General features: G+C 72.4%; 56 protein-coding genes and 1 pseudogene (1 of these 57 running past the window's edge). 25 read left to right on the plus strand and 32 right to left on the minus strand.

Features of this window, described 5'->3' with window-relative positions:
- Positions 1-370: 370 nt before the first annotated feature.
- On the minus strand, positions 371-1,033 hold the full coding sequence (locus CD790_RS19135) for a DNA-3-methyladenine glycosylase (RefSeq protein WP_144384508.1): 663 nt from the start codon (positions 1,031-1,033) through the stop codon (positions 371-373).
- A gap of 165 nt (positions 1,034-1,198) precedes the next feature.
- Here CD790_RS19135 and CD790_RS19140 point away from each other — a divergent pair, with 165 nt between their 5' ends.
- The gene (locus tag CD790_RS19140; RefSeq protein WP_144384509.1) at positions 1,199-1,981 is read left to right on the plus strand and encodes a sporulation protein; all 783 of its coding nucleotides are present in this window, start codon (positions 1,199-1,201) and stop codon (positions 1,979-1,981) included.
- Between the two features lie 102 nt (positions 1,982-2,083).
- Here the strand turns inward: CD790_RS19140 and CD790_RS19145 are convergent, their stop codons facing one another.
- Positions 2,084-2,416: a barstar family protein gene (locus CD790_RS19145; protein ID WP_144384510.1), complete on the minus strand. Its 333-nt coding sequence runs from the start codon at positions 2,414-2,416 to the stop codon at positions 2,084-2,086.
- 138 nt (positions 2,417-2,554) lie between these two features.
- On the opposite strand from CD790_RS19145, the gene CD790_RS19150 reads away from it, so the two are divergent.
- Both CD790_RS19150 and CD790_RS19155 read left to right on the plus strand, forming a co-directional pair.
- Positions 2,555-3,094, plus strand: coding sequence for a YbhB/YbcL family Raf kinase inhibitor-like protein (locus CD790_RS19150; protein ID WP_144384511.1), 540 nt, complete (start codon positions 2,555-2,557; stop codon positions 3,092-3,094).
- A 146-nt stretch (positions 3,095-3,240) separates the two neighbouring features.
- Positions 3,241-3,756, plus strand: a complete 516-nt coding sequence (locus CD790_RS19155; protein WP_144384512.1) for an HNH endonuclease — start codon at positions 3,241-3,243, stop codon at positions 3,754-3,756.
- Positions 3,757-3,775: 19 nt separating this feature from the next.
- Here the strand turns inward: CD790_RS19155 and CD790_RS19160 are convergent, their stop codons facing one another.
- From CD790_RS19160 to CD790_RS19170, 3 genes are all read right to left on the minus strand, one after another.
- Complete coding sequence (locus tag CD790_RS19160; protein ID WP_144384513.1) at positions 3,776-4,714, minus strand: SPFH domain-containing protein; 939 nt, start codon at positions 4,712-4,714, stop codon at positions 3,776-3,778.
- 110 nt (positions 4,715-4,824) lie between these two features.
- A complete protein-coding gene (locus CD790_RS19165) occupies positions 4,825-5,247 on the minus strand; it encodes an NfeD family protein (RefSeq protein ID WP_144384514.1) in 423 nt (140 codons plus the stop codon).
- 55 nt (positions 5,248-5,302) lie between these two features.
- Complete coding sequence (locus tag CD790_RS19170; protein WP_144384515.1) at positions 5,303-6,097, minus strand: ABC transporter ATP-binding protein; 795 nt, start codon at positions 6,095-6,097, stop codon at positions 5,303-5,305.
- Between the two features lie 110 nt (positions 6,098-6,207).
- Between CD790_RS19170 and CD790_RS19175 the strand changes: the two genes are divergently transcribed.
- Positions 6,208-7,005 (plus strand): hypothetical protein, encoded by a 798-nt coding sequence (locus tag CD790_RS19175; RefSeq protein ID WP_144384516.1) that lies wholly within the window; start codon positions 6,208-6,210, stop codon positions 7,003-7,005.
- A gap of 306 nt (positions 7,006-7,311) precedes the next feature.
- Here the strand turns inward: CD790_RS19175 and CD790_RS19180 are convergent, their stop codons facing one another.
- The 3 genes from CD790_RS19180 to CD790_RS19190 form a co-directional block, all read right to left on the minus strand.
- On the minus strand, positions 7,312-7,560 hold the full coding sequence (locus CD790_RS19180; protein ID WP_144384790.1) for a chaplin: 249 nt from the start codon (positions 7,558-7,560) through the stop codon (positions 7,312-7,314).
- A 188-nt stretch (positions 7,561-7,748) separates the two neighbouring features.
- Positions 7,749-8,396, minus strand: coding sequence for a response regulator transcription factor (locus CD790_RS19185; protein ID WP_144384517.1), 648 nt, complete (start codon positions 8,394-8,396; stop codon positions 7,749-7,751).
- Complete coding sequence (locus CD790_RS19190; protein ID WP_144384518.1) at positions 8,389-9,549, minus strand: GAF domain-containing sensor histidine kinase; 1,161 nt, start codon at positions 9,547-9,549, stop codon at positions 8,389-8,391. The genes CD790_RS19185 and CD790_RS19190 overlap by 8 nt, the downstream gene beginning before the upstream one ends.
- A 140-nt stretch (positions 9,550-9,689) precedes the next feature.
- On the opposite strand from CD790_RS19190, the gene CD790_RS19195 reads away from it, so the two are divergent.
- A complete protein-coding gene (locus tag CD790_RS19195) occupies positions 9,690-10,391 on the plus strand; it encodes a nitroreductase family protein (protein ID WP_186319124.1) in 702 nt (233 codons plus the stop codon).
- 353 nt (positions 10,392-10,744) lie between these two features.
- A complete protein-coding gene (locus tag CD790_RS19200; RefSeq protein WP_144384519.1) occupies positions 10,745-11,521 on the plus strand; it encodes a transglycosylase SLT domain-containing protein in 777 nt (258 codons plus the stop codon).
- Positions 11,522-11,658: 137 nt separating this feature from the next.
- Here CD790_RS19200 and CD790_RS19205 read toward each other — a convergent pair whose 3' ends face one another.
- The gene (locus CD790_RS19205; protein ID WP_144384520.1) at positions 11,659-14,403 is read right to left on the minus strand and encodes an FHA domain-containing protein; all 2,745 of its coding nucleotides are present in this window, start codon (positions 14,401-14,403) and stop codon (positions 11,659-11,661) included.
- A 263-nt stretch (positions 14,404-14,666) separates the two neighbouring features.
- Here CD790_RS19205 and CD790_RS34715 point away from each other — a divergent pair, with 263 nt between their 5' ends.
- Positions 14,667-16,967 carry a streptophobe family protein gene (locus tag CD790_RS34715; RefSeq protein ID WP_186319125.1) on the plus strand — a complete coding sequence of 767 codons (2,301 nt, stop codon included), beginning with the start codon at positions 14,667-14,669 and terminating at the stop codon, positions 16,965-16,967.
- Positions 16,968-17,336: 369 nt separating this feature from the next.
- Positions 17,337-18,578 (plus strand): phosphoserine phosphatase SerB, encoded by a 1,242-nt coding sequence (serB, locus tag CD790_RS19215; RefSeq protein ID WP_144384521.1) that lies wholly within the window; start codon positions 17,337-17,339, stop codon positions 18,576-18,578.
- A gap of 187 nt (positions 18,579-18,765) precedes the next feature.
- Here serB and CD790_RS19220 read toward each other — a convergent pair whose 3' ends face one another.
- The 3 genes from CD790_RS19220 to CD790_RS35975 all read right to left on the minus strand — a co-directional run bounded on the left by CD790_RS19220 (position 18,766) and on the right by CD790_RS35975 (position 19,893).
- Positions 18,766-19,284, minus strand: a complete 519-nt coding sequence (locus CD790_RS19220; protein WP_144384522.1) for a histidine phosphatase family protein — start codon at positions 19,282-19,284, stop codon at positions 18,766-18,768.
- A gap of 76 nt (positions 19,285-19,360) precedes the next feature.
- Positions 19,361-19,588 carry a hypothetical protein gene (locus tag CD790_RS19225; RefSeq protein WP_144384523.1) on the minus strand — a complete coding sequence of 76 codons (228 nt, stop codon included), beginning with the start codon at positions 19,586-19,588 and terminating at the stop codon, positions 19,361-19,363.
- Between the two features lie 182 nt (positions 19,589-19,770).
- Positions 19,771-19,893 carry an SGM_5486 family transporter-associated protein gene (locus tag CD790_RS35975; protein ID WP_260867716.1) on the minus strand — a complete coding sequence of 41 codons (123 nt, stop codon included), beginning with the start codon at positions 19,891-19,893 and terminating at the stop codon, positions 19,771-19,773.
- Here CD790_RS35975 and CD790_RS34720 point away from each other — a divergent pair.
- Positions 19,892-20,032 carry a hypothetical protein gene (locus CD790_RS34720; protein ID WP_186319126.1) on the plus strand — a complete coding sequence of 47 codons (141 nt, stop codon included), beginning with the start codon at positions 19,892-19,894 and terminating at the stop codon, positions 20,030-20,032. The genes CD790_RS35975 and CD790_RS34720 overlap by 2 nt on opposite strands.
- A gap of 63 nt (positions 20,033-20,095) precedes the next feature.
- Here the strand turns inward: CD790_RS34720 and CD790_RS19230 are convergent, their stop codons facing one another.
- Positions 20,096-21,514, minus strand: a complete 1,419-nt coding sequence (locus CD790_RS19230; protein ID WP_144384792.1) for an MFS transporter — start codon at positions 21,512-21,514, stop codon at positions 20,096-20,098.
- Between the two features lie 109 nt (positions 21,515-21,623).
- Between CD790_RS19230 and CD790_RS19235 the strand changes: the two genes are divergently transcribed.
- Entirely contained in the window at positions 21,624-22,289 is a 666-nt protein-coding gene (locus CD790_RS19235) for a FadR/GntR family transcriptional regulator (RefSeq protein WP_144384524.1), read from the plus strand.
- A gap of 27 nt (positions 22,290-22,316) precedes the next feature.
- On the opposite strand, the gene CD790_RS19240 is transcribed toward CD790_RS19235, so the two are convergent.
- The 3 genes from CD790_RS19240 to fabG all read right to left on the minus strand — a co-directional run bounded on the left by CD790_RS19240 (position 22,317) and on the right by fabG (position 24,324).
- Positions 22,317-22,673: a hypothetical protein gene (locus tag CD790_RS19240; RefSeq protein WP_144384525.1), complete on the minus strand. Its 357-nt coding sequence runs from the start codon at positions 22,671-22,673 to the stop codon at positions 22,317-22,319.
- 170 nt (positions 22,674-22,843) lie between these two features.
- Complete coding sequence (gene fabI, locus CD790_RS19245) at positions 22,844-23,614, minus strand: enoyl-ACP reductase FabI (protein WP_144384526.1); 771 nt, start codon at positions 23,612-23,614, stop codon at positions 22,844-22,846.
- A 5-nt stretch (positions 23,615-23,619) separates the two neighbouring features.
- The gene (fabG, locus tag CD790_RS19250) at positions 23,620-24,324 is read right to left on the minus strand and encodes a 3-oxoacyl-[acyl-carrier-protein] reductase (RefSeq protein WP_144384527.1); all 705 of its coding nucleotides are present in this window, start codon (positions 24,322-24,324) and stop codon (positions 23,620-23,622) included.
- Between the two features lie 186 nt (positions 24,325-24,510).
- On the opposite strand from fabG, the gene CD790_RS19255 reads away from it, so the two are divergent.
- The 3 genes from CD790_RS19255 to tyrS all read left to right on the plus strand — a co-directional run bounded on the left by CD790_RS19255 (position 24,511) and on the right by tyrS (position 29,215).
- Positions 24,511-26,064 carry a TldD/PmbA family protein gene (locus CD790_RS19255; protein ID WP_399217832.1) on the plus strand — a complete coding sequence of 518 codons (1,554 nt, stop codon included), beginning with the start codon at positions 24,511-24,513 and terminating at the stop codon, positions 26,062-26,064.
- A gap of 168 nt (positions 26,065-26,232) precedes the next feature.
- Positions 26,233-27,633, plus strand: a complete 1,401-nt coding sequence (locus CD790_RS19260) for a metallopeptidase TldD-related protein (RefSeq protein ID WP_144384529.1) — start codon at positions 26,233-26,235, stop codon at positions 27,631-27,633.
- 163 nt (positions 27,634-27,796) lie between these two features.
- A complete protein-coding gene (gene tyrS, locus CD790_RS19265; RefSeq protein ID WP_144384530.1) occupies positions 27,797-29,215 on the plus strand; it encodes a tyrosine--tRNA ligase in 1,419 nt (472 codons plus the stop codon).
- A gap of 103 nt (positions 29,216-29,318) precedes the next feature.
- On the opposite strand, the gene CD790_RS19270 is transcribed toward tyrS, so the two are convergent.
- The gene (locus tag CD790_RS19270; protein WP_144384531.1) at positions 29,319-29,594 is read right to left on the minus strand and encodes a GlsB/YeaQ/YmgE family stress response membrane protein; all 276 of its coding nucleotides are present in this window, start codon (positions 29,592-29,594) and stop codon (positions 29,319-29,321) included.
- A gap of 211 nt (positions 29,595-29,805) precedes the next feature.
- On the opposite strand from CD790_RS19270, the gene CD790_RS19275 reads away from it, so the two are divergent.
- Positions 29,806-30,180 (plus strand): DUF3099 domain-containing protein, encoded by a 375-nt coding sequence (locus CD790_RS19275; RefSeq protein ID WP_144384532.1) that lies wholly within the window; start codon positions 29,806-29,808, stop codon positions 30,178-30,180.
- A 214-nt stretch (positions 30,181-30,394) separates the two neighbouring features.
- Positions 30,395-30,595 (plus strand): hypothetical protein, encoded by a 201-nt coding sequence (locus CD790_RS19280; RefSeq protein WP_399217929.1) that lies wholly within the window; start codon positions 30,395-30,397, stop codon positions 30,593-30,595.
- Between the two features lie 150 nt (positions 30,596-30,745).
- Here the strand turns inward: CD790_RS19280 and moaA are convergent, their stop codons facing one another.
- The 3 genes from moaA to CD790_RS19295 form a co-directional block, all read right to left on the minus strand.
- Positions 30,746-31,735: a GTP 3',8-cyclase MoaA gene (gene moaA / locus CD790_RS19285; RefSeq protein ID WP_144384534.1), complete on the minus strand. Its 990-nt coding sequence runs from the start codon at positions 31,733-31,735 to the stop codon at positions 30,746-30,748.
- A gap of 276 nt (positions 31,736-32,011) precedes the next feature.
- Positions 32,012-33,640, minus strand: a complete 1,629-nt coding sequence (locus tag CD790_RS19290; protein ID WP_186319127.1) for a cation acetate symporter — start codon at positions 33,638-33,640, stop codon at positions 32,012-32,014.
- On the minus strand, positions 33,637-33,981 hold the full coding sequence (locus CD790_RS19295; protein ID WP_260867717.1) for a DUF485 domain-containing protein: 345 nt from the start codon (positions 33,979-33,981) through the stop codon (positions 33,637-33,639). The genes CD790_RS19290 and CD790_RS19295 overlap by 4 nt, the downstream gene beginning before the upstream one ends.
- A 359-nt stretch (positions 33,982-34,340) precedes the next feature.
- Here CD790_RS19295 and CD790_RS19300 point away from each other — a divergent pair, with 359 nt between their 5' ends.
- Complete coding sequence (locus CD790_RS19300; protein ID WP_144384536.1) at positions 34,341-35,882, plus strand: S8 family serine peptidase; 1,542 nt, start codon at positions 34,341-34,343, stop codon at positions 35,880-35,882.
- 180 nt (positions 35,883-36,062) lie between these two features.
- Entirely contained in the window at positions 36,063-37,595 is a 1,533-nt protein-coding gene (locus CD790_RS19305) for a S8 family serine peptidase (RefSeq protein ID WP_144384537.1), read from the plus strand.
- Here CD790_RS19305 and CD790_RS19310 read toward each other — a convergent pair.
- Positions 37,564-38,181: an NUDIX hydrolase gene (locus CD790_RS19310; RefSeq protein ID WP_144384538.1), complete on the minus strand. Its 618-nt coding sequence runs from the start codon at positions 38,179-38,181 to the stop codon at positions 37,564-37,566. The genes CD790_RS19305 and CD790_RS19310 overlap by 32 nt on opposite strands.
- A gap of 115 nt (positions 38,182-38,296) precedes the next feature.
- On the opposite strand from CD790_RS19310, the gene CD790_RS19315 reads away from it, so the two are divergent.
- Positions 38,297-39,508, plus strand: a complete 1,212-nt coding sequence (locus tag CD790_RS19315; RefSeq protein WP_144384539.1) for a helix-turn-helix domain-containing protein — start codon at positions 38,297-38,299, stop codon at positions 39,506-39,508.
- A gap of 184 nt (positions 39,509-39,692) precedes the next feature.
- Entirely contained in the window at positions 39,693-40,385 is a 693-nt protein-coding gene (locus CD790_RS34725) for a hypothetical protein (RefSeq protein WP_186319128.1), read from the plus strand.
- 95 nt (positions 40,386-40,480) lie between these two features.
- On the opposite strand, the gene CD790_RS19325 is transcribed toward CD790_RS34725, so the two are convergent.
- The 3 genes from CD790_RS19325 to CD790_RS19335 are packed head-to-tail and all read right to left on the minus strand — an operon-like array spanning position 40,481 to position 43,131.
- A complete protein-coding gene (locus CD790_RS19325) occupies positions 40,481-41,524 on the minus strand; it encodes a zinc-dependent alcohol dehydrogenase family protein (RefSeq protein ID WP_144384540.1) in 1,044 nt (347 codons plus the stop codon).
- 18 nt (positions 41,525-41,542) lie between these two features.
- Positions 41,543-42,217 carry a lysoplasmalogenase gene (locus CD790_RS19330; protein ID WP_144384541.1) on the minus strand — a complete coding sequence of 225 codons (675 nt, stop codon included), beginning with the start codon at positions 42,215-42,217 and terminating at the stop codon, positions 41,543-41,545.
- A complete protein-coding gene (locus tag CD790_RS19335; protein ID WP_144384542.1) occupies positions 42,214-43,131 on the minus strand; it encodes a sterol desaturase family protein in 918 nt (305 codons plus the stop codon). Before CD790_RS19335 ends, CD790_RS19330 begins: the two co-directional genes overlap by 4 nt.
- Positions 43,132-43,320: 189 nt before the next feature.
- Between CD790_RS19335 and CD790_RS19340 the strand changes: the two genes are divergently transcribed.
- The 5 genes and pseudogenes from CD790_RS19340 (at position 43,321) to CD790_RS19360 (ending at position 48,365) form a co-directional block, all read left to right on the plus strand.
- Positions 43,321-44,325: a DEDDh family exonuclease gene (locus CD790_RS19340; protein ID WP_144384543.1), complete on the plus strand. Its 1,005-nt coding sequence runs from the start codon at positions 43,321-43,323 to the stop codon at positions 44,323-44,325.
- 93 nt (positions 44,326-44,418) lie between these two features.
- Entirely contained in the window at positions 44,419-44,652 is a 234-nt protein-coding gene (locus tag CD790_RS19345) for a hypothetical protein (RefSeq protein ID WP_144384544.1), read from the plus strand.
- A 73-nt stretch (positions 44,653-44,725) separates the two neighbouring features.
- Positions 44,726-45,628: pseudogene (locus CD790_RS19350) on the plus strand (SURF1 family protein); the annotation flags it as partial.
- Between the two features lie 191 nt (positions 45,629-45,819).
- The gene (locus tag CD790_RS19355) at positions 45,820-47,604 is read left to right on the plus strand and encodes a glycoside hydrolase family 15 protein (protein ID WP_144384545.1); all 1,785 of its coding nucleotides are present in this window, start codon (positions 45,820-45,822) and stop codon (positions 47,602-47,604) included.
- A gap of 5 nt (positions 47,605-47,609) precedes the next feature.
- Positions 47,610-48,365 carry an SDR family oxidoreductase gene (locus CD790_RS19360; RefSeq protein WP_144384794.1) on the plus strand — a complete coding sequence of 252 codons (756 nt, stop codon included), beginning with the start codon at positions 47,610-47,612 and terminating at the stop codon, positions 48,363-48,365.
- 230 nt (positions 48,366-48,595) lie between these two features.
- On the opposite strand, the gene amaP is transcribed toward CD790_RS19360, so the two are convergent.
- From amaP to CD790_RS19385, 5 genes are all read right to left on the minus strand, one after another.
- Positions 48,596-49,201 carry an alkaline shock response membrane anchor protein AmaP gene (gene amaP, locus CD790_RS19365; RefSeq protein WP_144384546.1) on the minus strand — a complete coding sequence of 202 codons (606 nt, stop codon included), beginning with the start codon at positions 49,199-49,201 and terminating at the stop codon, positions 48,596-48,598.
- A 7-nt stretch (positions 49,202-49,208) separates the two neighbouring features.
- A complete protein-coding gene (locus CD790_RS19370; RefSeq protein ID WP_144384795.1) occupies positions 49,209-49,925 on the minus strand; it encodes a DUF6286 domain-containing protein in 717 nt (238 codons plus the stop codon).
- 137 nt (positions 49,926-50,062) lie between these two features.
- Positions 50,063-50,395, minus strand: coding sequence for a hypothetical protein (locus CD790_RS19375; protein WP_144384547.1), 333 nt, complete (start codon positions 50,393-50,395; stop codon positions 50,063-50,065).
- Between the two features lie 7 nt (positions 50,396-50,402).
- Positions 50,403-50,606, minus strand: coding sequence for a hypothetical protein (locus CD790_RS19380; RefSeq protein ID WP_144384548.1), 204 nt, complete (start codon positions 50,604-50,606; stop codon positions 50,403-50,405).
- A gap of 50 nt (positions 50,607-50,656) precedes the next feature.
- A complete protein-coding gene (locus tag CD790_RS19385) occupies positions 50,657-51,142 on the minus strand; it encodes an Asp23/Gls24 family envelope stress response protein (protein ID WP_144384549.1) in 486 nt (161 codons plus the stop codon).
- Positions 51,143-51,361: 219 nt separating this feature from the next.
- Here CD790_RS19385 and CD790_RS19390 point away from each other — a divergent pair, with 219 nt between their 5' ends.
- Positions 51,362-52,108 (plus strand): hypothetical protein, encoded by a 747-nt coding sequence (locus CD790_RS19390; protein WP_144384796.1) that lies wholly within the window; start codon positions 51,362-51,364, stop codon positions 52,106-52,108.
- 204 nt (positions 52,109-52,312) lie between these two features.
- Here CD790_RS19390 and CD790_RS19395 read toward each other — a convergent pair whose 3' ends face one another.
- From CD790_RS19395 to CD790_RS19405, 3 genes are all read right to left on the minus strand, one after another.
- Entirely contained in the window at positions 52,313-53,092 is a 780-nt protein-coding gene (locus CD790_RS19395) for an enoyl-CoA hydratase/isomerase family protein (RefSeq protein WP_144384550.1), read from the minus strand.
- Positions 53,093-53,283: 191 nt separating this feature from the next.
- The gene (locus tag CD790_RS19400) at positions 53,284-53,505 is read right to left on the minus strand and encodes a helix-turn-helix domain-containing protein (RefSeq protein ID WP_030021347.1); all 222 of its coding nucleotides are present in this window, start codon (positions 53,503-53,505) and stop codon (positions 53,284-53,286) included.
- 367 nt (positions 53,506-53,872) lie between these two features.
- Positions 53,873-55,181: the 3' portion of an ABC-F family ATP-binding cassette domain-containing protein gene (locus tag CD790_RS19405; RefSeq protein WP_144384552.1), read on the minus strand. It continues 290 nt past the right edge of the window; only the last 1,309 of its 1,599 coding nucleotides appear in the window; its start codon lies beyond the right edge, outside the window — the gene reads right to left on this strand; the stop codon is at positions 53,873-53,875.

The raw sequence follows: 55,181 nt of genomic DNA on the forward strand, positions 1-55,181 counted from the left end.
CAAGGAACGGACGCTTCCTTCGGTCCCGTTTCACCGGGCCCTCCGGGCGCTTCCCTTCGGTGTTTCCAACCTTACCAGATTCTTTTTCGTACCGTTCCCGGTTCGAATTTGTTTCCGGTCCCCGTTGGAGGGGGTTTGTTTCGCGCCTTCCGGCGTGGTCACTACTTTAGCGAATTTCCCGCCCGGCGCCTAATCGAGCCTTTCGGATCGAATTTCGGCATGCCGAAACAGAGCCCGTTCGGGAATCGTTCTGTAGTGGTTTGCCGCCTGGGGCTGCCGGGATGCGGCCTCTGGAGTCCATCGGCCGGGCATCGTCGGTGCTGCCCGTCTCAAACGGCTCGGGCTACGTTAGGCGTCCCCGGGACCGGAGTCAAGTTCGTGCCGGCGGCTCGCCGGAGCCGCGCCGTCGCGGGGTGTGCGGACGGTAGGGACTGACCGTCGGATCGCCCGCGATCCAGAAGCGCCACGGGTGGTGGGCGCCGTCGCCGCCGACACCGGTGCGCGGTCCGTTCAGCACCGCGGTGGCGGGGACCGGAGTGCCGGCGAGGATCTCCATGGGGGCGTCGGCGCCCGCGCAGACATCGCTGCCGTTCTGGTCGCGGTCGACGTCGAGGGCGGTGGCCAGACGCGCCGGGCCCTTGGCGAGCTCATGGGCGGTGCGGGCGGTCGCCCGGCGCTCGCGGGCCAGTTCCTCGCCCCGGATGATCTCGCCACCGCGCAGCAGCACCCCGCTCGCGCTGCCCTCGGGGCCGCACACCAGGTTCAGGCAGTGCCACATGCCGTAGGTGAAGTAGACGTACGCGTGGCCCGGGGGCCCGAACATCACCGCGTTGCGCTCGGTGCGGCCGCGGTAGGCGTGCGAGCCGGGGTCGGCGGGGCCGGCGTACGCCTCCACCTCCGTGAGCCTCAGCTCGATGGGCCCGTCCGGGTGGTGCCGCACCAGGACGCGGCCCAGCAGATCGGGGGCGACCTCCAGTACGGGGCGGTCGAAGAAGTTCCGTTCGAGCGGCGTACGGTCTGGTGCCACGGTCACGGTGCCCGAGCGTAGTGCAACGGATCCATAGAGGTGCGTGCGGGCGGTTGGAGTGGCCGGGCCCGGGCTGCAAGGGTGGGACCTCGAAGGCGCGGGCACGGAACCGTGTGGCGCGGTACCGCGTTCGTACTGATCAACAACGGACCGACAGAGGAAGATCAGATCATGGGCTTCAAGAAGCTGCTCGCGAGTTTGGGTGCCGGTGGCGCTTCGGTGGAGACGGTGCTGGCCGAGGAGAACGTCGTCCCCGGCGGTGTCGTACAGGGTGAGGTCCGCATCCAGGGCGGCTCGGTCGCCCAGCAGATCGAGGGGCTCACCGTCGGCCTGCAGGCCCGGGTCGAGGTCGAGGGCGGCGACCAGGAGCACAAGCAGAACATCGAGTTCGTCCGCCAGCAGATCGGCGGCGCCTTCGAGGTGCAGCCGGGCGCGGTGCACTCGGTGCAGTTCGGGCTGGAGATCCCGTGGGAGACCCCGATCACCAACTTCCAGGGCCACCACCTCACCGGCATGCACATCGGGGTGACCACCGAGCTGCAGATCGCGCGGGCCGTGGACTCCGGTGACCTGGACCCGGTCAACGTGCACCCGATCCCGGCGCAGCAGGCCATCCTGGACGCCTTCGCACAGCTCGGCTTCCGCTTCAAGAGCGCGGACCTGGAGCGGGGCCACATCCGTGGCACGCGGCAGGGGCTGCCCTTCTACCAGGAGATCGAGTTCTACGCGCCGCAGCAGTACCGCGGGCTGAACGAGGTCGAGCTGACCTTCATCGCCGACGGGCACGAGATGGACGTGGTGCTGGAGATGGACAAGCGCCCGGGGCTGTTCACCGAGGGCAGCGACTCGTACCGCTCGTTCACGGTCGGCCTCTCCTCGTACCAGGGCACCGACTGGACCGCCTACCTCAACCAGTGGCTCGCCGAGGTCGGCGGCAAGCGCAACTGGTTCTGAGCGACCGGTTCCGAGTCTCCCGGCTGGGTGCGGGGCGGGTACGGACCTGTGGTCCGTACCCGCCCCGCACCCTTTCCGGGTCCCGCGCGGCCGGGGGCGCGGTCAGTCCGCCGGGTCGTAGACCACGGTCAGCGGGGTGTCGCTGTCGGCCCAGTACGCCAGCGCGTCCTCGAGGACGGCCGCCGCGGTCTCGGCGGCTTCGGGCGCGGCCTTGCGGAACGCCGCCCAGCCGCGCACGCGCAGCACGTACCCGGTGGGCTCACCCCACCAGGAGAGGTCGATCAGGCAGTCGGCGAGGGCGTCCCAGTTGCGGCCGAACCAGTCGGGCAGGCCGAGGTCCGTCGCGCACCGGTCGAGGAAGCCGGCGCGGTCTGACACGCCGTCGAGGTGGAGCGTGGCCGTGTGTGGGCCGGGCTCCGGCGTTGCTCCGGTCATGGGCGGCATCGTCCCAGATCACCGGGCGTCCGCTGACTAGGCTGGCCGCGCATGCGAGGCGTACGCATACGGCCCGTCAGAAGGCGGGCGTGCGGACGACCTTCACCAGCGGTCTCCCGAGCAACAGGAGGTTTCGACGTGTCCGAGCAGAACCGGCGCCCGCTCCCCCATGACTTCCATCCCCCGGTGCCGTCGTTCACCGTGGTGAGCGATGACGTGGCCGACGGCGGCACCCTCAAGGACGACCAGGTGTACGCGAAGGGCAACCTCTCGCCGCACCTGCGCTGGGAGGGGTTCCCGGAGGGGACGAAGAGCTTCGCGGTGACGTGCTTCGACCCGGACGCGCCGACCGGAAGCGGCTTCTGGCACTGGGTGCTCTTCGACCTCCCGGCGTCGGTCACCGAGCTGCCGACCGGAGCGGGCAGCGGTGACTTCAAGGGGCTGCCCCAGGGCGCGGTGCATGTGCGGAACGACTACGGCTCGCGTGACTTCGGCGGGGCGGCGCCGCCGCCCGGCGACGGCTCGCACCGGTATGTCTTCACGGTCTACGCCGTGGACACCGAGAAGCTGGGTCCGGACGCCGGGGTGTCCCCGGCGGTGGTCGGGTTCAACCTGCGCTTCCACACCCTGGCCCGGGCCCATGTGATCGGTGAGTACGAGAACCCGGCCGGGGGCTGACCGGCGGTGACGCGCGGCTGACCGCGGTCGCGCGGGCCCGGCGCGGCTAAATTGCGTTGTCCGGATCCGCACGCCCGCGCCAGAGTTGATCCCGGCCCGCTCCTCCAGGGGCGGGCCGGGATGCCTGGTGCGGGAGGTGGTCTGGGATGCGCGAGACGTTGGTGCTCAACGCGAGCTTCGAACCGCTGTCGACGGTGACGTCGCGGCGAGCGGTGGTACTGGTACTGCAGGAGAAGGCCGTCGTCGAACAGGCCCATCCTCGACTGCGGGTGCGCGCCGCCGAGGTGGAACTGCCGCTGCCCCGGGTGATCAGGCTGAGCCGGTATGTGCGGGTGCCGTTCCGAAGACGGGCGCCGTGGTCGCGGCGCGGGGTGCTGATACGGGACCGTCACCGGTGCGCGTACTGCGGAGGGCGGGCGACGACCGTGGACCATGTGGTGCCTCGCGCGCACGGCGGCGGCGACACCTGGCTCAACACGGTGGCCTCCTGCGTGGAGGACAACCACCGCAAGGCGGACCGGACCCCGGAGCAGGCGGGGATGCGGCTGCTGAGCGCGCCCTTCGAGCCGACGCCCGCCGACGCGCTGTTGCTGGCCCTCGGGCCGGCGGGGCGTGAGGAGCTGCCGGAGTGGCTGGCGCCGTCGACGCCGCGCGCGGCCTGACCGCGGGGCTCTGACCGGTTCAGTCGATGGTGGGCGACTCGCGGCGCGGGGCCTCCTTGGCACCGCCGGAGCCGCCGCCCCCCATGGGCCCGAAGTTGCCGATCGCGCCGCCGAGCCCCTTGAGGGCGTCTCCGATCTCGCTGGGCACGATCCAGAGCTTGTTGGCGTCGCCTTCGGCGATCTTCGGCAGCATCTGGAGGTACTGGTAGGAGAGCAGCTTCTGGTCCGGGTCGCCGGCGTGGATCGACTCGAAGACCGTGCGGATCGCCTGGGCCTCGCCCTCGGCGCGCAGCGCGGCCGCCTTGGCCTCACCTTCGGCGCGGAGGATCGCGGACTGCTTCTCGCCCTCGGCGCGCAGGATCTCGGACTGTCGGACACCCTCGGCCTGGAGGATCGCGGCGCGCTTGTCACGGTCGGCGCGCATCTGCTTCTCCATCGAGTCCTGGATGGAGGTGGGCGGCTCGATGGCCTTGAGCTCGACGCGGTTGACGCGGATGCCCCACTTGCCGGTGGCCTCGTCCAGGACGCCGCGCAGCGCCGCGTTGATCTCCTCGCGCGAGGTGAGGGTGCGCTCCAGGTCCATGCCGCCGATGATGTTCCGGAGCGTGGTGACGGTGAGCTGCTCGATCGCCTGGATGAAGCTGGCGACCTCGTAGGTCGCGGCGCGGGCGTCGGTCACCTGGTAGTAGATGACGGTGTCGATGTTGACGACCAGGTTGTCCTGGGTGATCACCGGCTGCGGCGGGAACGGCACCACCTGTTCGCGCAGGTCCACGCGGTTGCGGATGGAGTCGATGAACGGCACGACGATGTTGAGGCCGGCGTTGAGGGTGCGCGTGTAGCGACCGAACCGCTCCACGATCGCGGCACTGGCCTGCGGGATGACCTGGATCGTCTTGATGAGTGCGATGAAGACGAGCACCACCAGGATGATCAGGACGATGATGATCGGTTCCACAGCGGCTCCCCGTGCCCTTCATGCTTCCGGCCATCGGACGATGATGTTGAAGTCTTTCAGATAAGCGGCGTGCCGCGCAGCTTGACGGGGACACGCGTCGGGCGGCCGACTCACATGACGACGGCGGTCGCCCCGTCGATGTCCACGACGTCCACCTGCTGGCCCGGCTCGTACGACTGGTCGGCGTCGAGCGAGCGGGCTGACCACACCTCACCGGCGAGCTTGATGCGCCCGCCGTCCCCGTCCACCCGTTCCAGCACGACCGCCTGACGGCCCTTCAGCGCCTCGACGCCGCTGAGCAGTTCCGGGCGCTGACGGCGGCTGCGGTTGGCGATCGGGCGCACGACCGCGATCAACGCGACCGAGACGACGGCGAAGACCACTACCTGGAGCACGAGTCCGCCGCCCACCGCGTCGGTGAGGGCGGCGGCGACCGCGCCGACCGCCACCATCCCGAACTCCGGCATCGCGGTCAGTACGAGGGGAATGCCCAGCCCTACGGCGGCGACCAGCCACCACACCCATCCGTCCACATGGTCATGGTAGTTCTCGGGGCCGGGCCGGGACAGGGCGCGAAACCGCGCTGCCCTAGCGACCGAGCGGCAGGCCCTGCGCCGTCCAGCGGTCGCCGTTGCGCTCCACGACCAGCGGGAGGCCGAAGCAGTGGGAGAGGTTGCGGGAGCTGAGCTCGGTCTCGATGGGTCCGGCGGCCAGCACCTTGCCCTGGCGGATCATGAGCACGTGGGTGAAGCCGGGGGCGATCTCCTCGACATGGTGGGTCACCATGATCATCGAGGGGGCGATGGGGTCGCGGGCCAGCCGGCCGAGGCGACGCACGAGGTCCTCGCGGCCGCCGAGGTCGAGGCCGGCGGCGGGCTCGTCGAGCAGCAGCAGCTCGGGGTCGGTCATCAGGGCGCGGGCGATCAGCGTGCGCTTGCGCTCGCCCTCGGAGAGGGTGCCGAACCTGCGGTCCAGGTAGTCGCTCATGCCGAGGCGGTCGAGGAAGGCGCGGGCGCGCTGCTCGTCGACGTCCTCGTACGCCTCCTGCCAGCCGGCGGTCATGCCGTACGCGGCGGTGAGCACGGTCTGCAGCACCGTCTGGTTGCGGGGCAGCTTGTCGGCCATGGCGATGCCGGCCATGCCGATGCGCGGGCGGAGCTCGAAGACGTCGACGCCGCCGAGTCGCTCGCCGAGGATGTGGGCGGTGCCGGCGGTGGGGTAGAGGTAGCTGGAGGCGATGTTCAGCAGGGTGGTCTTGCCGGCGCCGTTGGGGCCGAGGATCACCCAGCGCTCCCCCTCCTTGATCGACCAGGAGACGTCGTCCACCAGAGCCCGACCGTCGCGGACCACTGATACGTCCACCAGCTCCAGAACATCGCTCATGAGCGCGTTGTCTCCCATTGCAGTCTCGAAATGTCGCTTGCGCCCGGCGGCGCAGCCCCCAGGGAAAACCTACGCCACCGACTGACGGTGCCAGTCCTTAGGCTGGGGCCATGCTCGACGAACCTCGCTCTGGACGCCTTGCGGCGTGGGGAAATGCCCTTATTGCCGGACTTGTCTCACCGGATGAGGCCGCTCATCGCATCACCGGCGAAGACGCCACCCATCGCGTCGCCGATCTCCCCGGGGAGCCCGGCCCGGTCGGGCTCACCCTGGCCCTCGGCCGGCTGCGGGCGCTCGGCGCCACCGGTCTGCGGGTGGCGCTGCCGGCCCCGGGCCACCCGCTGGGGCTGAGCGGCCCGCCGGAGTTCAACGCGCGGGCGCTGGAGGCGGGCGAGGCGGTGCTCGCCTCGGGCGTGTCGCTGGGCCTGGTGCCGGAGGTCTTCGAGGCGGGGCCGCGCGGCGATGTGCACGTCGAGGTGGTGTGGCGCTGTCTGCCGGTGCGCGAGGCGCCGCCGGCCGACGTGCCGTCCCTCGGCGAGGCGGAGCGAGAGCTGGCGGAGGCGCTGCGGGAGGCGACGGAGGTGCTCTCCCGGCTGGACGTGGCCGGGTCCGGCCCGGTGGCCCAGGCGGCGCTGGAGGCGTACCGGGCGCGCGCGGAGCGCGGCCGCGAGGTGCTCGCGCCGGGCTACCCCACGCGCGCCATCCGGGTGTTGGAGCTCGCCCAGCGGGTGGGCGCCCTCATCGACATCGCCCACGGCTCCGCCGGCGGCGGCCGCGAGCACGGCGCCGCGGTCAGCGCCTCCGAGATCGCCGCCCGCGCCGAGGCCCTCCGCCCGGTCGAGCGCACCGCCCGCCGGGCGCAGGTGGCGGCGTACAACGCGTATGTGGAGCACCGCGAGCGGGGGTGAACGTCCGGGGCCGCGGCTCGCGCCCGCGCCGTGGGGCCGTGGGCCCCGCGCCCCCTTCCGACCCTCACCGTCGCCTTCGGCCCCGCCGGTCGCGGTCGGCTCGACACCGCCGTACCGCGCCGAGCGGGCTGATCGCCGTCGGGATCGCCCGTACGCGCGAGATGCGGCCCACGGAGGGGCCGCCCCCATGGCGGCGGGCGCGGAGCGCCGGGCGCCATGGGGGGGGGAGCCGCGCACGGCCGAAGGCCCCGCGGGAGCTGCGCCCGCGGGGCCTTCGGTACGACTGGTCGGCGTGTCGCCGAAACGTCAGTGGTTGACGTTCAGGTTGTCGTAGGCGCTGTTGCCGGCACCGACCACGGTGACGGTGTTGCCCCCCACGTTGACCGGGGCGTCGACCGGCTCCTGAACGAGGTTGCCGGAAGCGACACCCGGGGAGTTCACGGCCTTGCCCTGGGCCTGCGGGCCGTGGTCCGAGGCGGAGGCCACACCGGCACCGACGACGGCCAGGCCGCTCGCCGCGATCGCGACGGCCGCGAACTTCTTGATGTTCTTCACTTTCTTCAAACCCTCCTGAAACGCGTAGCCGCGGCCGATCACCGCGGCACGCCATGAAGAACGGCCCACGGCCGACCTGGATGCGCTGTGTGGGTGACATACACCCGACGGTATGAATCTCCGCTGAGCTGACGACAATCCGTATCAGGGTCGTGGCAGGGCGTGTCGGGGGGCGGTGGGGCGCCGGGTCAGGCCCCTATCCCGTGCCGGACCGCCCACAGGGCCGCCTGGGTCCGGTCCGCGAGGTCCAGCTTCATCAGGATGTTCGAGACGTGCGTCTTGACGGTCTTCTCGGACAGCACCAGCGCGCGGGCGATCTCCCGGTTGGAGCGGCCGTCCGCGATCAGCGCGAGCACCTCGCGCTCCCGCTCGGTGAGGGTGTTGCCACGGCCATGGCCGCCGTTGGCCTCCTCCTGGGAGAGCAGCGCGCCGGCCACCTCGGGCTGGAGCAGCACATGTCCGGCGTGGACGGAGCGGATGGCGCCGGCGAGCGCCTCGGGGTCCACGTCCTTGTAGACGTAGCCGGCGGCGCCCGCGCGAAGGGCGGGGACCACGGTGCGCTGCTCGGTGAAGCTGGTGACGATCAGGACCCGCGCCCGGCTTCCGGCCTCGCGGAGCCTGCGCAGCGCCTCGATGCCGTCGGTGCCCGGCATCTTCACGTCCATGAGGATGACGTCGGGCCGCAGCTCCTCGGCGGCGGCGACGCCCTCGTCGCCGTCCGACGCCTCCCCGACGACCTCGATGTCGTCCTGGACCTCGAGGAACGTGCGCAGCCCGCGCCGCACGACCTGGTGGTCGTCGACCAGCAGGACCCGAATCGTGTCCGGCTCAGCCACCGGGCACCTCCATCTCGATCACGGTGCCCTTGCCGGGCGCCGACTCCACGGTGAGCTTGCCGCCGACCCCGCTGGCTCGGTCGCGCATCGAGACCAGTCCCAGATGGCGTCCGGCGCGGCGGATGGTGGCCGGTTCGAATCCGCCGCCGTCGTCGGCCACGCGCAGCAGGGCGCCGCTGGGGCCCCGGCGCACGAGGGACACGTCGACATGGGCGGCGCCGGAGTGGCGCAGCGCGTTGTGCAGCGCCTCCTGGGCCACGCGCAGCAGCGCCTCCTCCTGGGCGGCGGGCAGCGCCCGCACGCCGTGGGAGGTGAAGCCGACCCGGGCGGTGTGGGCACGGTCGAGCACCTGGATCTGGGTGCGCAGGGTGGCGACCAGGCCGTCCTCGTCGAGGGCGGCGGGGCGCAGCTCGACGACGGCGGCGCGCAGCTCGTCGGCGGCCTCCGCGGCGAGCGCGGCCACCTGGTGCAGCTCCTGTTTGGCGCGGGCGGGGTCGCGGTCCACCAGGGCGGTGGCGGCCTGGGCCGTCAGCCGCAGCGAGAAGAGCTTCTGTGAGACGGCGTCGTGCAGCTCGTGGGCGAGCCGGGCGCGCTCGCCGGCGATGGTCAGCTCGCGGCTGCGCTCGTACAGCCGGGCGTTGGTGAGGGCGATGGCCGCGTGCTGGGCGAGGATGCGCAGCAGTTCCTCGTCCCGCTCGGTGAAGCCACAGCCGCCCTCGGGCTTGGGGCACCTCTTGTTGGCGAGGAAGAGCGCGGCGATCACCTCGTCGCCGTCGGCGACCGGCAGTCCGAGGAAGTCGGACATGTCGGGGTGGGCGGCGGGCCAGCCCTCGAACCGGGGGTCCTCGCGGACGTCGGCGAGCCGCTGCGGGGTGGCGTCCTGGAGCATCGCGGCGAGGATGCCGTGCTGGCGGGGCAGCGGGCCGATGGCCTTCCACTGCTCCTCGCTGACGCCGTCGACGACGAACTGCGCGAAGCCGCCGTGGTCGTCGGGGACGCCGAGGGCCGCGTACTCGGCGTCGAGGACCTCGCGCGCCGAGCGGACGATGGTCTGCAGGACGTCCCGCACTTCGAGCTGCCGGTTCATGTCGAGGAGTGCGCTGCTCACGCTCGCCAGGACGGCCCCGGGATCACTGCCCGGTCCTGTGTTCATGAGATCACCGTACCGGCGGGTTCAGACCGGTGTATCGGCCCGCGGCCGCGCCCGACCGGGTCCCGCGACCTAGGGCGGAAGGGCCGGCCGATTCGGCGATTCCGGCCCGCGGGGGCGCCCTCCGGGTTCACCATCTTTACATGTCCATACCAATGAGGAGCTGGACGCCGACGCACGGCGATCCCTATCGCCCGATCCCCTACCGTCCGGAGCGGATGCCCGCCGCCGAGTCGCTGGCCCGCGCGGCCGAGCTGCGGGAACGGATGGAGCGGCGCAGGACCGTACGGCGGTTCTCGCCCGACCCGGTGCCGGAGCAGGTGGTGCGGGACGCCATCGCCTGCGCCGCCACCGCGCCGTCCGGGGCGCATCAGCAGCCGTGGACGTTCGTCCTGGTGAAGGACGCGGAGGTGCGGCGACGGATCCGGGAGGCCGCCGAGGCCGAGGAGCGGGCCTCCTACGCGGGGCGGCTCGGCGAGGAGTGGCTGGCGGCCCTGCGGCCGCTCGGGACGGACGAGGTCAAGCCGCATCTGACCGACGCCCCGCAGCTGATCGTGGTCTTCCAGCAGCGCTACTGGCTGGGGCCGGACGGGGAGCGGCGCAAGCACTACTACGTGGACGAGTCGGTGGGGATCGCGGTCGGGATGCTGCTCTCCGCGCTGCACCTGGCGGGGCTGGCGGCACTGGTGCACACCCCCAGCCCGATGCGCTTCCTGTCCGAGGCGCTGGGGCGGCCGCGGAACGAGAAGGGCTTCGCGGTCATCCCGGTGGGCTACCCGGCGGCCGACTGCGTGGTTCCGGACCTGGTGCGCAAGTCCCTGGACCAGGTGATCGTCGAGGTGTGAGAGGCATGGCGGGAAGCGAGCCCGGGTATCCGCCATCGCGTGTTCGCATGAGCACATCGAGCGAGATGCGGGGCCGCCCCGTGTGAGCCCGCGCATAGGACCCAGATCACGTACGAAGGAGCTTAGGAGAGGTCTAAAGTCCCCGTAAGGGGAGATTGGGGCCCCCTGGACGGCCTCCGGCGGGCCCCCGTCCCACTAAGCCCCTTCGTAGGTCACATGATTGCCACGGGATTTTGCGGCCGCTAACAATTGCCGAAGTCGCCACGGCGCCGTCGATCGAGACGCGGCGCTTTTTTCGCGCCGATCCGCTCCGGCCGGTGACTCAAGCGATTGGAAAGAGGACTACTCCGCTCATGCCCGTCCCCAGCATTCCGAGCATCCCCGGTTTTAGCCGTCTGACCAAGTCCCACAAGTTCTCCGCCGCGGGCATCGCCACGGCCGGCGCCGCCGCCCTCGCCTTCGCCGTCGTCCCCGGCGGCACCGCCGACGCCCAGCCGAACGCTCAGGCGCTCTCCGCCGAGCCGGTCGCGCTGACCTCGTCGACGTACGGCAAGATCCAGAAGGACAGCCTGACCCAGCAGACCGCGCTGCACGCCAAGCAGGCCGAGGAAGAGGCCGCGGCGAAGAAGGCCGAGGAGGCCAGGAAGGCCGCCGAGGCCAAGGCCAAGGCCGACCGCGAGCGCGAGGCCGCGAGCCGCTCCGCCGAGCGTGCGCCGGTCGCCGCGCCGAAGCCCGCCGAGGCCCCGGTGGCCGCTCCGGCCCCGGCTCCGGCCCCCGTCGCCCCGGCTCCGGCCCCCAAGCCGACCTACGCCAACAACCTGGACGGCTGGATCCGACAGTCCCTCGACATCATGAAGGACAAGGGCATCCCGGGCAGCTACGACGGCATCTACCGCAACATCATGCGTGAGTCGTCCGGCAACCCGCGCGCCATCAACAACTGGGACATCAACGCGATCAACGGCATCCCGTCCAAGGGCCTGCTCCAGGTGATCGACCCGACCTTCAAGGCGTACCACGTCGAGGGCACCTCCTGGGACATCTACGACCCGGTCGCCAACATCACCGCGGCCTGCAACTACGCGGCCGACCGCTACGGCTCGATGGACAACGTCAACTCGGCGTACTGATCCGTCCGGCCCCTCGGGCCCACGCCTCCTGCGGGCCCGCGCCATGACGCGGAAGGGCGGCACCCCCTGTGGGGTGCCGCCCTTCGTCGTGCGCGCGCGAGCCACGACCACTCCGACGCGGACCGCGACCGCTCCGACTACTTGCGCATGACCTCCGGCTCATGGCGCCGCAGCAGTCGTGCCACGGCGATGCCGCAGGCGACGCCGATCGCGATGAGCACCAGCATGTCGATGGTCCACTGGGTGGCGGTGGCCTCCCACAGCGGGTCGAGCTCGCCGGGCTTCTTGCGGTCCCACGGGGCCATCATGTGCGAGAGGTCCAGCGTGGCGCCGGCCGCGCCGACCGCCCAGCGGGACGGCATCAGCCAGGCGAACTGCTCGATGCCCGGCGAGCCGAAGATCTGGAACAGGATGCCGGTGAAGACGACCTGGACGATCGCGAACATCACCAGCAGCGGCATGGTCTTCTCGGCGGTCTTCACCAGCGAGGAGATCACCAGGCCGAACATCATCGAGGTGAAGCCGATCGCGATGACCGCCAGGCACAGCTCGGCGGCAGGGGGCAGGATCAGCCCCTCCTCCGGCAGCTTGCGGGTGGAGAAGCCGATGGCGCAGATGATCACGCCCTGGAAGGCGGTGATCACGCCGAGGACGATCACCTTGGACATCAGGTACGCCGACCGGGACAGGCCGACGGCCCGTTCCCGTTCGTAGATGACCCGTTCCTTGATCAACTCTCGTACGGAGTTGGCGGCGCCGGAGAAGCACATGCCGACCACGAGGATCAGGATGATCGTGCCCGCGTCCTGGTTGAACTGGCCCTTCGGCGCCTTGGTCAACCCGAAGTCGGAGGGGATGACCACCGAGACCCCGCCGAGGACGGCGGGCAGGATCAGCATCAGTGCCAGGAAGCCGCGGTCGGAGGCGATCACCGAGGAGTAGCGGCGGATCAGGGTCCACAGCTGGGAGCCCCAGCTCTGCGGCTTCTGCACCCGGGCCGGCGGCGGCTGGACGTGCACGGACTGCGGGGCGACCGCGTCGAGGTCGGCCGCGTACATCTGGTAGTGCCGAGAGCCGCGCCAGCGGCCGGCCCAGTCGTAGTCGCGGTAGTTCTCGAAGTTGGAGAAGACGTCGGCCCAGGTCTCGTAGCCGAAGAAGTTCAGCGCCTCGTCCGGCGGGCCGAAGTACGCCACCGAGCCGCCCGGGGCCATCACCAGGAGCTTGTCGCACAGCGCCAGCTCGGCCACGGAGTGGGTGACCACCAGCACCGTGCGGCCGTCGTCGGCCAGACCGCGCAGCAGCTGCATCACATCGCGGTCCATGCCCGGGTCGAGGCCGGAGGTGGGCTCGTCCAGGAAGATCAGCGAGGGCTTGGTGAGCAGCTCCAGGGCGACCGAGACGCGCTTGCGCTGACCGCCGGAGAGCGAGGTGACCTTCTTGTCCTTGTGGATGTCGAGCTTGAGCTCGCGCAGCACCTCGTCGATACGGGCCTCGCGCTCCGCCCCGGCGGTGTCGCCGGGGAAGCGGAGCTTGGCCGCGTACTTGAGCGCGGTGCGGACCGTCAGCTCCTTGTGCAGGATGTCGTCCTGCGGGACCAGACCGATGCGCTGCCGCAGCTCGGCGAACTGCCGGTACAGGTTCCGGTTGTCGTAGAGGACCTCGCCCTGGTTGGCGGGGCGGTAGCCGGTGAGCGCGCGCAGCAGCGTGGACTTGCCGGAACCGGACGGGCCGATGACCGCGACCAGCGACTTCTCGGGGACGCCGAAGGAGACGTCCTTGAGGATCTGCTTGCCGCCGTCGACGGTCACCGTCAGATGGCGGGCCGAGAAGGAGACCTCACCGGTGTCGACGAACTCCTCAAGGCGGTCGCCGACCAGCCGGAAGGTGGAGTGACCGACGCCGACGATGTCACTGGGGCCGATGACCTGCTGTCGGACCGGCTGACCGTTGACATACGTGCCGTTGTGGCTGCCGAGGTCGACGATCTCGAACCGGCCGTCGGGCAGCGCGCGGAACTCGGCGTGGTGGCGGGAGACCTGGAGGTCGGAGACGACCAGCTCGTTCTCCAGCGCACGACCGATGCGCATCACCCGGCCGACGGCGAGCTGGTGGAAGGTGGTCGGGCTGCGGTCGCCGTAGACCGGCGCGGCACCGGCGGCGCCCCCGTGCCGCGCCGGGTCCGCGCCCTGCCGCGGCGCGGCCTGCGGCTGTTGCTGCTGCGGCGGCACATACGGCTGCTGCCCCTGACCCTGGCCCGGGTGGGGCTGGGGCTGCTGGGGCTGCTGCCAGCCCTGCGGAGCCTGCTGCTGGTACGGCTGCTGCTTCTGCGCCTGCTGCTGCGGCTGCTGGCCCCAGCCGGCCGGGCCGGGCTGCGGCTGCTGCGGATGGACCGGCGCCTGCTGGGCGTACTGGGCGTGGGGCTGGGCATGGCCCTGTGGCTGGGCGTGGCCCTGGGCCTGACCCTGCGGCTGCGCGTGGCCCTGCGGATGCGGCTGCGGGTGCGGCTGCGCCTGGGCGTGCTGCTGCGCGGCCATCGCGTTCGGTATGGCGTAGCCGCCGGATCCGGCGTCGGCACCGGCGCCGCCGGAGAAGTTCAGCCGCGGGCCGTCGGTGGCGTTGCCGAGATGCACCGCCGAACCGGGGCCGATTTCCATCTGGTGGATCCGCTGGCCCTGCATGTAGGTGCCGTTGGTGCTGCCGTGATCCTCGATGACCCAACTGCGTCCGCCCCAGCGCACGGTGGCGTGCCGCCAGGAGACTCTGGCGTCGTCGAACACCATGTCGCCCTGCGGATCCCGCCCAAGGCTGTATGACCTGGATGGATCAAGTGTCCAGGTCTGTCCGTTCAATTCCAGTACGAGTTCCGGCACTCCATGCCCCACTAATTGTCCCCCGAGCGACCCCGTACAGGGAGTCTAGGGATGGCGAACATCGTGAGGAACTATTTCAGGCTCAGTCCATGAACCGGAAGTCGGGCATTGGCAAGGGTCGGTATCAGGCATGTAGCAGACACGTATCAGGCGGCGTTGACGCATCCGAAAGACCCCCGGAAAGTAGAAGCGGGCACGGATGGTACGGATCATGATCATCCGGGCATCTCGCATCGATCGGGGGGATCGGGATGGCGGCGAGGAGCGGCGGAAGGGTGCCCTGGGGCGAGCTGTTGCTCGCCGCGGTCGCTGCCGTGGGCTGGTCCTTCCTCGCCATGGCGGGCGTCGCCGCGCTCGGCCTGCGTCTGATCGGCGCCGATGGCGCGGGCTCGCTGGGGCCGATGACCGCCGCCGCGGTGGTGCTCGCGGTGGGCGGTTCCGTCACACCGTCAGGCGATGTGCGGGTCTTCGGGCTGGAGGGCGCGCGGGCGCACACCGCCATCGACCTCGCGCCGCTGGGCGTGAGCCTGCTCGGCGCGCTCCTCCTCGGGTGGCTCTTCGCGCGGTCGCTGCGCGGCGCGGGGCCGGTGCTCGGCCGGCGCGAACTGGCGGCGCGGGCGGGCGCGGTGACGACGCTGTTCGTGCTGTTGCTCGCCGGGCTCGTCTGGGCGGGCGACGACACGGTCACCATCGACGGCTCCACCCTCGACCTCGAAGAGCTGGGCATCGGCGGCGGTGACGGCGGAGGCGGGAACGGCACGGACGGCGGGGCCGGCGGGCTGCTGGACCGACTGCCGGACGAGCTCGGCGACATCGCGGGCATCGGCGGCGGGCTGCTGCCGGAGAAGCTGGTCGACCTCGCCGACGCGCAGGCCAAGGTGGGCTTCACGGTCAACGCGGGCGAATCGCTGCTCCGCGGCACCGGCTGGGTCCTCGCGGTGCTGCTCCTCACGGTGCTCGCGGCCCGTCACACCCCGCTGCCGCGCGGCTGGGAGGGGTTGCACCGCACCGTGCGGCCCGCCGTCTCCGCGCTGTGCGCGGTGCTCGCGCTCGCCGTCCTGGCCGGCGCGGCCGCCGGGGTCTTCGCCGCCGTCGACGACGACCACCCCCGACTGGTGCTCGGGGCGACGCTGCTCGGCGCCCCGAACGGGGTCTGGCTCGGGGTGCCGCTGGGGCTGTTCGTGCCATGGCAGGGCACCGCCACCGGAGCGCTCGTCCGGGTGCTGCCCGACCCGATCGACGAGCTGCTCGGCGCGGACGGCGACTCGGCCATCACCTTGCGGCGGCTGGCCGACCTGGACGACCGGGTGTGGCTGCTGGCCGTCGGCTGCGCGCTGCTGATGCTCACCGCCGGGGTGCTCACCGCGGCCCGCACCCCGCTGCGCGCCCCCGGCGCGCCACGGGACACGGGCGTCCTCGGATTCGCGGGCCGGTGCGCGCTGCGGCTGGGCCTCGGCACCGCGCTCGTGCTCCCGCTGCTGGTGTGGCTCACGGAGGTGTCGGCGGGCGCGGAGCTGTCGGTGCTGGGCTTCGACGCCTTCGGCGCCGGGCTCGACCTGCACGGCGAGGTGGCGCACGCGCTGCCCATCGGCGCGGCCTGGGGGGTCGCGGCGGGCGCCGTCGGGGCCCTCCTGGCCCGCGCCACGGGCGCCGCCGGCGGGCGCGCCTCGGCCTTCGCCCGTGGGATCGCGACCTGGCCCGCCGAGGCCGCCGGGGCGGGGGCGGGCGGCGGGGCGGGCGCGGCCGGTGCGGCCGGTGCCGCCGGTGCCGCCGGTGCGTTCGGCGGGACCGGTGGACCCGGTGGTTTCGGCGCGATGGGCGCCGCCGGCGGAGGTGGCGCGCGCACCTACCCCGACCTCGCCTATGGCCCGGGCCCGTACCGCCCCTCCCCCGTCTACCGCCCGTCCCACGACGAGACCAACCCCTATCTGCGACCGGTGGACCCGGTCCCGCCACCGCCACCGCCACCGCAGTACGACTGGTCCCCGGCCCCGGCCCCGGGAGCGTGGGCGCCCCTCCCCGAACCGTGGACGCCGTCCCCCGAACCGTGGACGCCGGATCCGGAAGCGTGGACCCGGGACCAGCAGGCGTGGGCGTCGGGCCCCGGAGCCCGGCCACGGGGCGCGGGCTCGCCGGCGTCGGAGGCGAGCGCTCGGCCGCCGGGGCAAGAAGCCCGGCCGGCGAACCCGCAGGGGTGGCCGGCGGGCCCAGGGGCAGCACCGGCGGGCCCGTGGGCACAACCGGCCGGACCGTGGCCACGGCCGGGGGACCCGAGGGCACAACCGGCCGGTCCGGGGGCGCGACCGGGGGCCCCGGGGTCACATCCGGCCAGCCCAGGGCCGGCACCGGCAGGCCCGGGCGGGCATCAGCCGCCGCCACACGGCCCCGGTCGGCCCGGCGGGGACGCCGCGTACGGGGGGTACGGCGCACCGGCGGCCGACGGCTTCCCGCACGGCGCACCGACACAGGCGGGCGCCCCGATGCCGCCGCCGCGCCGCCGCCCGCGACCGGGGGCCGGCCCCGAGCACCCCCCGGAGGAAGGCCCGCCGCCGGACCGTCCGGGAAGCCGGGGCTGAGCGTCCCGAGCCGGCCCCGAGGGGCACCCGCCCCCGGGCGCAGGGCCGAGCGTCCCGCTCCCGGCCGGTGTCGGCGCCCCACCCGGCCCCGCAACCGGCTACCCGCCCCACGCAGGGCCGGAAGGGGCGAGCAGGAAATGCGACGCGCGGGCCGCTCCGGCGCGATCCGACAGGTCCTTCTCCGTGGCCCCGGCGTCCAGCGCGCTTCCCGGAGAAAGGCCCCGACCGCCGAACCGGGGCACCCCCTCCGCTTTCACACGTCTACGTAGCCGTACGATGACCGTCCGTAGAACAGTCGCCCCCGCACGCATGTCCGTTGGGCGGACAGCCGGACGAGCCACTCGGGCGGCCCTATACGGTGGAATGACCATGAGCGCATCGCAGATCCCACCTGCCACCGCCGTTCCGGGCGACGATGTACCGACCCTCCTTGTCAAGATCTTCGGCAAGGACCGTCCAGGCATCACCGCCGGGCTCTTCGACACCCTCGCCGCCTTCGACGTGGACGTCGTGGACATCGAGCAAGTCGTCACCCGAGGCCGCATAGTGCTGTGCGTGCTGGTGACCGCCCCACCGGGCCGCGGCAGCGGCGCGGCCGAGGGCGATCTGCGGGCGACCGTGCACAGCTGGGCCGAGTCGCTGCGGCTCCAGGCGGAGATCATCTCCGGCCGCGGCGACAACCGGCCGCGCGGTGTCGGACGCTCGCACGTCACCGTGCTCGGACATCCCCTGACCGCCGAGTCGACGGCCGCCATCGCGGCCCGTATCACCGGCACGGGCGGCAATATCGACCGCATCTTCCGACTCGCGAAGTACCCCGTGACCGCGGTGGAGTTCGAGGTCTCCGGGGTCGCGACCGAGCCGCTGCGCACCGCGCTGGCGACCGAGGCCGCGGCCCTGGGCGTCGATGTCGCCGTCGTCGCCTCCGGCCTCCAGCGCCGGGCGCAGCGCCTGGTGGTCATGGACGTGGACTCCACGCTGATCCAGGACGAGGTGATCGAGCTCTTCGCGGCGCACGCGGGCTGCGAGGCCGAGGTCGCGAAGGTCACCGCGCAGGCGATGCGCGGCGAGCTGGACTTCGAGCAGTCGCTGCACGCGCGGGTCGCGCTGCTGAAGGGCATCGACGAGTCGGTGGTGGAGAAGGTGCGCGCCGAGGTGCGGCTCACCCCCGGCGCGCGGACCCTCATCCGTACCCTCAAGCTGCTCGGCTTCCAGGTGGGCGTGGTCTCCGGTGGCTTCACCCAGGTGACCGACGACCTGAAGGAGCGGCTGGGCCTGGACTTCGCCTCCGCCAACACCCTGGAGGTGGTGGACGGCAAGCTGACCGGCCGCGTGGTCGGGGAGGTGGTGGACCGGGAGGGCAAGGCCCGGCTGCTGCGGCGGTTCGCGGCGGAGGCCGGGGTGCCGCTGTCCCAGACGGTGGCGATCGGCGACGGCGCCAACGACCTGGACATGCTGAACGCCGCCGGGCTCGGGGTGGCCTTCAACGCCAAGCCGGTGGTGCGGGAGGCCGCGCACACCGCGGTGAACGTGCCGTTCCTGGACACGGTGCTCTATCTGCTGGGCATCACCCGCGACGAGGTCGAGGCGGCGGAGACCCACGCCGACTGACCCGGGATCCCGTCGGTCGACGGACGGCCGGTCGGGGTGGCATCCGGTCGAGTGGTCGGGCCGGGATGTCGTCGGAGACGTATGTGGGCCGGCCTCCACCGGGGTGGAGGCCGGCCCACGTCACCGGCCCACTTCCCGCACGGTCCGGCCGCTCAGGCACTGCACGCGGGGATCCGCGGCGCGTGGCTCAGGCGTGCGGGGACCAGAAGGCGACCAGGCGGCCGACTCCGTGCTCCACCGACTTCCACGAGCCGTCGAAGGTCAGCACCGCGATGGCGGAGGTGGGGAAGCCGCTCCGGTTCATCCGGGCCAGCAGATCCCCCTCCGCCTCACCCGCCAGGGCGTCGGCCAGCGCGTGCACACCGGGGTTGTGGCCGACCACCATCAGGTCCTTGACCTCGTCAGAGGTCTCGTTCAGCAGCGCGATCAGCTCCCCCAGCGAAGCCTCGTACAGCCGCTCCTCGTAGACCGTCTTGGGGCGCTGGGGCAGCTCGGACACCACCAGCTTCCAGGTCTCGCGGGTGCGGAGGGCGGTGGAGCACAGGGTGAGATCGGGAGTGATGCCGGCCCCGGCGAGCCAGCGCCCGGCCACCGGGGCGTCTTTGCGTCCGCGCTCGGCGAGCGGGCGCTCATGATCGGATTCCTCGGCCCAGTCGGCCTTGGCGTGTCGGAGTAGGACGATCCTGCGGGGTACATCGACGCTCATGGGTCCCAGCTTCGCACGAAAAGCGCTGCGTGGCGCGGGGTGTTGAGGACGCTCCGCACCGCCGGGAACGGTGCGGCTACTGGTGCGGCACGACGTCCCGCACCATCCCGACGACGTGCGAGAGGACACCGGACTCGCTGGCGGCCTGTGCGTCCGCGGGGCCCGCGATGAGCAGCAGCAGCGCGACGAAGGCGACGGCGGGCAGCGCCACGGCCCACCACGGCAGCCGGGTCGACACACCACCGGACGCCGAACGGACCGGGGGTATGGACCGGGGGTACGGGCGAGCGGTCGGTGCGGACATCGGATCGCCTCCGGGTGCGGGCTGGACGCTGTGGCTCTTCGAGCCTAAGGAGCCCGACCCGCCGATCCCATCCGGTGAGCCACCTACTGACCCCTGACTCAACCCCCCTAAGGGTGGTGGGGTTAACCCCACCACCGCCCCGGGGCGGCACCCGCGGGCGCGCCCCATCCGGGGGGAATCGGTCAGGGCGAGGCGATGGTCGCGATGACCCCGATGACGACGGTGACCAGCAGCATCACACCGAGAATGGTGAGCAGCTTCTTGTGACCGTTCTGCGGATTCGGGTCGAGCACAGGAGACGACATGGCTCAAGTGTCCCAAACTCCGCGCACCGACTTCGACCGGGGCACCCGCCGGATCACCGGGCCCGGGGTGCTGGGGCCGGCCGGCACCCGGGCCCGCGCGGAGCCGCGCCACTCCACCGGCACGCCCACTACGCCGTAGGGGGCACCCTCACGGCTTCGTCCCCGACGCGGCGGTACGGCTTCTTCGTCCCCGACGGTGCGATCACGGCTTCGTCCTCGACGGTGCGGTCACGGCTTCGTCCTCGACGGTGCGGTCACGGCCGGCGAGCACGCCCGCCACCATCTGCGGCACCATCAGCCCCGCCATCAGCGCGATCGGCAGGTCCCAGCCACCGGTGTGCTGGTAGAGGGCGCCCACCAGCAGCGGGCCCGGGATGGACAGCAGATAGCCGGTGCTCTGCGCGAACGCCGACAGGCCGACCACACCGGCGCTGGTCTTCGCGCGCATACCGATCATGGTCAGGGCGAGCGGAAAGGCGCAGTTGGAGACGCCCAGCAGCAGGGCCCAGGCCCAGGCGCCGCCGGCCGGCGCCAGCCAGAGGCCGGCGTAGCCGGTGAACCCGAAGGCACCGAGGGTGAGGACGAGCACACCCTGGTGGCGCAGTCGGGCCGCGACCCGCGGCAGTACGAAGGAGAGCGGCACGCCCATCACCATGGTGACCGCCAGCAGCACTCCGGCGGTGGAGGCGGAGACCCCCGCGTCGCGGAAGATCTGCGGCATCCAGCCCATGGTGATGTACGCCCCGGTGGCCTGGAGGCCGAAGAAGACGGCGAGCGCCCAGGCGGTGGGGCTGCGGGTGATGCGGGGCGCGGGGGCGTCCTGCGGCGCGGCGGCGGACTCCGCGCGCACCTGACGGTTCGTGCGGCCTCGGGCGATGAGGAACCACGGCGGCACGGCGACGGCGGCCAGCAGCGCCCAGACGCCGAGGCCCAGTCGCCAACTGCCGCCCATGGCATCGGTCATGGGCACGGTGACGGCCGCGGCGCCGGCGGTGCCCAGCGACATGGCCATGGAGTACAGACCGGTCATCGGGCCGATGCGGTCCGGGAACCAGCGCTTGACGATCACCGGCATGAGGATGTTGCTGACGGCGATGCCGGCCAGCGCCAGCGCGCTGATCGCCAGGAAGCCCGCGGTGTTCCCGACCAGGGGGCGCAGCGCGAGCCCCGCCGTGATGGCGGCGAGCCCGGCGCAGACGACGGTGGCGGGTCCCCAGCGGCGGGCCAGCCGGGGCGCCGCGAGCCCGAAGAGCGCGAAGCAGAGGGTGGGCACCGAGGTGAGCAGCCCGGCGACCGTGCCGCTCATGCCCAGGCCGTCGCGCACCTCCTCCAGGAGCGAGCCGAGGCTGGTGATGGCGGGCCGCAGGTTGAGGGCGGCCAGGAGCAGGCCGATGACCACGATCCGCAGCGGCCAGGGGGAGCCGGCGTCGGGCGCGGCCGCGCCCCGGGGACCGACTCCGGCGCCCGGCCCGGCCGCCGCCGCCCGCGCGGTGGTCAGCGGTCGCCCCGCTCCCGCCGTGGGCGGAGTGCGCACCGCGGTCGCGGTCGCCGTGTCCGTCGTGCCGGTCCTGTCCCCGTCCACCGTCTCCGCGGTCTCCTCGTGTGCAGCCATGCCGACCATCATAGAATCATGGGATGAATGTCTTCCAACGGGTTCACGGACCGTTCACGGGAGACGGCATCATGAGAGAGCCCACATCCCCGCGACGGCCCCCATGCCCAGGAGAGTCATGCCGCTGACATCGCCCCGGCGCTCCGCGCTCGCCGACCAGGTGATCGCCCAGCTGCGCGCCCAGATCACCTCAGGCGAGTGGCCGGTGGGCTCACGGATCCCCACCGAGCCGGAGCTGGTGGAGCAGCTCGGCGTGGCCCGTAACACCGTGCGCGAGGCGGTGCGGGCCCTGGCCCACAACGGACTGCTGGACATCCGGCAGGGCTCGGGCACCTATGTCGTGGCCACCAGCGAGCTGGCCGGGGTGATGAACCGGCGCTTCGCCGACTCCGAGCCGCGGCACGTCGCCGAGCTGCGCGGCGCGCTGGAGACCAAGGCGGCCCAGCTGGCCGCGGAGCGCCGTACCGCGCAGGACCTCCGGCAGCTCGACGCCCTGCTGGAGCGGCGCGAGCGGGCCTGGGAGTCCGGCGACGCGGAGGCGTTCGTGGAGGCGGACGCGCGACTGCACATGGCGGTGGTGGCCGCGTCGCACAACGAGGTGTTGGCGGAGTTGTACGCGGACCTGGCCGGGGTGCTGCGCAGCTTCCTCCGCGCGGACGTGGGCACCGAGCTGCGGCCCGAGGCCCATATGGACCACGCCCGGCTGGTGGCGGCGATCCGCGACGGAGACGGCGCCCGCGCCGCCGCCGAGGCCAGCACCCACACGTCCGTCTGCCGTTTCTGACAGCCGGCCGATCCGGTCGCCGGGCCGTCAGCGCAGGTGGCTCACCCACGCCTCCGCTATCTCCTTCCAGCACCGCTCCGAGACGCGGATGTGCTGGGCGGGTGCGATGTCCACCGGTCGGCTGGCCAGGTCCGGGTCCCACCAGCGTTCGCACTCCACGTGCAGTTGGACGCGGTCGGCCCTGGGGTACGGGTTGAAGCAGCTCGCCGTCGCGTGCGAGCCGTGCACCCAGGCGTCGCAGCTGGCGTGGCGCGGCCGGTTCTCGGCGGCCGGCACGATGACGGGGGCCGGCGGTGGCGTGGTGGGCGCGGCGGGCGGTTCGGACGCGGCGACGGCGAAGGCGGCGATCAGTGCCGCGGCCGCGGCACGGTGGGGCGTACGCATGGTGGTACCTCCTCGGCCGTGCTGCGGCGAGCGCCGCGGCTGCACCTCAAGGGGGACGCTCTCCACCCTGCCGGGGCCGCGGCCCGGACGCCCCTCCCATGGCCCGAACGGGTGATGCCCCGCTCCCCGCGCGTGCGGGGAACGGGGCATCGAGGTGCGGGCGGTTCGGCTCAGACGCCCATCGAGTGCACGCCGCCGTCGACGTGGACGATCTCGCCGGTGGTCTTCGGGAACCAGTCGGAGAGCAGACCGACGACGCCGCGGGCCGCCGGCTCCGGGTCGGCGATGTCCCAACCGATCGGCGCGCGGTCGCCCCACTCGTTGGCCAGGGTCTCGAAGCCCGGGATGGACTTGGCGGCCATCGACTTGATCGGGCCGGCCGCGACCAGGTTGCAGCGGACGTTCTCCTTGCCCAGGTCGCGGGCGAGGTAGCGGTTGGTGGACTCCAGCGCCGCCTTGGCCACGCCCATCCAGTCGTAGACCGGCCAGGCGAACTTGGCGTCGAAGGTGAGGCCGACGATGGAGCCGCCGCGCCGCATCAGCGGCAGCAGCGCCGTGGCCAGCGACTTGTAGGAGTACGCCGACACCTCCAGGGCGGTGCCCACGTCCTCCCAGTTGGCGTCCAGGAAGTGGAAGGCGCCCTGCGGGCCGAAGGCGATGGAGTGCACCACGCCGTCCAGGTCGACGCCCTCGCCGAGGTGCTCACGCACCCGCTCGGCCAGGGTGTCCAGGTGCTCCTGGTTGGTGACGTCCAGCTCGATGACCGGGGCGGGCTTGGGCAGCCGCTTGGCGATCCGCTCGACGAGGGTGAGCCGGCCGAAGCCGGTGAGGATGACCTCGGCGCCCTCTTCCTGGGCGAACTTGGCGGCGTGGAAGCCGATCGACGCATCGGTGATGACGCCGGTGACCAGGATGCGCTTGCCAGCGAGAATTCCACTCATGTCGTTCAGTGACCCATGCCCAATCCGCCGTCGACGGGGATGACGGCTCCAGTGATGTACGCGGCCTCCTCGGAGGCCAGGAAGCGGACCGCGGCGGCGATCTCGTCGGGCTGCGCGTAGCGCCCCAGCGGCACCTGCTTGACGATGCCCTCCCGCTGCTCGTCGCTGAGCACACGGGTCATGTCGGTGTCCACGAAGCCGGGCGCGACCACGTTGACCGTGATGTTGCGCGAACCGAGCTCGCGGGCGAGGGAGCGGGCGAAGCCCACCAGGCCGGCCTTGGAGGCCGCGTAGTTGGCCTGACCGGCTGAACCGAGCAGACCGACCACGGAGGAGATGAGGACGACGCGCCCCTTACGGGCCCGCAGCATGCCGCGGTTGGCCCGCTTGACCACCCGGAAGGTGCCGGTGAGGTTGGTGTCGAGGACGCTGGTGAAGTCCTCCTCCGACATGCGCATCAGGAGCTGGTCGCGGGTGACGCCGGCGTTGGCCACCAGCACCTCCACCGCGCCGTGCTTCTCCTCGATCTCCTTGTACGCCTGCTCGACCTGCTCCTGGTCCGTGATGTCGCACTTCACGGCGAGGAAGCCCGCGGGCGGCTCGCCCGACCGGTAGGTGATGGCGACCTTGTCGCCCGCGTCGGCGAACGCGCGGGCGATGGCGAGGCCGATGCCGCGGTTGCCTCCGGTGACGAGAACCGAGCGGCTCAAGGGACCACCCTCTCTGTGGGATATCGCTGCGCTGTCGCTGCGTATTGTCGCGTGTGTCCTCCCGAAACTATCTGGCGACAGGGCCGTACGGGGAATCGAGGCCACACAGGGGCGGCCTCCGGTCACTGTGGGGTCCCTACAGAAAGCGATCGGCAAAGCGCTGGGCGACCGCCCCGCGGACACGGCATGATCGGGGACCTACCACGGGAGGATCACGTGCCCCATTCCATCGACGAGGACTTCTCGGCGCTGCCGCTGCGCCCGCTGGCCGACGCCGCGCTGGCCCGCGCGCGGGCGCTCGGGGCCACCCACGCGGACTTCCGCTTCGAGCGGGTGCGCAGCGGGTCCTGGCGGCTGCGTGACGCCAAGCCGGCGAGCTCGTCCGACACCACCGACCTGGGCTACGCGGTGCGCGTGGTGCACGGCGGCACCTGGGGCTTCGCCTCCGGGGTGGACCTGACGATGGACGCGGCCGCGCGGGTGGCCGCGCAGGCCGTGGCGATGGCCAAGCTGTCGGCGAAGGTGATCCAGGCGGCCGGGTCCGACGAGCGGGTGGAGCTGGCGGACGAGCCGGTGTACGCGGACCGGACCTGGGTCTCCGCGTACGACGTCAACCCGTTCTCGGTGCCGGACGGGGAGAAGGTGGCGCTGCTGACCGACTGGAGCGAGCGGCTGCTGCGGGCCGAGGGGGTGGCGCATGTGGACGCCTCGCTGCTCGTCGTGCAGGAGAACAAGTTCTACGCGGACACCGCGGGCACCTCGACCACCCAGCAGCGGGTGCGGCTGCATCCGCAGCTCACGGCGGTGGCGGTGGATCCGGACAGCGGCGAGTTCGACTCGATGCGGACGCTGGGGCCGCCGGCGGGGCGCGGCTGGGAGTACCTCACCGGGACCGGCTGGGACTGGGACCGGGAGCTGGCGGAGATCCCGGAGCTGCTGGCCGAGAAGATGCGCGCGCCGACGGTCGACCCGGGCGTCTACGACCTGGTGGTGGACCCGTCCAACCTCTGGCTGACCATCCACGAGTCGATCGGCCACGCCACCGAGCTGGACCGGGCACTGGGCTACGAGGCGGCGTACGCGGGCACCTCCTTCGCCACCTTCGACCAGTTGGGCAAGCTGAGATACGGCTCCGAGCTGATGAACGTCACCGGCGACCGGACCGCGGAGCACGGGCTGGCCACCGTCGGCTACGACGACGAGGGCGTCGCCGGCCAGTCCTGGGACCTGGTCAGGGACGGGGTGCTGGTGGGCTACCAGCTCGACCGGCGGACCGCCCGGCTCACCGGCTTCGACCGCTCCAACGGCTGCGCCTTCGCCGACTCCCCCAGCCATGTGCCGGTGCAGCGGATGGCCAATGTCTCCCTGCTGCCCGCGCCCGGCGGCCCCTCCACCGAGGAGCTGATCTCGGGGGTCGAGCGCGGCATCTACGTGGTCGGCGACCGCTCCTGGTCGATCGACATGCAGCGGTACAACTTCCAGTTCACACAGCAACGGGCCTACGTGATCCGGAACGGCCGTCTTCGCGGACAGGTCCGTGACGTCGCCTATCAGGGGACGACCCCCGAGTTCTGGGGCTCCCTCGGGGCGGTCGGAGGGCCCCAGACGTACGTCCTCGGCGGCGCCTTCAACTGTGGCAAGGCACAGCCCGGACAGGTCGCCTCGGTCTCCCACGGCTGCCCGTCGGCCCTGTTCCACGGCGTCAACATCCTCAATACCACCCAGGAGGCGGGCCGATGAGCCGTCACCCCCTCCACGGCCGGGGGTCCGGGGGTCGTCCCCCGGGTCAACACAGTCTCAATACCACCCAGGAGGCGGGCCGATGAGCCGTCACCCCCTCCACGGCCGGGGGTCCGGGGGTCGTCCCCCGGGTCAACACAGTCTCAACACCAGCCAGGAGGCGGGCCGATGAGCCGTTCGCACAAGCCGCACGAGATCGTCGAGCGGGCGCTGGAGCTGTCCCGCGCGGACGGCTGTGTGGTCATCGCCGACGAGCACTCCACCGCCAATCTGCGCTGGGCGGGCAACGCCCTCACCACCAACGGCGTCACCCGCGGCCGCACGCTCACCGTCATCGCGACCGTGGACGGCGCCCAGGGCACGGCCTCCGGGGTGGTGTCCCGGTCCGCCGTCACCGCCGCGGAGCTGGAGCCGTTGGTGCGGGCGGCCGAGAGCGCCGCGCGGGACGCCGGTCCGGCCGAGGACGCGCGGCCGCTGGTCGAGGGGGTGGCGGCGTCCGCCGACTTCGCCGAACCGCCCGCCGAGACCTCGTCCGAGGTGTTCGCCTCCTTCGCCCCGTCGCTGGGCGAGGCGTTCGCCCGGGCCCGCGCGGGCGGCCGCGAGCTGTACGGGTTCGCCAACCACGAGATGGTCACCAGCTATCTGGGCACCTCCACCGGGTTGCGGCTGCGTCACGACCAGCCGACCGGGACGCTGGAGCTCAACGCCAAGAGCGGCGGGTCGGGGTCGGTGCCGCGCTCGGCCTGGGCGGGCCACTCCACCCGCGACTTCAAGGACGTGGACCTGGCCGCGATGGACGCGGAGCTGACGCGCCGGCTGGAGTGGGCCGCGCGCCGGGTGGAGCTGCCAGCCGGCCGGTACGAGACGCTGCTGCCGCCGAGCGCGGTGGCCGATCTGCTGATCTACCAGATGTGGTCGGCGTCGGCGCGGGACGCGGTGGAGGGCCGTACCGTCTTCAGCCGGGCGGGCGGTGGGACGCGGCTCGGCGAGAAGCTGTCCGAGCTGCCGCTGACGCTGCGCAGCGACCCGCACGAGCCGGGTCTGGAGGCGGCGCCGTTCGTGCTGGCGCACGCCTCCGGCGACGACGCCTCGGTCTTCGACAACGGACTGCCGCTGGCGCCCACCGACTGGATCCGGGACGGGGTGCTCAACCGGTTGCAGACCACCCGGCACAGCGCGGACCTCACCGGCCTGCCGGTCGTCCCCGCGATCGACAACCTGATCCTGGACGGGGGCGGGACCCGCTCGCTGGACGAGCTGGTCGCGGCGACCGACCGCGGGCTGCTGCTGACCTGTCTGTGGTACATCCGCGAGGTCGACCCGGCGACGCTGCTGCTGACCGGGCTGACCCGGGACGGCGTCTATCTGGTCGAGGGCGGCGAGGTCGTCGGCGAGGTGAACAACTTCCGCTTCAACGAGTCGCCGGTCGATCTGCTCTCCCGCGCCACCGAGGTGGGCCGCACCGAGCGGACGATGCCGCGCGAGTGGAGCGACTGGTTCACCCGGGCGGCGATGCCGGCGATGCGCCTGCCCGACTTCAACATGAGCTCGGTCAGCCAGGGCGTGTGACGCCCCGGGAACGCCGGGACGCGCGGTGGCCGAGGGCGGGATCGGCGGCCCGGGGCGGTCGGCCCGAGCCACCGCGCGTCCGAATTGGTCGGGGCGTACGACCGCGACCAAATAGACTCGACCCGTCCCTTGTCCGATCACGACTCTCCACAGGAACCCCACGATGACACGCCTCGGCGACTCCGTCGCTCTCGTCAGCACACTGCTGGCGCAGGACCTCTCCTCCGACTCCACCGTCGAGCGGCTGCTCACGGAGACCAAGGCGCGGCGCTATCTGGACCTGACGGACCTGTCGGCGAAGGAGCAGGCCGAGCTGATCGCGTCCCGCACCGTCGAGGTGTTGCCGGACGTCCAGAAGCTGGCCGAGCGCATCGACGAGCGCCGCGCGGCGGGCCGCGGGCTGAGCATCAAGCTGGGCATCGACCCGACCGCCGCGGACGTGCACCTGGGGCACGCCGTGCCCGTGATCATCCTCAGCCGCTTCCAGCGGATGGGCCACGACGTCACGCTGCTGATCGGCGACTTCACCGCCAAGATCGGCGACCCGTCGGGGCGCACCGCGGAGCGTCCGCCGCTCACCGACGAGGACATCGCCGCCAACCTCGCCGGCTACCGCGAGCAGGTCCGGCCCTTCTTCGACTTCGAGAAGGTGAGCTTCCGGCAGAACAGCGAGTGGCTGGCTCCGTACACCTTCCCGGAGCTGCTCGGACTGCTTTCCCAGGTGCCGGTCTCCCAGCTGCTCCAGCGCGAGGACTTCCGCAACCGGCTGGCCGCCGGCTCCGGGCTGACCATGTCCGAGCTGCTGTACCCGATCGCGCAGGGTCTGGACTCGGTGGCGCTCGACTGCGACGTCGAGCTGGGCGGCGCGGACCAGCTGCTCAACCTCCAGATGGGGCGCAAGCTGATGGAGCTGCGCGGCCAGCGCCCGCAGCTCGTCGTCACCATGCCGCTGATCGAGGGCACCGACGGCACCGGCGCCAAGATGTCCAAGTCGAAGGGCAACTACGTCGGGCTGACCGCCCCCGCCGACGATGTCTTCGGCAAGATCATGTCGGTTCCGGACCGGCTGATGGAGCCGTACCTGAAGGCGTGGACCGAGTGGACCGACGCGGAGGTCGCGGCCGCGCTGGCTCGGGTCGCGGACCGCTCGCTGCACCCGATGGACCTCAAGAAGGTGCTCGCCGGTGAGGTCGTCGCCGCGCTCTACGGCCTGGAGGCGGCGATGGCGGCGCGCGCCGGGTTCGTGGCCCAGTTCTCCAAGAAGAGCTTCACGGACGTGGAGTCGCTGCCGGAGGTGGACACGGCCGAGCACGGCGCCGAGACCGTCGTCGCCGTGCTGAGCAAGGTGCTGGGCTTCCAGCCGAGCGCCTCCGCGGCGCGCCGGGTCGCCAAGCAGAACGGGCTGCGGCTCGTCGTCGAGGGCGCGTCCGGCCAGGAGTCGGCGGTGCTCACCGAGGCCCAGGCGATCCGGCCGCTGGCCGAGGTGGTGGCCGAGGTGCTGGCGGCGGCCGGGCTGGAGCCGGGCTCCGGCAGCGTCTACCTGAAGGCGGGCCGCAAGATCGCGCAGCTGCGCGGGCTGTAGTCACGGGCCGCCCCGCGGGCGGCGCACGACGGACGGCGGCGGCCGGTGGGCGATGAGGCCCACCGGCCGCCGCCGCGTCGCACCGGGTTCGCGGCCCGCCGGCTCAGGCCCGCCTTCGGCTGCCGCGGATCGAGGCCCACAGCGGGGTGCCGACCGCCACGATGAGCACCGCACCGCCGAGCTGGAACAGGTGTCGCCACCAGTCGATGCCCGCGGTCTCCCGGATCCCGAGCCAGCCGGCGAGGGCATTGCCCAGAATGCTGCCGAGGAGTCCGAAGAGTGCCGTCAACCACAGGGGGATGTCCTGCTTGCCCGGCAGGATGAGCTTGGCCAGCAGACCCAGCACCAAGCCGACGATGATCGCCCACAACCAGTTCATGTCGCCTCCTGGCACAGCGGTGTGCGCATTCCTCCCCAGTCTCCGACCGGCACCCGTACGGCGCACGCCGGATGGCCCCCGTCCGTCATATGGCGTAGTCGGATGAGCGCCGTAGGGGCTGCCCCGGTCTCGAACCCGACCGAGCCGGGGCGTAACGTTATGGGTGTCCGGTACCGGGGTGAGCCGGTGTGTCGTCAGGCGGTGGAACGTGATGCGGAAGCGAAGCGGTACCCAGGTCTTCCGGATCACCGGAGCCAGGCAGAGCCTGGCCGAGGACGTCCGCGGCAGGCAGCGCCGCTACATCATCTCGATGAGCATCCGCACCCTGGCGGTCGTGCTGGCCGCGGTGCTGTGGAACGTGGAACGGCACGTGGCCGGCGTGGCGCTGGTCGCGGGCATGCTCCTCCCCTATGTCGCCGTCGTGATCGCCAACGCCGGCCGGGAGAACGTGCCGTCGCTGCCTTCGACGTTCGTTCCGACGACCGTCCGACCGATGCTGACCGCCGGCGCCGGGGAGCCGCGGGCGGAATCCGACCCGGAACCCTCCGCTCACCTTTCCGAGGACTCCTCGGACGCACGCGGCTGACCTGCCACGCCGTCGCAGCCTCAAGAAAACCTCAGATCAATCATGTGGTTCCGGTGCACCGCGCCCCATGCCGCATGACATACTGCGTACGCGCTCCGCATCCCCCGTCGGAGCGACGGACCGACGCCGGGCGGCTCCCCCCGTGGCTGCCCGGCGTCGCCATGTCCGGGTTAGGGTCGGCGGTGTGAACTCCCCCGACACCTCCCCGGATTCCATGATCTGCTCCGCCAAGGGCTGCCGGGCGCCCGCCGTCTGGGTGCTGGCGTGGAACAACCCGAAGATCCATACGCCGGAGCGGCGGAAGACCTGGCTGGCGTGCGAGGAGCACCGCGAGCACCTGTCGAAGTTCCTGGGCGTCCGCGGGTTCCTGAAGGACGTCGTGACGCTGGAAGAGTGGTCGGCCGCCGAGCACTGAGCCCGCACGGACGCCCCGGACACGGGGCGGTGGGCGCGTGACGCCCGGGGCATGGCGCGGCAGGCGCGTGACGCTCGGGCACGGGGCGGCGGGCGCGTGACGCCCGGGGCATGGTGCGGCAGGCGTGTGTGACGCCCGCCCGCCCCCGGCTCAGCCGCCGATCGCCGACATGGGCCGGTCCGGCTGGAGGAAGTCGGGGTCGTCCAGGCCCGAGCCGGCCTTCTTCCCCCACATCGCCACCCGCCACAGCCGGGCGATCTCCTCGTCCGGCGCGCCCGAGCGCAGCGCCCCGCGCAGGTCGGACTCCTCGCGGGCGAACAGGCAGGTGCGCACCTGGCCGTCGGCGGTGAGTCGAGTGCGGTCGCAGGCCCGGCAGAAGGGCCGGGTGACCGAGGCGATGACGCCGACCCGGGCGGGGCCGCCGTCGACCAGCCAACGCTCGGCGGGCGCCGAGCCGCGCTCCTCCTCGGCCTCCTGTGTGAGCGAGAAGCGGGTCCGCAGGCTGGCCAGGATGTCACCCGCGGTGATCATGTTGTCCCGCTGCCAGCCGTGCTGCGGGTCCAGCGGCATCTGCTCGATGAAGCGCAGTTCATAGCCCTGTTCCAGGGCCCAGGCGAGGAGATCGGGTGCCTCGTCGTCGTTGAGGCCGGACATCAGCACGGTGTTGATCTTGACCGGGGTGAGCCCGGCGGCGCGGGCGGCCGCGAGTCCCGCGATCACGTCGTGGTGGCGCTTGCGCCGGGTCAGCGCCTGGAAGACGTCGGGGCGCAGGGTGTCGAGCGAGACGTTGACCCGGTCCAGACCGGCGCCGCGCAGCGCCTCGGCGGTGCGTGCCAGGCCGATGCCGTTGGTGGTCAGGGAGAGCCTGGGGCGGGGCGCGAGCGCGGCGCAGCGCTCGACGATGGAGACCAGACCGGGGCGGAGCAGCGGCTCGCCGCCGGTGAAGCGGACCTCGGTGACACCGAGGTCGGTGACCGCGATACGGACGAGTCGGACGATCTCGTCATCGGTGAGCAGCTCGGGCTTGGCCAGCCACTGCAGGCCCTCCTCCGGCATGCAGTAGGTGCAGCGCAGGTTGCAGCGGTCGGTCAGCGACACCCGTAGATCGGTGGCGACGCGGCCATAGGTGTCGATCAGCACGGCGGCGACCCCTCCACGGATTTCGGATACATGCGCTTCGCTCAATTGTCCCGCAGCGTACGCGACAGGCGCGATCTTCAACAGTTCGTTGAGTGAACGGTCCGTTCAGACGGTCTCGCGCGGTGGACCGTCGCGCGTGCGGGCCTTCGGCGGCGCGGGGTGCGCGAGCGGGCCCGGCGGCACGGGCAGGGCCCCGCGCGGTCTCCCGCGCGGGGCCCTGGGGCCGGGCGGCGGCCGCCTCGGCCGGCGCGCCCGGCGTACGCGCCGGCCGGGTGCTCAGTGCGCCCCGTAGCCGGTGAGGGAGCGGACCTCCAGCTCCGCGTACTTCTTCTGGTCCGGCTCCTCCTTGGAGAGCAGCGAGCCGAGCCAGCCGAGCAGGAAACCCAGCGGGATGGAGATCAGGCCCGGGTTCTCCAGCGGGAACCAGTGGAAGTCCACGTCCGGGAACATCGAGGTCTCCTTGCCGGAGACCACCGGCGAGAAGAGCACCAGGAAGACGGAGGAGAACAGCCCTCCGTAGATGGACCACAGCGCCCCCTGGGTGGTGAAGCGCTTCCAGAAGAGGCTGTAGAGGATCGTCGGGAGGTTGGCGGAGGCCGCCACCGCGAAGGCCAGCGCCACCAGGCCGGCGACGTTCAGATCGCGCGCGAAGACACCGAGGACGACGGCGACGGTGCCGATGCCGACGGTCGCCCACCGCGCGGCCGCGACCTCCTCCCGCTGGGTCGCCTCCCCCTTGCGGATGACGTTGGCGTACAGGTCGTGCGCGAAGGACGAGGAGGAGGCGAGGGTGAGCCCGGCGACCACCGCGAGGATGGTGGCGAAGGCCACCGCCGAGATGACCGCGAGCAGCACCGGGCCGCCGAGCTCCTCGGCGAGCAGCGGAGCCGCCGTGTTGCCCGACTTGTTCGAGGCGATGATGTCCTCGCGCTTGAGCAGCGCGGCGGCGCCGAAGCCCAGCGCGATGGTCATCAGGTAGAAGGCGCCGATGATGCCGATGGCCCAGTTCACCGACTTACGGGCGGCCTGGGAGGTGGGGACGGTGTAGAAGCGGATGAGGATGTGCGGCAGGCCGGCGGTGCCGAGCACCAGGGCGATGCCGAGCGAGATGAAGTCGAGCTTGGTGGTGGCGGTGGCCCCGTACTTCAGCCCCGGCTCCAGGAACGACGCGCCCACACCGCTGTTCCGGGCCGCCTCGCCGAGCAGCTTGGAGACGTTGAAGTCGAACTTGAGCAGCACCAGGAAGGTGATCAGGAGCGTGCCCACGATGAGCAGCACCGCCTTGACCATCTGGACCCAGGTGGTGCCCTTCATGCCGCCGATGGAGACGTAGAGGATCATCACCACGCCGACCAGGACGACGATCAGGATCTTGCCGGCCTCGCTGGTGATGCCGAGCAGCAGCGAGACCAGCACGCCGGCCCCCGCCATCTGGGCCAGCAGGTAGAAGATCGACACGACGATGGTCGAGACGCCCGCCGCGGTGCGGACCGGCCGCTGGCGCATGCGGTAGGCGAGCACGTCGCCCATGGTGTAGCGGCCGGAGTTGCGCAGCGGCTCGGCCACCAGCAACAGCGCCACCAGCCAGGCGACGAGGAAGCCGATGGAGTACAGGAAGCCGTCGTAGCCGGCGAGGGCGATGGCGCCCGCGATGCCGAGGAAGGACGCGGCCGACATGTAGTCACCGGAGATCGCCAGCCCGTTCTGGAATCCGGAGAACGAGCGTCCGCCGGCGTAGAAGTCGTTGGCGTCCTTGGTCTGCCGTCCCGCCCAGACCGTGATGACGAGGGTCGCGACGACGAAGACCGCGAACAGCGAGATGATCAGCGGCCGGTGCTCACCGGCGCTGTCGGCGGCGAGACCGATCCCGTCGACGGCGAGGAGGGAGTGGGTGGCGCCGCTCATTCACCCTCCTCCAGACGGGACTTGATCGCCAGCGCGCGCGGGTCGAGCTTCTCGGCGGCGTGCCGCGCGTACCACCACGCGATGAGGAACGTGGTGACGAACTGGGCGACGCCGAAGACCAGCGCGATGTTGATGTTGCCGACGACCTTGCTGCCCATGAAGTCGCCCGCGTAGTTGGACAGCAGGACGTAGAGCAGGTACCAGCTGACGAAGGCGACGGTGAGCGGGAAGGCGAACGAGCGGTGCGCTCGGCGCAGTTCGCCGAACTCAGCGCTCTCCCGCACTTCGACATAGCGTGGATGGTGCCGTTTCCCCTGCTCATCGACGGGTGCGGTGTCCACTGTCTCTCCTGGTGACATACGGGGGGGGAACGAGAGTGATACGGATCACGCATGGTAGGGCGGGGGCAGTGGTCTTCGACAGAGCTGGGTGATGAAAAGTGATCACAACTCCGCTTCAGATGACCGCCGTTGTGATCAACCCGGCGCCCTCACTACACCAACACGCTCCCGTTTGGCGCCTTCTCACGACGAACTGCGCCCGAACGCAACCCTCTTTGTCGCCCTATCCGCGAGTTGTGGCGGGTTTTCTTCCGCGATCCATTGATTGCCGACCATGATCGGCGCTAGCTTCACTCGTCATGTACCCGTCCGTACGCGAGTCGCGTGTGCGGGCGGCTTATGGATGATGTGGAGATCCCATGGTTCATCTGCGATCCAGACGTCGGCGCGCGCTGTTGGCGCTGCCGGCCGGACTGGCGCTCACCGCGTCCCTCGGGTTCCTGCCGAGCGGCGCCGCGGCCGCCCCGCAGGCCGCGCCCACCGCCACGGTGGTCACCGACGGCCCGCTGCTGTCGTACGTGGTGAACACCACCGCCGACAAGGCGACCGTGGAGCGGGTCAGCAAGGCCGTCAAGGCCGCCGGCGGCAAGGTGGTGACGGCGCACCAGAAGATAGGCGTGATCGTCGTCCACTCCGCCAACCCGGAGTTCGCGAAGACCATCCGCACCGTCAAGGGCGTGCAGTCCGCGGGCGCCACCCGTACCGCGCCGCTCACCCCGGTGGCCACCACGGACGTCGGCAAGCCGGACAGGGTGAAGGCGCCGCGCACCACCGTCGCCGGCAAGGCGAAGTCCCTGAAGTCGGGCAAGGAGCCGCTGGAGCCGCTCCAGTGGGACATCCCGGCGATCAAGGCCGACAAGGCCGCCAAGGTCAACCCGGGCAGCAAGAACGTCACCGTCGCGGTCATCGACACCGGCGTGGACGACACCCACCCCGACCTGGCCCCGAACTTCTCCGCCAAGCAGTCCGCCAACTGCGTGGGCGGCGTGCCGGACACCCGTCCCGGCGCCTGGCGCCCGTACGACCCGGCCGAGGACTACCACGGCACGCACGTCGCCGGCTCGATCGCCGCGGCGCGCAACGGCGTCGGGGTCACCGGTGTCGCCCCGGGCGTGAAGATCTCCGGCATCAAGGTCAGCGACCCGACCACGAGCCTCTTCTACGCGGAGTCCGTCGTCTGCGCGTTCGTCTTCGCCGCCGACCACGGCGTCGAGGTGACGAACAACAGCTACTACGTAGACCCGTGGATGTTCAACTGCAAGGATGACCTCGACCAGGGCGCCATCGTTGACGCCGTGAGCAGGGCCGCGAAGTACGCCCAGAGCAAGGGCGCGATCAACGTCGCCTCGGCCGGCAACTCCAACTTCGACCTGGCCGCCAAGTCGATCGACGACAAGTCGAGCCCCAACGACACCAAGCCGACGGACCGCACCATCGACCCGTCGAAGTGCCTGGACGTGCCGACCCAGCTGCCCGGCGTCGTCACCGTCTCCGCGACCGGTGTGCAGAACCTGAAGTCGTACTACTCCAACTACGGCCTGGGTCAGGTCGACGTGGCCGGCCCCGGTGGCGACAAGTACCAGGTGCCCGAGCTGCCCGCCAAGGACGGCCGCATCCTGTCCACCATGCCCGAGGGCGACTACGCCTACCTCCAGGGCACCTCGATGGCCGGGCCGCACGTCGCCGGTGTCGCCGCGCTGGTCAAGAGCGCGCACCCCAAGTCCAGCCCGCAGGAGATCCAGTGGCTGCTGAAGGCCAACGCGGACAACCCGGGCTGCCCGACCGCGCCGTACGACCCGGACGGCGACGGTGACCTGGACGGCACCTGCACCGGCACCAAGCACGTGAACAACTTCTACGGCTACGGCATCGTCGACGCGCTGGACGCGGTCACCAAGTGACGCGCTGAGCCCTCGGGGGCGGGGCGGCCGGCCCGGCGCCGCACGGCGGTGCCGGTGGCCGCGCCCACCCGGGTACGCGGCCGCCCACGCGGCCGCCCCGCCCCCCGCGCCGTCTTTCGGAAGGGCACCACGGAAAGGCACCACGGAAAGGCACCACACACCCGACGAACTGGAGTTCCCATGGCTTCGCGCCCCGCACGACTCCTGCGCACCGCGGCCATACCCGCGGCCGTCGCCCTCACCGCGACGCTCGCCCTGCTGCCCACCGGCGCCACCGCCGCCGACGCCGGCACCGCCGCCGGCCCCACGACCGTCGCCGACGGCACCTCGCTCAGCTATGTGGTCAACGTCCGTCCCGGACGTACCGACGCACGGGTGGTCCAGAAGGCCATCGCCGACGCGGCGGGCAAGGTCGTCATCGCGTACGACAAGATCGGCGTGATCGTCGTCCACTCCGCCAACCCCGACTTCGCCAAGGTGATGCGCGAGGTCCGCGGCGTCCTGTCGGCCGGCGCCACCCGCACCGCCCCCCTGTCCGCCCAGTCCACCACCGACATCGGCACGCCGAAGCTGCTGTCGGAGAAGGAGCAGCGGGCGGTCGCGGCCCGGGCCGAGGCGGGCCAGGACCCGCTGCAGCCCCTGCAGTGGGACCTGCCCGCCATCAAGGCGGACAAGGCGCACGAGAAGTCGCTGGGCAGCCGCGACGTCACCGTCGCGGTCATCGACACCGGCGTGGACGACACCCACCCGGACCTGGCGCCCAACTTCGACCGCGCGGCCTCCGTCAACTGCGTCTCCGGCGCGCCGAACACCGCCGACGGCGCCTGGCGCCCCGGCGAGCACGAGAGCCCGCACGGCACCCATGTGGCCGGTGAGATCGCCGCCGCGAAGAACGGCGTCGGCGTCACCGGCGTCGCGCCCGGGGTCAAGGTCTCCGGCATCAAGGTGTCCACCACCCAGGGCTTCTTCTACACCGAGGCCGTCGTCTGCGGCTTCGTCTGGGCCGCCGAGCACGGCGTGGACGTCACCAACAACAGCTATTACACCGACCCGTGGATGTTCAACTGCACCACGGACCCGGACCAGCGGGCCCTGGTCGACGCGCTCACCCGGGCGACGAAGTACGCGGAGCGACGCGGCGTGGTCCACGTCGCCGCGGCCGGCAACGAGAACTACGACCTGGCGGCGGACTCGCTCACCGACCCGAGCAGCCCCAACGACACCACCCCCGGTGACCGGACCGTCGACCCGTCCGTCTGCCCGGACATCCCGGCCCAGCTCCCCGGCGTCGTCACCGTCTCCTCCACCGGGGCCAAGACCCTCAAGTCGTCCTTCTCCAACTACGGCCTCGGCGAGATCGACATCGCGGCCCCCGGCGGCGACAGCACCGCCTACCAGAAGCCTCAGCCCCCGGCCACCAGCGGCCAGATCTACAACACGCTGCCCGGCGGCAAGTACGGCTACATGGCCGGCACCTCCATGGCCTCCCCGCACGTCGCCGGGGTCGCGGCGCTCATCAAGAGCACCCACCCCAAGGCCACGGCCGCCCAGGTCAAGCGCCTGCTCGCGAAGCAGGCCGACGACCTCGCCTGCCCGGAGCCGTACGACATCAACGGCGACGGCAAGCCGGACGCCGTCTGTGAGGGCGACGCGAAGTTCAACGGCTTCTACGGGGCGGGTCTCACGGACGCCCTGGACGCCGTGACGAAGTGACCTCAAGCGCCTGAGACGGGCGGCACCCGCAGCGGCCTTCGCCACTGGCGGGCGGGCGGCACCCCGGTACGCGATCCGGGGTGCCGCCCGTGCCGACCGCGGAAGCGCCAGGCACGGCGGAGGTGCCGGGCACGGCAGGCGGGGCCGGGGGCCACGGGCGGGGCCCCTGCACCATCCGCAGGGCGTCGAGGGCCGGCGGCGACAGCGCGGAGTCCCGCAACCCGGCGAGCGGCAGCCACGCCACCTCACCCGTGGCCTCGTCGGGCTCCACCACCGCCGGTGGGCCGCTCTTCAGGTCGACCAGGTAGAACAGCGCCGTCAGATGCCAGCTCACCCCGAGCCGCCGCGCCACATACGTCCGCGCGTCCACCAGCCGGGCGTCCAGCGGATAGAGCCCGGTCTCCTCCCGCAACTCCCGCGCCAGCGCCTCCACCGGCTGCTCCCCGGGGTCGACGCCCCCGCCGGGCAGGTGCCACACCCCGGGCGCGAAGACCGGCGAGGCGTCCGTCAGCCGGGTCAGCAACAGCCGGTCCTCGGCGGTGGCGATGGCGTACGCCGAGATCCGTAAGCGCGTCTGACGGTCCAATGATCCCCCTGGCGAGACGACGGACTGGGCACTCTAGTCCAACCACCTGTCCGGCTCCCGATGTGCCCACGCATGTGGCGGCGTAGCGTGGGAGTACCTACCTGGCGGGGTGACCATGCAGTTCCCTGAAGAGTCGATCGGCGACCGCGTCGCTCGGTTACGCCTCCGGCGCAAGCTCACGCAGGAGCAGCTCGCCGAGCGGGCGCACGTCTGCGTCGACGTCGTCCGGAAGCTGGAGCAGAACCGGCGCCACGCGGCGCGGCTGTCCACGTTGAACGCGCTCGCCCGAGTGCTGGACGTCGAGACCTCGGTGCTGGTGGGCCAGCCGACCACCTTCGAGGCGCGGGAGGACGGCGACGCGCCGTCGGTGTTGGCGCTCCGCCAGGCGGTGTCGCCCGTGGCCGAGTTGCTGGGCGAGGACCCCGATCCCGAGGAGGCGCCGACCATCGGCGCCCTGCGCGCCTCGCTGCGGTCCACCGAGCACATCCGCCGCGAGGGGCGCATGGGCGAGATCGGCGCCCTGCTGCCCCAGCTCATCGCCGACGCGCGGGCCGCGACCCGCGCCTGCACGGACGCCGACAGGGCGGCGGCGTACGCGGTCCTCGCCGAGGCGTACCAGGTGGCGGCCACCACGCTCACGGCCCTGGGCAGGGAGGACGCCGGCTTCACCGCGTGGGAACGCTCGCTGGAGGCCGCACGCCGCTCGGACGACCCGAACCTGGAGACCGTCGGCGTCTCCACCCTGGCGTGGATCTTCACCAAGCAGGGCCGCCTCGAAGACGCCGAGCGCGTCGCCCTCACCACGGCCGAGCGGATCGAACCGGGCTTCCGCTCCCAGCCCGTCGAGCTGTCGCTCTGGGGGATCCTGCTCCTCCGAGCGGCGACCGCCCTGGTCCGGCGGGGCAAGTCCGACACCGTCGAGGACCTGCTGAACCAGGCGTCGGCCGCCGCGGCCCGCATCGGCCGGGACCGCCTCGACTACGCGACGCCCTTCGGGCCGACCAACGCCGGCGTCGCCAAAGTCAACTTCCTGGTGGAGCTGGGCCAGTGCGCCCAGGCCCTGCGCACCGCCCGGACCGTACCCGACCTGCAACGACTTCCACCCACCTGGCGTGCCCGCTTCCACGTCGACCGCGCCCTCGCCTACGCCGACCTCGGCAAGGAAGACCACGCCACCCGGGCCCTCCTCACCGCGGAGGCCACCGCCCCCGAGTGGATGCGCTACCACGGCACGGCCCGCCGGATCGTCACCGAACTACGCGGCCGCGAGCGCCGACGGAACTCACCGGTAGGGGAGTTGGCGGGGCGACTCGGGCTCGACGAGTAGGACGACGCGTCCTAGCCGCGCCCGGAGGTGGGACGTCCCGTCCCACCCTCGGGCCGAAGTGGTGCGCACGGTCCCTGGGGTGGGACCACGAGCGGCCATACCGTGCGGGCACCGATAGGGCGTCGGCCGCACCCCGCCAGGGCTCCCGGCCGACGCCGCTTCCCCGTGAGGAGCGTGACCGCCCGTGCCCATCCACCGCCCCGAACCCTGGTCGCCGCCGGCCGACCCGCTTGCCCAGCCTCTCCCGGCGGGCCGCTGGTGGGATGCCGTGCGGGTCGAGGCCGCGCTCGGCGCCCGCGCGTTGGAGTGGCTCGGGGAGGAGAGCGGGGCGGTCATCGAGGACCGGCGCGGCGCGGTCCTCTACTGGCTCGTGCGGCCCGGTGCCGCCGGGAGCTGGGCCGTCCCGCAGACCGCGGGGCTCGGCACCGGCCACTACGTCGCCGTGCCGCCGCAGCACCGGGTGGAGGGGCCCGGACCGTACTGGCGGGTGCCGCTCTCCCCCACGCGGTATCTCACCGACGTCGAACTGCTCGCCGTCGCGCTGCGCGCCGCGCGCTACGCCGAGTTGGGGCCGAGGAGCCTGCCACGCTACTGCTGCGTGTGCGCGCGACCGGTGGACGAGGCCGTGTTGATCTACCAGGACGCCGCCTCGGGCCCGGGGTCGGCTCGGTACGCGCACGAGGGGTGTGCCCCGCGCGCGGCAGCGGACCCCGAGGCGGAGGCGCGGCGAGGCGCGGTCGAGCGGAGCTGGCGCAAGGCGATCGTCCACCTCACCGACTGCGCGGCGTGCCACGCGACCGAGCGCGGGTGCGGGACCGGTCAGCGGCTGCTGCGGGCGCACCGGGAGTGCCGAAGGCTGGCCTACCCACCTCGGTGAGACGGGGCCGGGTGGGTCCCCCTCCGCGCGTCACGTCGTCGCCGGGACCGCCCAGGATCTCGCTCACGGGATCGCCCGGCCCCGTCGGCCGCGTGTCATGGGGTGATGAGCACCTTCAGCGCCGTCCGCTCGTCCATCGCCTTGTAGCCCTCGGGTACGCCGTCCAGGTCGACGGTCACGTCGAAGACCGGGGACGGGTCGATGGTGCCGTCGAGGATGTCCGGGAGGAGCTCGGGGATGTAGGTGCGGACGGGGGCGACGCCGCCGCGGAGGGCGATGTTCCGGCCGAACATGACGCCCAGGTCCAGGCCCGTCCCGCTGCCGTGTGGGGCGCCGACGTAGCCGATGGCGCCGCCGTGCCGGGTGATCTGGACGGCCGTCCGCATGGACTGCTCGGTGCCGACGGCCTCGATGACCGCGTGGGCGCCCTGACCCCTGGTCAGCTCGCGTACGGCCTCCACCGCGGCCTCGCCGCGCTCCGCGACGACGTCCGTCGCGCCGAAGGTGCGGGCGATGTCGGTACGGACCGCGTGCCGGCCCAGGGCGATGATGCGCTCGGCGCCCAGCCGCCTGGCGGCGAGCACGCCGCACAGGCCGACGGCGCCGTCGCCGACGACCGCGACCGTCGCGCCGGGGCGTACGTCGGCGCCGACCGCGGCGTGGTGGCCCGTGCCCATGACGTCGGACAGGGTGAGCAGGGCGGCCAGCAGCCGGTCGTCGGAGGCGGCGTCGGCGGGGAGCCCGACCAACGTCGCGTCGGCGAACGGGACGCGGACGGCCTCGCCCTGACCGCCGTCGAAGCCGGCCTGGCCCCAGAAGCCGCCGTGGGGACAGGAGGTGGGGAGGCCCTCGACGCAGTAGTCGCAGCTGCCGTCGGACCAGACGAAGGGGGCGACGACCAGGTCGCCGACGGAGAGGCCGGTCACGCCCGGGCCCGTCTCCTCGATGACGCCCAGGAACTCGTGGCCGATCCGCTGACCCGGCTGGCGCGCGGTCTCGCCTCGGTAGGGCCACAGGTCGCTGCCGCAGACGCAGGCGCGCAGCACGCGGACGACCGCGTCGCCCGGCTCGCGGACCGCGGCGTCGGGAACCTCCTCCACACGGATGTCGAACGGGGCGTGGAACGTCGTGGCGCGCATCAGCATCCTTGTCAGAGGTCAGGCTGGCGTACGGACCTCTCCGCACGACTCCGCATCTTCAACAACGCGGCGCCGCGCCATCTTCCCCAACAGGCCGACCGCCAGGGCGTACTGCGCCGCGACATACGTCAGCATGATCCAGAACTGCGGGACGGGCGGCTGCGGCCACTCCGCGATGCCCGTCGCGATGAGCGTGTCGGAGAGCAGGAACAGCGCGCCGCCGCCCGCCGCCAGCGGGCCCATGCGGTGCCCGCCCAGGGCCATGCCGGTGAGCAGGAGGCTGTAGCCGGCGACCGGAACGCGGAGCTCCGTCGGCAGGTCGGGCCACAGCAGGGCCACCGTGCCGAGCCAGGCCGCCCCGTAGACCGCGGTCACCGCCCGGCCCACCCGGCGCTCGCCGCCGCGGACGAAGAGCACCAGGTAGCAGACGTGGCCGGCGGCGAAGGAGGCCATGCCCGCCATGAAGGCCGCGTCCCCGCCGATCTGGAGCAGGGTGTCGCCGCCGCAGCCGAACAGCAGCGCCGCCGCCAGCACGCGCGGGCCGCCGAGGGCCAGGACGTACGCCGCGAGCACCGGCATCAGGGTCGGCTTGGTGAGCTGCTCCGCCGGTTCCGCGCCCGCCAGCAGGGCGGTCAGGTGGGCGGTGGTCAGCAGCCAGAAGACCGCCCACAGGGCACGGATCCTCCGCGTCACGCCACGTGTTCCTCGACCTGGGCGTCCAATGGCCGGGCCGCCGCCGACCGAGCCCCCGCCAGCGGAGCCACCTCGGCGGAAGCGGATCGCGGCTGCCACCCCGGGCCGCGGAAGACCCGCCCCAGCCGCTCCCGCCAGCTGTCCGCCGCCGCGACGTCCCGGGCGATGGCGGCGTACTCGTGGGTGGCCACGCGCAGCGGGTTGTAGGTGGCGATGTTCTTCGTCAGGCCGTAGACGGGGCGCTCGGTCTCGGGGACGAAGGAGCGGAAGAGCCGGTCCCAGACGATGAGGATGCCGCCGAAGTTGCGGTCCAGGTAGCCGCCTTGGGAGGCGTGGTGCACCCGATGGTGTGAGGGGGTGTTGAAGACGTACTCGATCGGGCGGGGCAGCTTGCCGACCCGCTCGGTGTGCACCCAGAACTGGTAGACGAGGTTGGTCGAGGCGCAGAAGCCGACCGCCGCCGGGTGCACGCCGAGCGCCACCAGGGGCACGTAGAACGGCCAGACCGTCCAGGTCGTCCAGGGTTGGCGCAGCGCGGTGGTGAAGTTGAACTTCTCGCTGGAGTGGTGGACCACGTGGCACGCCCACAGCACCCGGATGACGTGGTGGCCCCGGTGGGACCAGTAGTAGAAGAAGTCCTGGGCGAGCAGCATCAGCAGCAGCGTCCACCACAGTACGGGCACGCGCAGGGGCGTCAGCTCGTAGACGGCGGAGTAGATCGCGACGATCGGGATCTTCCAGAGGATGTCGAAGAAGACGCTCCCCAGGCCCATGGCGACGCTCGTCGCGGCGTCCTTCGTCTCGTAGCCCGCCGCGTCCTCGTCGGGACGCAGCCGGTAGCTCACCACCTCCACCGCGGTCAGCAGGACGAAGGCGGGAATGGACCACAGCACGACATCGGGCAGGTGCGGCATGTCGGCAACATAGAGCGGCTTCGGCGGGCGCGACTAGAGGTAGTTACCGATAAGTATGCGAGACCGGGCGTCAGCAACCGTTTTGTCCATATTCGTCACCCCGCTCACCTCCCCTCGCCCACCCTCCCCGTGACGCGGCGACAGGTGGCCGTCCGTCACTGTCAGCGGTGGCCCGTATCCTCAGGGACCATGCTCGAAGACCGCATGGCAGCCGCATCGCCGAATCCATGGCCGACCGCGTACCCCGAGGGGTACGCGGTCGTCGACGTGGAGACCACCGGCCTCAGCCGGGACGACCGGATAGTGTCGGCTGCCGTGTACCAGCTGGACGCCCGGGGCGAGGTCCAGGACCACTGGTACACGCTGGTCAATCCGCAGCGCGATCCCGGCCCCGTGTGGATCCACGGGCTCACCCGCGAGGTGCTGGCCGACGCCCCGCTCTTCCCGGAGATCGTCGGCGAGCTGTCCGCGCGCCTCGCCGACCGGGTGCTCGTCGCCCACAACGCCGTCTTCGACTGGTCGATGATCGCCCGGGAGTACGCCCGGGCCCGGGCCACCCCACCGGTCCGGCAGCGGCTCTGCACCATCGCGCTCTCCAAGGAGCTCGGGCTGCCGCTCCCCAACCACAAGCTGGAGTCGCTGGCCGCGCACTACGGCGTGGCGCAGGAGCGCGCCCACCACGCGCTGGACGACGCGCGGGTGCTCGCCGAGACCTTCCGGCCCAGCCTGCGCACCGCCGCCGCGTCCGGTCTACGGCTCCCCCTGCTCGCCTGCCAGCCGCTCACCGAGTGGGCCGAGGGATCCGCCGCCACCGGCGGCTCGTACGCCGGGATCGGCCGCCAGCGCTCGTCCTCCTCGGGCAGCTGGCGCCCCAGCCGCAAGCGGCCCGCCTGCCCTTACCCCAACCCCGGGCGCTATGAGCCGGGCGAGCAGCTGAAGCAGGGCATGCGGGTGGCCTTCTCCGGAGACACCTCCGTCGACCGCGAGCTGCTGGAGGACCGGGCCGTCGCAGCCGGGCTGCACGTCGCGACCAGTGTGTCCCGGCTCACCAGCGTGCTGGTCACCAACGACCCCGGCTCCCCCACCAGCAAGGTCGTCAAGGCCCGCGCCTACGGCACCCCGGTGATCGACGAGGCCGCCTTCACGCAGCTGCTCCAGCACGTGGTGCCCGCGAAGCCGTCGGCGTCCGGCTGACCCACGGCGCCGAGACGACGATCAGGTGAATGTCGGCGCGACGCGCCCGTCCGCCGGTCGGCCACCACCGGGCGGAGCCGCATGCTGTGGCGCATGGGACGTTGTGAGGTCTGCGGAAACGACTACCGGATGACGTTCGAGGTGCGCGCCGCGGGCGCGGTGCACGTCTTCGACTGCTTCGCCTGCGCCATCCACCGCATGGCGCCGATCTGCGAACACTGCCGCTGTCAGATCATCGGCCAGGGCGTGGAGGCCGACGGCCACTTCTACTGCGGGGCGCACTGCGCCCGCGCGGAGGGGAAGGTGGGCATCGTCGATCACGTCTAGCCGCCGCCCCGGCCGCGGCGGCTGGGGCCACCCTCCCCGCACACGCCCCACGGCCAAGTTGTACGGTCGTGGGGTGTACCGCTTCCTGTTGTCCCGGCAATGGGTGATCCTCACCCTCGTGGGACTTGTCCTGATTCCCTCCATGATCGAGCTGGGATTCTGGCAGTTCCACCGGCACCAGAACCGGGTAGCGCACAACGAGCTGATCGCCGAGAGCCTCAAGTCCCCGGCCGTCCCGGTCGGCGAGCTGACCGCCCCCGGCCGCCCGGTGGACCGCGCGGCCACCTGGCGCACGGTGACCGCCACCGGCACCTACGACACCCGGCACGAGGTCGTCGTCCGCCAGCGCACGGGCGCCAACGAGGCGGTCGGCTACTTCGTCGTCACCCCGCTGCTGCTCAAGGGCGGCGGCAAGGACGGCGTCAAGGGCGACGGCGCGGTGGTCATGGTCAACCGGGGCTGGATCCCGCCGGGCGGCGACCTCACCAAGTTCCCGGAGGTCCCCGCGCCCCCGCGCGGCGAGGTCACCGTCACCGGCCGGCTCCGGGCCGACGAGACGACCGGGAACAGCGGCATCAAGGACAAGTCCGGGCTGCCCGAGCGCCAGGTGATGCTGATCAACAGCGAACGGCTGGCCGAGCCGCTCGGCCGCCCCGCCCTCGGCGGCTACCTGGAGCTGATCAAGTCCTCTCCCGCCGGCCGTGAGCAGCCCACCCCGGTCGAGGAGCCCGACCACAGCAGCATCGGCTCCCACATGGCGTACGCGATCCAGTGGTGGCTCTTCACCGCGGGCGTCCCCATCGGCTGGGTGGTCCTCTTCCGCCGCGAGCTTCGCGACCGCGCGGAGGCGGCCGCGAAGGAGGCCAAGGAGGCCAGGGAGAAGGCGAAGGCCGCCGAGAAGGCCCCGGCCGACAAGACTCCGGCTGACGAGACTCCGGCCGACAAGGCTCCGGCGGCGGAGAACGAACCCGCCACGGAGACCGACACCGAGCCCGCCACCACCGACACCGACACCGACACCGACGCCACCGCCACCGCCGGCGGCACCGGCACCGGCACCGGCACCGCTGGCAGCACCGGCACCGCAAAGGCGGATGAAAGCCGCGAAGTCGCCCAAACAGCAGGCTCCGCGGACTAGCCCGGCGCCTCTCGGGCAAACGTCTCTGTGTGGGTCAACGCATCGAGGACTACGCGCTCATCGGCGACCACCAGACGGCCGCCCTCGTCGGCCGCGACGGTTCGATCGACTGGTTGTGCCTGCCCCGCTTCGACTCGGGCGCCTGCTTCGCCGCCCTGCTCGGCGACCGGGACAACGGCCACTGGCGGCTCGCCCCGGTCGACGGCGGCCCCTGCACCCGGCGCGCGTACCTCCAGGACTCCCTGATCCTGGAGTCCGTCTGGGAGACCGCGGCCGGCACCGTCAAGGTCACCGACTTCATGCCGCAGCGCGACCGCGCCCCCGACGTCATCCGCGTCGTCGAGGGCGTCTCCGGCCGCGTCGACATGCTCGGCGTGCTGCGGCTGCGCTTCGACTACGGGCGGGTCGTCCCCTGGGTGCGCCGCAGCGACGACCACCGGGTCGCCGTCGCCGGCCCCGACTCGGTGTGGCTGCGCTCCGAGCCCGCCGTGCACACCTACGGCCAGGACTTCAGCACCCGCTCCGAGTTCACCGTGTCCGCCGGCGAGAAGGTGACCTTCGTCCTCACCTGGCACCCCTCCCACCACGCCCGCCCGCGCCTGGTCAATCCACACCAGGCACTGCGCACCAGCCTCCACGACTGGCAGGCGTGGTCCGCCCGCTGCCGCTACTCCGGCCCCGACCGCGAGGCCGTGATCCGCTCGCTGATCACCCTCAAGGCCCTCACCTACGCCCCCACCGGCGGCATCGCCGCCGCGCCCACCACCTCCCTCCCCGAGGCCCTCGGCGGCGTGCGCAACTGGGACTACCGATACTGCTGGCTGCGGGACTCCGCGCTCACCCTGAACGTCCTGCTCTCGGCCGGCTACCAGGAGGAGGCCCGCGCCTGGCGGGACTGGCTGCTGCGCGCCATCGCCGGCGACCCGGCCGACCTCCAGATCATGTACGGCCTGGCGGGCGAGCGCCGGCTGCCCGAGTGCGAGCTGCCCTGGCTGGGCGGTTACGCCGACTCGGCCCCGGTCCGGATCGGCAACGCCGCCGTCAACCAGCTCCAGCTCGACGTCTACGGAGAAGTGCTGGACGCCCTCTTCCTCGCCCGCACCTCCGGGCTGCCCGGCCAGCCGCACGCCTGGAACCTCCAGCGCGCCCTGATGGACTTCCTCGAGTCCGCCTGGCGCGACCCCGACGAGGGGCTGTGGGAGGTCCGCGGCGGACGCCGCCACTTCGTGCACTCCAAGGTGATGGCCTGGGTCGCCGCCGACCGCGCGGTGCGCTCCATCGAGGCCCACCCCGCCCTCCCCGGCGACGGGGACCGCTGGCGGGCCATGCGCGACGCGGTCCACAAGGAGGTCTGCGAGCGCGGCTACGACCGCGAGCGCAACACCTTCACCCAGTCCTACGGCTCCGTCGAGCTGGACGCCGCCACCCTGCTCATCCCGCGGGTCGGCTTCCTGCCCGCCACCGACCCCCGCGTGACCGGCACCATCGACGCGGTACGTCGCCAGCTGGACCACGGCGGTCTCATCCGCCGCTACAGCCTCGAAGGCGACAACGTGGACGGGCTGCCCGGCACCGAGGGAGCGTTCATCGCCTGCTCGTTCTGGCTGGCCGACGCCCTGCAGCTGAGCGGCCGCGGCAAGGAGGCCCGCGCCCTCTTCGACCGGCTGCTGGACCTCCGCAACGACGTGGGGCTGCTGGCGGAGGAGCACGATGTGACCGCCGACCGCGCGCTCGGCAACTTCCCGCAGGCGTTCAGCCACATCGGTCTGGTGAACACCGCCCTTACCCTCGCCTCCACCGCCACGGCAGACTGACCCCCATGGATCTTGGCCTCAAAGACCGTGTGTACGTCATCACCGGAGCCACCCGTGGACTCGGCAACGCCACCGCCCGCGAGCTGGTGGCCGACGGCGCGAAGGTGGTCCTCACCGGGCGCGACGAGAAGTCCGTGGAGCGCGCCGCCGCCGAGCTCGGCCCGAACGCCTTCGGCGTGGCCGCCGACAACGCCGACCCGGACGCCGCCGAGCGCCTGATCGCCCACGCCCGGGAGCGCTTCGGCGGCTTCGACGGCATCCTCGTCAGCGTCGGCGGCCCGCCCGCCGGCCGGCTCGCGGACAACACCGACGAGCAGTGGCAGTCGGCGTTCGAGTCGGTCTTCCTCGGGGCGGTCCGGCTGGCCCGCACCGCGGCCGACGCGCTCTCCGCGGGCGGAGTGATCGGCTTCGTCCTCTCCGGCTCCGTCCGCGAACCGATCCCCGGCCTGACCATCTCCAACGGTCTGCGCCCGGGGCTGGCGGGGTTCGCCAAGTCCCTCTCGGTGGAGCTCGGCCCGCGCGGCATCCGCGTCGTCGGACTGCTCCCGGCCCGTATCGACACCGACCGGGTGCGCGAACTCGACGCCCTGTCCGGGGACGAGGCGGCCGCCCGGCGCCGCAACAGCGAGGCGATCCCGCTGCGCCGCTACGGTACGCCGGAGGAGTTCGGCAAGGCGGCCGCCTTCGTGCTCTCCCCCGCCGCCTCCTACCTCACGGGCCTGATGCTTCCGGTCGACGGCGGCGCACTGCACGCACTCTGAAACCACCGCCCCCGCGAACCGCTCGCGCCGCGCGCGGCCCGGGGCCATGTCCCCGGGCCCATGCCCGGGGGCGCCATGCTCCGGGCCCATGTCCGGAGGCGCCATGCTTCGGCCCATGCCGGGGGCGCCATTGCCGTCATGCCCGGCCGCCCCCGGCCGTAGTCGCGCACGAGCCACCGCCGGCCGACACCCGGTCGGCTTCCCTCGGCCGAGGGCGCCGGCGCGCGCCGTCAGCTGACCCGTTCCGCCCCGTGGCGGACCGCGCGCACCCGTACCTCTGTCGGGAGCCGCGCCAGCCCCACGGAGGAGCGGGCGTGCTCGAGCACCTCGCCCCGCACCTGTTCCAGGGCGCGCACCGGCTGCGCCCGCGCGGCGAGCATCAGCGCCACCCGTGCCTCGGGCGCCGTACGCCGCCCGCGCAGGACGACACGGGCCCGCTCGACCCCGTCCAGCGACTCGGCGTCCGCCGCCATGACCGCCTCCAACGCCCGCCCGCGCACCACCGCGGCGGCACCGGCCTCGATGTCGTCGGCGCCGACCGCGACCTCCCCCAACTGGCGCCGCCGTAGCTGCGCCAGCAGCCACCACAGGGCGAGCAGCAGGACCGCGCCCAGGCAGCCGATGACCGCCGGCCACCACCATCCCTGGTCGCGCCACCGGGTCCGGTCGGCCCGGCTGAGCGGCACATCGTGGGGGCCGGCGAACGGCCACCACACGTCCTCCGCGATCCCCCAGCGTCGCCGCAGGTCCAACCCGGCGACCAGGACCGCGCCGCCCAGCAGGACCAGCGCCAGCCCCACCAACCCGACCAGCACTCGGTTGACCGTCCGCAGCACGCTCCGCTCACCCCTTCGATGGCCGCCGGACCCGCAGCGAGAGCGCGGGTTGCCGGGCCAGGCCCAGCTGCCGTACTCCCTCGGCGAGCACTCTGTCGAGATCCGCCCGTACGTCGTCCAGGTCCCGGAAGTGCGAGACGACCCGCGCCCGCACCCGGCGGCGCCCCACGTCGACGCGGACGGAGCGGACTCCCGCCACCTCCATCGCGCGGTCGCGCAGCACCAGTCCGGCCGCCCCGCGGTCGAGCCCGGCGCGCACGTCGGGGCTGTCCCGCCGCATCGGCAGCAGTCTCCGCAGCCCCGGGGTCACGGCGAGCACCACCAGCCAGCAGCCCACCAGCAGCACCACGGCGGCCGCGCCCACCACCCAGCCGCTGTCGAGCGGCCGGGTGGCGAGTTCGTCGGCCAGCTCTCGGCGCCAGCGCATCGCGGGGCGTCCGGCGCGCACCGCCGCCACGTCGTAGAGGAGCAGGCCGGTGCCGGCCAGCACCAACGCCGCGACGATGGCGGCGGGCACCCGGCGCGTGGACCAGAACCGCCGAACCGGGCGCGGGCGCACGGAGCCGGGCGCGGGCTCGCCCGGAGCGGGCTTCTCGGGCGGCGCCGCACCAGCCGCCTCGACACCCGCCCCCGGACCGCCGTTCCCTCGCGCGTCGCCCGCGCCCCGCGTACCGCCCGTAGGGCGGGAATCTCCGGGGTCGCCCGTGCGGGCGGCGACGCCCAGGTCGCCGGTACGGCCCGTGCCTCCCGCCGGGCCTTCCGGGGCGCTGGTGCGGCCCGCACCGTCCGGGGCGGCCGAACGGCTGGTGCCGCCCGTGTCGTCCGGGTCGTTCGTACGGCCCGCGTCGCCCGTGCGGTCGCTCACCGGACACGCCCCCCGCCCACGCGCGTCAGCTGCGGCGCGTGCAGCCGTTCGACCGTGACCGCCACCTCGGGCACCTCCATGCCGGCCAAGTGGCCCACCCGTTCGGTGACCTGACGGCGCACCGCACCGCACTGCGTGCCGATGTCGGACGGATAGCCGAGCTCCACCGTGACCCGGACCCGCACCACGTGGTCCCGCACGGCGACCACGGCGTGCGGCCGTGGCGCCGTGGGGCCCTCGCGCAGCGCCTCCCGTGCCGCCTGTGAGGCGATCTTCGCGACGACCCGGTCCGCGATGCGTGTGGCACCGCGCTCGGCGGGCTCGACCACTCTGCCCTCACCGACCCCTGCGCTCTTCGCGCTCGCGGGACTCGCGGCTGCGGAAGAGGTCGCCCGGCTCCAGGTCGCCGTCCAGCACCCGGCCGACCACGAACCCGACCGCTCCCAACGCCGCTACCAGCAAGAACGCTCCGAAGCCACCGAAGTACCCGGCGAAGCCGAGGCCCATTCCGGCGATCAGCCCGATCACAGCCATGCTCACGTTTCCGCTCCCCTCGTCCGGCGGCCCCACGGCCGTCGGTCCTCAGGCCGCTACTGGATCCGCGGCTCCTCTTCCTCCTCCTCGGGCAGCTTCACATCGCTGACCGCGATGTTGACCTCGACCACCTCGAGGCCGGTCATCCGCTCCACCGCGGAGATCACGTCCTCCCGCACATTGCGGGCGACATCGCCGATGGAATAGCCGTAGTCCACGACGATGTCCAGGTCGAGAGCCGTCTGCACCTCGCCCACCTCGGCCCGCACGCCGCGGGTCACCGAGCGGCCGCCGCCGGGCACCCGGTCCCGCATGGCACCGAAGGTGCGCGCCATGCCGCTGCCGGTGGTGTGCACTCCCTCGACGTCCCGGGCCGCCAGGCCGGCGATCTTCTCGACCACACCGTCGGCGATGGTCGTCCTGCCGCGCGAACCCGGGTCGCCGCCGCCCCTCCGGGTCGGCTGGCCACCACCTGACTTCCTGAGAGATTCGCGCGGCTCGTTCTCGTTCTCGGGCCGGTTCCGTGGTGCGGTGTCGGTCATCGCCGATCACCCCTTCCGAAGGAAGATCCGAAGGAAGATCCGAGGGGCGGAACACGCCGCTCCTCTTGCCACCCTAAACGCGCCGCCCCCGACACGCTCCAACGATGTGGCACACGTGCGACCCCGCCGCTCGAACGGGTGGGTCGTCCGCCCGGCTCCCCCGGTGTGCGGCAGGCTGGGCGCAGGTACGGGCGTCGGGTGAGAAAAGGGGTGACGGCCGTGGTCGCCGACCGGCTGGCGCGGACGGTGCGGGAACAGCTCGGCATCGGCCGGCTGCTACCACTGGGCGGTCCCGCGGACGGCGCCTGGCTGACCGAGCGCGCCGCGGACGGGGTGCTGCGCGCCGCTGCCCGCGCGGTGCCCGGCGTACGGCTGGACAGGCTGCGGATCGGCCTGGCCGACCCGGCGCGCACGGAGCCGCCGGCGCTCCCGCCCCCGCCGAGCGCGCTGCCGCCGGGCCCGTTGCGCGTCGAGGCGACGCTCGCGACGGTCATGGACCGGCCGATCCCGGAGGCGGCTGAGGCCCTGCGCACGGCTCTGCACACCGCGTCGACACGGCGGCTGGGGCTCCGGGTCGAGAGGGTGGACCTACGGGTCACGGGACTGGTGGACGAGCCACCCGCCGGCCCGGCCGTCGAGGCTCCCGGCGGCCGCGACACCGGTGGGCCGGCCACGCCCGGCAGACCGGCGGACCTCTCGGCGGCGGACCTTCCGCCCGCCGCGGCCGCCGTCGCGGCGGCGACAGCCGGGGTGCCGGGGGTGACCGGCCTGGCCGCCGCCCTGGGGGGCTCGGGGCGCGCGGTGACGATCGAGGAGCGCGCGGACGGCACCCTCGCGGTGCTGGTCCAGTTGGCGGTCGCCGCCGACCACCGCGCGCTGGACGTGGCCCTGGCCGTGCGCGCGGCGGTGGCGGAAGCGGCCGCCACCCCGACGGTGTCGGTGCTGGTGACGGCCGTGGACGCCTGAAGCGCGCGCGTCCGGGGCTCACCGGGGCTCGTCGCGCGGGCCGGCGGTGCTCGGACGGGCGAGGCTCGGGAGGTCCGGTTCGGGACGGGCGGCGCTCGGGACGGGCCGCCGGGGCTCGTCGCGGTCGGCCGGGGAAGCGTGACGGGCCGGCCGGAGAACCGTGACGGTCGGCCGGGGCTCGTGCCGGGCCGGCCCGCCGGCGACTCAGTCCGAGAGCCCCGCGAGGTCGCGCAGTCGGCGTGCCTGGGCGGCCCGCTCCGCGGCGCGCTGCTCGTCATAGGTCCGGTCGACCGCGCCGCGCAGCAGCGCCTTGGTCTCGATCACGGCGTCGCGCGGGGCGGCGAGCAGCGCCGCGGCCAGGTCCTGAACGGCGGAGTCGAGTTCCGCGGCGGGCACCACCAGGTTGGCGAGGCCGGTGCGCTCGGCCTCGTCGGCGTGGACCGCGCGGCCGGTGGCGCAGATTTCCAGCGCCCGCGCGTAGCCCACCAGCCCGACCAGCGGATGGGTGCCGGTGAGGTCGGGGACCAGGCCGAGGCTGGGCTCGCGCATCGCGAACTGCACATCGTCCGCGCAGACCCGCAGGTCACACGCGAGGGCCAGCTGGAAGCCGGCCCCGATGGCATGGCCCTGGACGGCGGCGATGGAGATGATGTCGTTCCGCCGCCACCAGCTGAACGCCTCCTGGTAGCCCGCTATGGCGGCGTCCAGCTCGGCGTCGGTGGAGCGCGCGAGATCGAGGAACGACGGCTCCCCGTCGAAGCCCTCCGGGGTGAAGCCCTGCCGGTCGAGTCCGGCGGAGAACGACGGGCCTTCGCCGCGCAGCACCACGACCCGCACGCTTCCGGGCAGCAGTTGCCCGGCCTCCGCCAGCGCCCGCCACAGCGCGGGCGTCTGGGCATTGCGCTTGGCGGGATTACGCAGGGTTACGATTGCCACCGCGTCATCGATGGTGAGGTGTACGCCGTCCTTGTCGAGCAGGGTCACTGGGAGCCTCCGGTGGGCCGCAGTCAGTTTTAGTTAACTGCACAGTAACCACCCGGCCGACCGGTTGATCAACCGGGTGGCACTGCCCGTTTTCACCGGAAACGACTTTCAGCGGCCGCCGACGGCCGGACGACCGACGACACGACGACCGGCACCGTACGGCCCCGTCGCCGCGAAGCGCCGGGCAGGCGTCAGGCCGAGGCGGCCTTCTTGCCCCGCGTCGCGCCACCGCGACCACGCAGCGTGACTCCGGATTCGCTGAGCATCCGGTGAACGAAGCCATAGGAACGTCCGGTCTCCTCGGCCAGCGCCCGAATGCTCGCACCGGAGTCGTACTTCTTCTTCAGGTCTGCCGCGAGCTTTTCGCGCGCGGCGCCGGTCACCCGGCTGCCCTTCTTCAGAGTCTCGGCCACCCGTGCCTCCTCATGGGAAGTGCGCTCTGGACTCTCATGATCACCCCTAGCCGGCCTCCTGGCCACCCATTCGGCAAGGTCCATGAGACAAGACTTCGGCGAAATCGCGGCCCGAGAGGCGGCGGAATGCCATATTCCGGCGCTGTCCGGCCATGACGCCATCCGGATCCGGACGCGAAGCACCTGGTCAGAGCGCACACGAGTGGCTACGGAGTGAAACGACCCGGCGCGTGCCACGCGGCGCGCGCCGGGCGGTTGCGGCGCGCCGCGATATGAGCCCTTCTCACTCAGATGATGGATCACCCATCGGCCGAATGATCCATCGCACCTTGATCAAGAGACCGGAGGGCGATCCGGGGTGAGCGGCTCAGGCGAGGGCGACGAGGTCCGCGTAGTCCTGACCCCACAGGTCCTCCACACCGTCCGGGAGCAGGATGATCCGCTCCGGCTGGAGGGCGTCGACCGCGCCCTCGTCGTGGGTGACGAGGACGACCGCGCCCGCGTAGGTGCGCAGCGCGCCGAGGATCTCCTCGCGGCTGGCGGGGTCGAGGTTGTTGGTGGGCTCGTCGAGCAGCAGCACGTTGGCGGAGGAGACCACGAGGGTGGCCAACGCCAGCCGGGTCTTCTCGCCGCCGGAGAGCACGCCCGCCGGCTTGTCGACGTCGTCCCCGGAGAACAGGAACGAGCCGAGCGTCTTGCGGATGTCGACCAGGTCCAGGTCGGGCGCGGCGGAGCGCATGTTCTCCAGGACGGTGCGGTCCGGGTCCAGGGTCTCGTGCTCCTGGGCGTAGTAGCCGAGCTTCAGACCGTGGCCAGGGGTGACCTCGCCGGTGTCCGGCTGCTCCACCCCGGCCAGCAGGCGCAGCAGGGTGGTCTTGCCCGCGCCGTTGAGGCCGAGGATGACGACCCGCGAACCCTTGTCGATCGCCAGGTCGACGTCGGTGAAGATCTCCAGCGAGCCGTAGGACTTGGACAGGCCCTCCGCGGCCAGCGGGGTCTTGCCACAGGGCGCCGGGTCCGGGAAGCGCAGCTTCGCCACCTTGTCGGAGACGCGCATCTCCTCCAGGCCGGACAGCAGCCGCTCCGCGCGGCGGGCCATGTTCTGCGCGGCGACGGTCTTGGTCGCCTTGGCGCGCATCTTGTCGGCCTGGGCGTTGAGTGCGGCGGCCTTCTTCTCGGCGTTGGCACGCTCGCGCTTGCGGCGCTTCTCGTCGGCCTCGCGCTGGGCCTGGTAGAGCTTCCAGCCCATGTTGTAGATGTCGATGACCGAGCGGTTGGCGTCCAGGTAGAAGACCTTGTTGACGACCGTCTCGACGAGGTCGACGTCGTGGGAGATCACCACGAAGCCGCCGCGATAGGTCTTGAGGTAGTCCCGCAGCCAGACGACGGAGTCGGCGTCCAGGTGGTTGGTCGGCTCGTCCAGCAGCAGGGTGTCGGCGTCGGAGAAGAGGATCCGGGCCAGCTCCACGCGGCGGCGCTGACCACCGGAGAGGGTGTGCAGCGGCTGGCCGATCACCCGGTCGGGCAGGCCGAGGCTGGCGGCGATGGTCGCGGCCTCCGCCTCCGCGGCGTAACCGCCCTTGGTGAGGAACTCGGTCTCCAGGCGCTCGTACTTCTTCATCGCCCTGTCGCGCGTGGCGCCCTTGCCGTTCGCCATGCGCTCCTCGTTCTCGCGC

Source organism: Streptomyces sp. SAJ15 (assembly GCF_007595705.1).
Taxonomy (GTDB): domain Bacteria; phylum Actinomycetota; class Actinomycetes; order Streptomycetales; family Streptomycetaceae; genus Streptomyces.

What these genes read in the sequence shown, in the direction of transcription:
- CD790_RS19140 (WP_144384509.1), top strand. Translation starts at nt 1,199, where the DNA reads ATGGGCTTCAAGAAGCTGCTCGCGAGTTTGGGTGCCGGTGGCGCTTCG.
- CD790_RS19145 (WP_144384510.1), bottom strand. Translation starts at nt 2,416, where the DNA reads ATGACCGGAGCAACGCCGGAGCCCGGCCCACACACGGCCACGCTCCAC.
- CD790_RS19155 (WP_144384512.1), top strand. Translation starts at nt 3,241, where the DNA reads ATGCGCGAGACGTTGGTGCTCAACGCGAGCTTCGAACCGCTGTCGACG.
- CD790_RS19170 (WP_144384515.1), bottom strand. Translation starts at nt 6,097, where the DNA reads ATGAGCGATGTTCTGGAGCTGGTGGACGTATCAGTGGTCCGCGACGGT.
- CD790_RS19175 (WP_144384516.1), top strand. Translation starts at nt 6,208, where the DNA reads ATGCTCGACGAACCTCGCTCTGGACGCCTTGCGGCGTGGGGAAATGCC.
- CD790_RS19190 (WP_144384518.1), bottom strand. Translation starts at nt 9,549, where the DNA reads ATGAACACAGGACCGGGCAGTGATCCCGGGGCCGTCCTGGCGAGCGTG.
- CD790_RS19195 (WP_186319124.1), top strand. Translation starts at nt 9,690, where the DNA reads ATGTCCATACCAATGAGGAGCTGGACGCCGACGCACGGCGATCCCTAT.
- CD790_RS19200 (WP_144384519.1), top strand. Translation starts at nt 10,745, where the DNA reads ATGCCCGTCCCCAGCATTCCGAGCATCCCCGGTTTTAGCCGTCTGACC.
- serB (WP_144384521.1), top strand. Translation starts at nt 17,337, where the DNA reads ATGAGCGCATCGCAGATCCCACCTGCCACCGCCGTTCCGGGCGACGAT.
- CD790_RS19220 (WP_144384522.1), bottom strand. Translation starts at nt 19,284, where the DNA reads ATGAGCGTCGATGTACCCCGCAGGATCGTCCTACTCCGACACGCCAAG.
- CD790_RS19225 (WP_144384523.1), bottom strand. Translation starts at nt 19,588, where the DNA reads ATGTCCGCACCGACCGCTCGCCCGTACCCCCGGTCCATACCCCCGGTC.
- CD790_RS34720 (WP_186319126.1), top strand. Translation starts at nt 19,892, where the DNA reads ATGGCTCAAGTGTCCCAAACTCCGCGCACCGACTTCGACCGGGGCACC.
- CD790_RS35975 (WP_260867716.1), bottom strand. Translation starts at nt 19,893, where the DNA reads ATGTCGTCTCCTGTGCTCGACCCGAATCCGCAGAACGGTCACAAGAAG.
- CD790_RS19230 (WP_144384792.1), bottom strand. Translation starts at nt 21,514, where the DNA reads ATGGTCGGCATGGCTGCACACGAGGAGACCGCGGAGACGGTGGACGGG.
- CD790_RS19235 (WP_144384524.1), top strand. Translation starts at nt 21,624, where the DNA reads ATGCCGCTGACATCGCCCCGGCGCTCCGCGCTCGCCGACCAGGTGATC.
- CD790_RS19240 (WP_144384525.1), bottom strand. Translation starts at nt 22,673, where the DNA reads ATGCGTACGCCCCACCGTGCCGCGGCCGCGGCACTGATCGCCGCCTTC.
- fabI (WP_144384526.1), bottom strand. Translation starts at nt 23,614, where the DNA reads ATGAGTGGAATTCTCGCTGGCAAGCGCATCCTGGTCACCGGCGTCATC.
- CD790_RS19255 (WP_399217832.1), top strand. Translation starts at nt 24,511, where the DNA reads ATGATCGGGGACCTACCACGGGAGGATCACGTGCCCCATTCCATCGAC.
- CD790_RS19260 (WP_144384529.1), top strand. Translation starts at nt 26,233, where the DNA reads ATGAGCCGTTCGCACAAGCCGCACGAGATCGTCGAGCGGGCGCTGGAG.
- tyrS (WP_144384530.1), top strand. Translation starts at nt 27,797, where the DNA reads ATGACACGCCTCGGCGACTCCGTCGCTCTCGTCAGCACACTGCTGGCG.
- CD790_RS19270 (WP_144384531.1), bottom strand. Translation starts at nt 29,594, where the DNA reads ATGAACTGGTTGTGGGCGATCATCGTCGGCTTGGTGCTGGGTCTGCTG.
- CD790_RS19275 (WP_144384532.1), top strand. Translation starts at nt 29,806, where the DNA reads ATGCGGAAGCGAAGCGGTACCCAGGTCTTCCGGATCACCGGAGCCAGG.
- CD790_RS19280 (WP_399217929.1), top strand. Translation starts at nt 30,395, where the DNA reads ATGATCTGCTCCGCCAAGGGCTGCCGGGCGCCCGCCGTCTGGGTGCTG.
- CD790_RS19290 (WP_186319127.1), bottom strand. Translation starts at nt 33,640, where the DNA reads ATGAGCGGCGCCACCCACTCCCTCCTCGCCGTCGACGGGATCGGTCTC.
- CD790_RS19300 (WP_144384536.1), top strand. Translation starts at nt 34,341, where the DNA reads ATGGTTCATCTGCGATCCAGACGTCGGCGCGCGCTGTTGGCGCTGCCG.
- CD790_RS19305 (WP_144384537.1), top strand. Translation starts at nt 36,063, where the DNA reads ATGGCTTCGCGCCCCGCACGACTCCTGCGCACCGCGGCCATACCCGCG.
- CD790_RS19315 (WP_144384539.1), top strand. Translation starts at nt 38,297, where the DNA reads ATGCAGTTCCCTGAAGAGTCGATCGGCGACCGCGTCGCTCGGTTACGC.
- CD790_RS19325 (WP_144384540.1), bottom strand. Translation starts at nt 41,524, where the DNA reads ATGCGCGCCACGACGTTCCACGCCCCGTTCGACATCCGTGTGGAGGAG.
- CD790_RS19335 (WP_144384542.1), bottom strand. Translation starts at nt 43,131, where the DNA reads ATGCCGCACCTGCCCGATGTCGTGCTGTGGTCCATTCCCGCCTTCGTC.
- CD790_RS19340 (WP_144384543.1), top strand. Translation starts at nt 43,321, where the DNA reads ATGCTCGAAGACCGCATGGCAGCCGCATCGCCGAATCCATGGCCGACC.
- CD790_RS19345 (WP_144384544.1), top strand. Translation starts at nt 44,419, where the DNA reads ATGGGACGTTGTGAGGTCTGCGGAAACGACTACCGGATGACGTTCGAG.
- CD790_RS19360 (WP_144384794.1), top strand. Translation starts at nt 47,610, where the DNA reads ATGGATCTTGGCCTCAAAGACCGTGTGTACGTCATCACCGGAGCCACC.
- CD790_RS19385 (WP_144384549.1), bottom strand. Translation starts at nt 51,142, where the DNA reads ATGACCGACACCGCACCACGGAACCGGCCCGAGAACGAGAACGAGCCG.